57 protein-coding genes, 1 tRNA gene, 1 pseudogene and 1 riboswitch are annotated in these 56454 nt (G+C 45.2%); of the genes and pseudogenes, 29 read left to right on the top strand and 30 right to left on the bottom strand.

Annotation, left to right across the window (positions count from 1 at the left end):
* The first annotated feature begins 249 nt into the window (after positions 1-249).
* On the top strand, positions 250-924 hold the full coding sequence (locus AACV78_RS19375) for a Uma2 family endonuclease (protein WP_194012084.1): 675 nt from the start codon (positions 250-252) through the stop codon (positions 922-924).
* A 210-nt stretch (positions 925-1134) separates the two neighbouring features.
* Here the strand turns inward: AACV78_RS19375 and AACV78_RS19370 are convergent, their stop codons facing one another.
* Complete coding sequence (locus AACV78_RS19370; RefSeq protein WP_194012083.1) at positions 1135-1584, bottom strand: hypothetical protein; 450 nt, start codon at positions 1582-1584, stop codon at positions 1135-1137.
* Positions 1585-1737: 153 nt separating this feature from the next.
* On the opposite strand from AACV78_RS19370, the gene AACV78_RS19365 reads away from it, so the two are divergent.
* A complete protein-coding gene (locus AACV78_RS19365; protein WP_194012082.1) occupies positions 1738-2052 on the top strand; it encodes a Clp protease/crotonase-like domain-containing protein in 315 nt (104 codons plus the stop codon).
* Between the two features lie 25 nt (positions 2053-2077).
* The gene (locus AACV78_RS19360; protein ID WP_194012081.1) at positions 2078-4219 is read left to right on the top strand and encodes a pentapeptide repeat-containing protein; all 2142 of its coding nucleotides are present in this window, start codon (positions 2078-2080) and stop codon (positions 4217-4219) included.
* Positions 4220-4423: 204 nt separating this feature from the next.
* On the opposite strand, the gene AACV78_RS19355 is transcribed toward AACV78_RS19360, so the two are convergent.
* The 3 genes from AACV78_RS19355 to AACV78_RS19345 form a co-directional block, all read right to left on the bottom strand.
* Positions 4424-4642 (bottom strand): hypothetical protein, encoded by a 219-nt coding sequence (locus tag AACV78_RS19355; protein WP_194012088.1) that lies wholly within the window; start codon positions 4640-4642, stop codon positions 4424-4426.
* Positions 4629-6203 carry an FAD-dependent oxidoreductase gene (locus tag AACV78_RS19350; RefSeq protein ID WP_228042356.1) on the bottom strand — a complete coding sequence of 525 codons (1575 nt, stop codon included), beginning with the start codon at positions 6201-6203 and terminating at the stop codon, positions 4629-4631. Before AACV78_RS19350 ends, AACV78_RS19355 begins: the two co-directional genes overlap by 14 nt.
* A 248-nt stretch (positions 6204-6451) precedes the next feature.
* Positions 6452-7150, bottom strand: coding sequence for a Uma2 family endonuclease (locus AACV78_RS19345; protein ID WP_194012079.1), 699 nt, complete (start codon positions 7148-7150; stop codon positions 6452-6454).
* Positions 7151-7383: 233 nt separating this feature from the next.
* Positions 7384-7530: riboswitch (cobalamin riboswitch) on the top strand.
* A 22-nt stretch (positions 7531-7552) separates the two neighbouring features.
* On the opposite strand from AACV78_RS19345, the gene AACV78_RS19340 reads away from it, so the two are divergent.
* From AACV78_RS19340 to AACV78_RS19325, 4 genes are all read left to right on the top strand, one after another.
* Positions 7553-8311 (top strand): energy-coupling factor ABC transporter permease, encoded by a 759-nt coding sequence (locus AACV78_RS19340; RefSeq protein ID WP_228042355.1) that lies wholly within the window; start codon positions 7553-7555, stop codon positions 8309-8311.
* Positions 8312-8314: 3 nt separating this feature from the next.
* On the top strand, positions 8315-8647 hold the full coding sequence (locus AACV78_RS19335) for an energy-coupling factor ABC transporter substrate-binding protein (protein WP_194012078.1): 333 nt from the start codon (positions 8315-8317) through the stop codon (positions 8645-8647).
* A complete protein-coding gene (cbiQ, locus tag AACV78_RS19330) occupies positions 8644-9444 on the top strand; it encodes a cobalt ECF transporter T component CbiQ (RefSeq protein ID WP_194012077.1) in 801 nt (266 codons plus the stop codon). Before AACV78_RS19335 ends, cbiQ begins: the two co-directional genes overlap by 4 nt.
* A 230-nt stretch (positions 9445-9674) precedes the next feature.
* Complete coding sequence (locus AACV78_RS19325) at positions 9675-10757, top strand: DUF2207 domain-containing protein (protein ID WP_194074327.1); 1083 nt, start codon at positions 9675-9677, stop codon at positions 10755-10757.
* A gap of 419 nt (positions 10758-11176) precedes the next feature.
* On the opposite strand, the gene AACV78_RS19320 is transcribed toward AACV78_RS19325, so the two are convergent.
* From AACV78_RS19320 to AACV78_RS19310, 3 genes are all read right to left on the bottom strand, one after another.
* Entirely contained in the window at positions 11177-12031 is an 855-nt protein-coding gene (locus AACV78_RS19320) for a metal ABC transporter permease (protein ID WP_194012277.1), read from the bottom strand.
* Positions 12032-12166: 135 nt separating this feature from the next.
* Entirely contained in the window at positions 12167-12922 is a 756-nt protein-coding gene (locus AACV78_RS19315) for a metal ABC transporter ATP-binding protein (protein ID WP_194012276.1), read from the bottom strand.
* Positions 12923-13103: 181 nt separating this feature from the next.
* Entirely contained in the window at positions 13104-14120 is a 1017-nt protein-coding gene (locus AACV78_RS19310; protein WP_194012275.1) for a metal ABC transporter substrate-binding protein, read from the bottom strand.
* 164 nt (positions 14121-14284) lie between these two features.
* Between AACV78_RS19310 and AACV78_RS19305 the strand changes: the two genes are divergently transcribed.
* The 3 genes from AACV78_RS19305 (at position 14285) to AACV78_RS19295 (ending at position 16601) form a co-directional block, all read left to right on the top strand.
* Complete coding sequence (locus AACV78_RS19305) at positions 14285-14422, top strand: hypothetical protein (RefSeq protein ID WP_194012274.1); 138 nt, start codon at positions 14285-14287, stop codon at positions 14420-14422.
* A gap of 192 nt (positions 14423-14614) precedes the next feature.
* Positions 14615-15475 carry a class I SAM-dependent methyltransferase gene (locus tag AACV78_RS19300; protein ID WP_194012273.1) on the top strand — a complete coding sequence of 287 codons (861 nt, stop codon included), beginning with the start codon at positions 14615-14617 and terminating at the stop codon, positions 15473-15475.
* 268 nt (positions 15476-15743) lie between these two features.
* A complete protein-coding gene (locus tag AACV78_RS19295) occupies positions 15744-16601 on the top strand; it encodes an energy-coupling factor ABC transporter ATP-binding protein (RefSeq protein WP_194012272.1) in 858 nt (285 codons plus the stop codon).
* Between the two features lie 105 nt (positions 16602-16706).
* On the opposite strand, the gene larC is transcribed toward AACV78_RS19295, so the two are convergent.
* Positions 16707-18131, bottom strand: a complete 1425-nt coding sequence (larC, locus tag AACV78_RS19290; RefSeq protein WP_194012271.1) for a nickel pincer cofactor biosynthesis protein LarC — start codon at positions 18129-18131, stop codon at positions 16707-16709.
* A gap of 75 nt (positions 18132-18206) precedes the next feature.
* On the opposite strand from larC, the gene AACV78_RS19285 reads away from it, so the two are divergent.
* Complete coding sequence (locus tag AACV78_RS19285; RefSeq protein WP_194012270.1) at positions 18207-18872, top strand: L-threonylcarbamoyladenylate synthase; 666 nt, start codon at positions 18207-18209, stop codon at positions 18870-18872.
* A 259-nt stretch (positions 18873-19131) separates the two neighbouring features.
* On the opposite strand, the gene AACV78_RS19280 is transcribed toward AACV78_RS19285, so the two are convergent.
* Positions 19132-19416: a DUF427 domain-containing protein gene (locus AACV78_RS19280; protein WP_194012269.1), complete on the bottom strand. Its 285-nt coding sequence runs from the start codon at positions 19414-19416 to the stop codon at positions 19132-19134.
* Between the two features lie 97 nt (positions 19417-19513).
* Between AACV78_RS19280 and recQ the strand changes: the two genes are divergently transcribed.
* The 4 genes from recQ to AACV78_RS19260 all read left to right on the top strand — a co-directional run bounded on the left by recQ (position 19514) and on the right by AACV78_RS19260 (position 23535).
* Positions 19514-21709: a DNA helicase RecQ gene (recQ, locus tag AACV78_RS19275; protein WP_194012268.1), complete on the top strand. Its 2196-nt coding sequence runs from the start codon at positions 19514-19516 to the stop codon at positions 21707-21709.
* 570 nt (positions 21710-22279) lie between these two features.
* The gene (locus tag AACV78_RS19270) at positions 22280-22609 is read left to right on the top strand and encodes a hypothetical protein (RefSeq protein WP_194012267.1); all 330 of its coding nucleotides are present in this window, start codon (positions 22280-22282) and stop codon (positions 22607-22609) included.
* Positions 22594-22833: a DUF2283 domain-containing protein gene (locus AACV78_RS19265; RefSeq protein WP_194012266.1), complete on the top strand. Its 240-nt coding sequence runs from the start codon at positions 22594-22596 to the stop codon at positions 22831-22833. The genes AACV78_RS19270 and AACV78_RS19265 overlap by 16 nt, the downstream gene beginning before the upstream one ends.
* Before the next feature lie 69 nt (positions 22834-22902).
* Positions 22903-23535, top strand: coding sequence for a Panacea domain-containing protein (locus tag AACV78_RS19260; protein ID WP_194012265.1), 633 nt, complete (start codon positions 22903-22905; stop codon positions 23533-23535).
* A gap of 174 nt (positions 23536-23709) precedes the next feature.
* Here the strand turns inward: AACV78_RS19260 and AACV78_RS19255 are convergent, their stop codons facing one another.
* A complete protein-coding gene (locus AACV78_RS19255) occupies positions 23710-24318 on the bottom strand; it encodes a PDDEXK family nuclease (protein ID WP_194012264.1) in 609 nt (202 codons plus the stop codon).
* Positions 24319-24510: 192 nt separating this feature from the next.
* A complete protein-coding gene (locus tag AACV78_RS19250; protein WP_194012263.1) occupies positions 24511-25056 on the bottom strand; it encodes a hypothetical protein in 546 nt (181 codons plus the stop codon).
* A gap of 192 nt (positions 25057-25248) precedes the next feature.
* Between AACV78_RS19250 and AACV78_RS19245 the strand changes: the two genes are divergently transcribed.
* Together AACV78_RS19245 and xth are read left to right on the top strand one after the other, a co-directional pair.
* Positions 25249-26724 carry a helix-turn-helix domain-containing protein gene (locus tag AACV78_RS19245; RefSeq protein ID WP_194074326.1) on the top strand — a complete coding sequence of 492 codons (1476 nt, stop codon included), beginning with the start codon at positions 25249-25251 and terminating at the stop codon, positions 26722-26724.
* Positions 26721-27506 (top strand): exodeoxyribonuclease III, encoded by a 786-nt coding sequence (gene xth, locus AACV78_RS19240; RefSeq protein ID WP_194010909.1) that lies wholly within the window; start codon positions 26721-26723, stop codon positions 27504-27506. The genes AACV78_RS19245 and xth overlap by 4 nt, the downstream gene beginning before the upstream one ends.
* A 96-nt stretch (positions 27507-27602) precedes the next feature.
* Here the strand turns inward: xth and AACV78_RS19235 are convergent, their stop codons facing one another.
* Positions 27603-27770 carry a hypothetical protein gene (locus AACV78_RS19235; RefSeq protein WP_194010910.1) on the bottom strand — a complete coding sequence of 56 codons (168 nt, stop codon included), beginning with the start codon at positions 27768-27770 and terminating at the stop codon, positions 27603-27605.
* 21 nt (positions 27771-27791) lie between these two features.
* Between AACV78_RS19235 and AACV78_RS19230 the strand changes: the two genes are divergently transcribed.
* A complete protein-coding gene (locus AACV78_RS19230) occupies positions 27792-28667 on the top strand; it encodes an SDR family oxidoreductase (protein ID WP_194010911.1) in 876 nt (291 codons plus the stop codon).
* A gap of 142 nt (positions 28668-28809) precedes the next feature.
* Here the strand turns inward: AACV78_RS19230 and AACV78_RS19225 are convergent, their stop codons facing one another.
* Together AACV78_RS19225 and AACV78_RS19220 are read right to left on the bottom strand one after the other, a co-directional pair.
* Entirely contained in the window at positions 28810-29934 is a 1125-nt protein-coding gene (locus tag AACV78_RS19225; protein WP_194010912.1) for an EAL domain-containing protein, read from the bottom strand.
* A gap of 452 nt (positions 29935-30386) precedes the next feature.
* Positions 30387-30460: transfer RNA gene (locus AACV78_RS19220), tRNA-Pro, on the bottom strand.
* A 93-nt stretch (positions 30461-30553) separates the two neighbouring features.
* On the opposite strand from AACV78_RS19220, the pseudogene lipA reads away from it, so the two are divergent.
* Positions 30554-31426: pseudogene (gene lipA / locus AACV78_RS19215) on the top strand (lipoyl synthase); the annotation flags it as partial.
* A gap of 174 nt (positions 31427-31600) precedes the next feature.
* Here lipA and AACV78_RS19210 read toward each other — a convergent pair.
* On the bottom strand, positions 31601-31804 hold the full coding sequence (locus AACV78_RS19210) for a hypothetical protein (RefSeq protein ID WP_194010914.1): 204 nt from the start codon (positions 31802-31804) through the stop codon (positions 31601-31603).
* Between the two features lie 637 nt (positions 31805-32441).
* On the opposite strand from AACV78_RS19210, the gene sigC reads away from it, so the two are divergent.
* Positions 32442-33710: an RNA polymerase sigma factor SigC gene (sigC, locus tag AACV78_RS19205; protein ID WP_194010915.1), complete on the top strand. Its 1269-nt coding sequence runs from the start codon at positions 32442-32444 to the stop codon at positions 33708-33710.
* 245 nt (positions 33711-33955) lie between these two features.
* Entirely contained in the window at positions 33956-34483 is a 528-nt protein-coding gene (locus AACV78_RS19200) for a ferric uptake regulation protein (RefSeq protein ID WP_194010916.1), read from the top strand.
* A 170-nt stretch (positions 34484-34653) separates the two neighbouring features.
* Here the strand turns inward: AACV78_RS19200 and AACV78_RS28760 are convergent, their stop codons facing one another.
* From AACV78_RS28760 to AACV78_RS19140, 13 genes are all read right to left on the bottom strand, one after another.
* Positions 34654-34782 carry a hypothetical protein gene (locus AACV78_RS28760; RefSeq protein WP_228042357.1) on the bottom strand — a complete coding sequence of 43 codons (129 nt, stop codon included), beginning with the start codon at positions 34780-34782 and terminating at the stop codon, positions 34654-34656.
* Between the two features lie 15 nt (positions 34783-34797).
* Positions 34798-36237 carry a peptidoglycan-binding domain-containing protein gene (locus AACV78_RS19195; RefSeq protein WP_194010917.1) on the bottom strand — a complete coding sequence of 480 codons (1440 nt, stop codon included), beginning with the start codon at positions 36235-36237 and terminating at the stop codon, positions 34798-34800.
* A 620-nt stretch (positions 36238-36857) separates the two neighbouring features.
* A complete protein-coding gene (locus tag AACV78_RS19190) occupies positions 36858-37034 on the bottom strand; it encodes a hypothetical protein (protein WP_194010918.1) in 177 nt (58 codons plus the stop codon).
* Positions 37035-37523: 489 nt separating this feature from the next.
* Positions 37524-37985 carry an SH3 domain-containing protein gene (locus tag AACV78_RS19185; RefSeq protein WP_194010919.1) on the bottom strand — a complete coding sequence of 154 codons (462 nt, stop codon included), beginning with the start codon at positions 37983-37985 and terminating at the stop codon, positions 37524-37526.
* 229 nt (positions 37986-38214) lie between these two features.
* Complete coding sequence (locus AACV78_RS19180) at positions 38215-39723, bottom strand: AAA family ATPase (protein WP_194010920.1); 1509 nt, start codon at positions 39721-39723, stop codon at positions 38215-38217.
* Positions 39724-40145: 422 nt separating this feature from the next.
* Positions 40146-40664, bottom strand: coding sequence for a YceD family protein (locus AACV78_RS19175; protein WP_194010921.1), 519 nt, complete (start codon positions 40662-40664; stop codon positions 40146-40148).
* Between the two features lie 254 nt (positions 40665-40918).
* Complete coding sequence (locus AACV78_RS19170; RefSeq protein WP_194010922.1) at positions 40919-41392, bottom strand: Jag family protein; 474 nt, start codon at positions 41390-41392, stop codon at positions 40919-40921.
* 11 nt (positions 41393-41403) lie between these two features.
* Positions 41404-42552 (bottom strand): membrane protein insertase YidC, encoded by a 1149-nt coding sequence (gene yidC / locus AACV78_RS19165; RefSeq protein ID WP_194010923.1) that lies wholly within the window; start codon positions 42550-42552, stop codon positions 41404-41406.
* Between the two features lie 368 nt (positions 42553-42920).
* Entirely contained in the window at positions 42921-43313 is a 393-nt protein-coding gene (locus AACV78_RS19160) for a PH domain-containing protein (protein ID WP_194010924.1), read from the bottom strand.
* Positions 43285-43692, bottom strand: coding sequence for a ribonuclease P protein component (gene rnpA / locus AACV78_RS19155; protein ID WP_194010925.1), 408 nt, complete (start codon positions 43690-43692; stop codon positions 43285-43287). Before rnpA ends, AACV78_RS19160 begins: the two co-directional genes overlap by 29 nt.
* A gap of 42 nt (positions 43693-43734) precedes the next feature.
* On the bottom strand, positions 43735-43872 hold the full coding sequence (rpmH, locus tag AACV78_RS19150) for a 50S ribosomal protein L34 (protein ID WP_006632320.1): 138 nt from the start codon (positions 43870-43872) through the stop codon (positions 43735-43737).
* Between the two features lie 573 nt (positions 43873-44445).
* Entirely contained in the window at positions 44446-46134 is a 1689-nt protein-coding gene (locus AACV78_RS19145; RefSeq protein WP_194010926.1) for an HlyD family secretion protein, read from the bottom strand.
* Between the two features lie 175 nt (positions 46135-46309).
* Complete coding sequence (locus tag AACV78_RS19140) at positions 46310-46780, bottom strand: MarR family winged helix-turn-helix transcriptional regulator (RefSeq protein ID WP_194010927.1); 471 nt, start codon at positions 46778-46780, stop codon at positions 46310-46312.
* A 330-nt stretch (positions 46781-47110) separates the two neighbouring features.
* On the opposite strand from AACV78_RS19140, the gene AACV78_RS19135 reads away from it, so the two are divergent.
* Positions 47111-47773: a class I SAM-dependent methyltransferase gene (locus AACV78_RS19135; RefSeq protein WP_194010928.1), complete on the top strand. Its 663-nt coding sequence runs from the start codon at positions 47111-47113 to the stop codon at positions 47771-47773.
* Positions 47774-47875: 102 nt separating this feature from the next.
* Here the strand turns inward: AACV78_RS19135 and AACV78_RS19130 are convergent, their stop codons facing one another.
* Entirely contained in the window at positions 47876-48166 is a 291-nt protein-coding gene (locus AACV78_RS19130; protein WP_194010929.1) for a DUF3349 domain-containing protein, read from the bottom strand.
* A gap of 2 nt (positions 48167-48168) precedes the next feature.
* Positions 48169-48573, bottom strand: coding sequence for a DUF1308 domain-containing protein (locus AACV78_RS19125; protein WP_194010930.1), 405 nt, complete (start codon positions 48571-48573; stop codon positions 48169-48171).
* Positions 48574-48608: 35 nt separating this feature from the next.
* On the opposite strand from AACV78_RS19125, the gene AACV78_RS19120 reads away from it, so the two are divergent.
* The 7 genes from AACV78_RS19120 to AACV78_RS19090 form a co-directional block, all read left to right on the top strand.
* The gene (locus tag AACV78_RS19120; protein ID WP_194010931.1) at positions 48609-49319 is read left to right on the top strand and encodes a M15 family metallopeptidase; all 711 of its coding nucleotides are present in this window, start codon (positions 48609-48611) and stop codon (positions 49317-49319) included.
* Between the two features lie 303 nt (positions 49320-49622).
* Positions 49623-50696 (top strand): glucose-1-phosphate thymidylyltransferase, encoded by a 1074-nt coding sequence (locus AACV78_RS19115; protein ID WP_194010932.1) that lies wholly within the window; start codon positions 49623-49625, stop codon positions 50694-50696.
* A 187-nt stretch (positions 50697-50883) separates the two neighbouring features.
* The gene (locus AACV78_RS19110; RefSeq protein ID WP_194010933.1) at positions 50884-51441 is read left to right on the top strand and encodes a hypothetical protein; all 558 of its coding nucleotides are present in this window, start codon (positions 50884-50886) and stop codon (positions 51439-51441) included.
* An 84-nt stretch (positions 51442-51525) separates the two neighbouring features.
* Complete coding sequence (locus AACV78_RS19105; protein ID WP_194010934.1) at positions 51526-53655, top strand: glycosyltransferase; 2130 nt, start codon at positions 51526-51528, stop codon at positions 53653-53655.
* 168 nt (positions 53656-53823) lie between these two features.
* Entirely contained in the window at positions 53824-54894 is a 1071-nt protein-coding gene (locus AACV78_RS19100; protein WP_194010935.1) for a glycosyltransferase family 4 protein, read from the top strand.
* Between the two features lie 83 nt (positions 54895-54977).
* Positions 54978-56060 carry a glycosyltransferase family 4 protein gene (locus tag AACV78_RS19095; protein WP_194010936.1) on the top strand — a complete coding sequence of 361 codons (1083 nt, stop codon included), beginning with the start codon at positions 54978-54980 and terminating at the stop codon, positions 56058-56060.
* Between the two features lie 3 nt (positions 56061-56063).
* The coding region (locus tag AACV78_RS19090; RefSeq protein WP_194074325.1) for a hypothetical protein at positions 56064-56454 on the top strand (391 nt) is incomplete at its 3' end.

Genomic DNA, 56454 nt, shown 5'->3' with positions numbered 1-56454 from the left:
TCGCCGACGATGGCAAGTTGCCCGTGCCCGCGCCCAATTCCCTATAGAATCCATTTGACATCTTTGAATTTTTGGGTTGGGTGACGATAAATATATTTTGACGAAAGGGGCGAGAAACCGGGTTTCTACAAATTTTTGGTTGGGTGACGAAAAATATAGAGAGAAACCCGGTTTCTGAGATTTGCGAATAGATATCAAATGGGTTCTATACAGACAAGCATCGCAAACTTAAATAAATTGGAGGTTGGAATGGTAACGCTGCAATTGAGACAAATCAGTGTACCGCCTGGACATAGGGTGCTGTTCCATGATGTAAGTTGGCTGGAATTTGAAGCAATTTTAGAGGAGTTGGGAGAACACCGTGCTTCCAGAATCGCTTACAGTCAAGGAATTTTGGAGATTAGGATGCCACTGCCAGAACACGAGAAAGCTAAAACGATTATTGGCTATTTAGTGAATATTTTGTTTGAGGAACTTGAAATCGACTTTGAACCATTTGGTTCTACTACTTTTAAGCGAAAAAGTATGTTACAAGGAATTGAACCGGATGAATGTTTTTACATTCAAAATGCTGCTCTAATGATTGGCAAAAAGCGCATCGACTTAAGTATCGATCCGCCGCCGGATTTAGCAATCGAAGTGGATCTAACTTCCAAAACTCAACTGGAAGTTTACGAGGCGCTGGGAGTTCCTGAAATCTGGCGGTACGAAAATAAAAGGCTTCAGATTAATGTGCTTGAAGATGGGAAATATGTTGAATCGGCAATTAGTCCAACATTTCCCAATTTGCCAATTGTTGAAGCTATTTCTGAATATTGCGAACAAAGTCAAACAGCGGGGACGAGTCAAACTCTCCGATTGTTTCGCAAGTGGGTGAGAGAACAAATTATATCAATTCCGGTTGCACCGTCAGGTGATTGTTGACTGTTGACTGTTGACTGTTGACTGTTGACTGCTGACTGTTGACTGCTGACTGCTGACTGTTGACTGCTGACTGTTGATTCTGGGTCGAAAAACTGAATGGTTGAGTGTTAACTGTTGGCTCGATTTTATGATTCCGATGCAACCGGAAACGAGATCGCGCTTTGAGGACTAATGTCCTGACTACCAACTTGCTACAATCTAATTGCTTTTTTAGTTGCGCTGTTGAGTGATAGAGAGAGAGTAAGGGTGTTGACCTTGAGCCCGATCGCCCACAAAAATCACATAAGTTCCCTTGTCCCCATAACCCGAAAATTCTACGTTCCCCGCAGCAGCATTCGCCGGTAGGACGCAGAAACGACCCCTGGGCCCCTGAATCATCAAACTCGGCGCTCCCGCCGTTTGTACGGCAATTTTCCAGTATGGCAAATCCTGCGTTACTTCGATCACCTGGTTCGGCCCGGCGGCCACGAAACCGCAGTCGCCGCTATTGTTCGGGCCGCCGGAGACTCCTGAAACACTCAGCGGTTCGCGAAATCCCGGAGCAATTTGTAGCGGTTGGCTCCGAAGGGCCCCCGGTGCAGTTAAAATCATTCCTAGGGCTAGGATTGCGATCGAGCCAAAGCGCAGTCTGGGGCGATCGCACGGATAGTATATCTTCATTTTTATCCTTATTTATCCGAACACAATGGCGGAAGGTTCCACTTCTTTGACGGTAGAGGATAATGAGCGGTTCCGAACACGCTAATGTGACTCTTATTAATGTGACCGCCCTAAAACGATCGGCGTACAGCTAAACTAACTCCCAATTTTTTTATGAATCCTCAAAATAAGTTCAATTTGCAGCAAGCGATCGCACAACTAAAAGCTAAAGTAGAGCGATCGTCCCTCATCCAACAAAATCCAGATAGCTATCAAGCGCTCGGAACCTTCTACAATCAATTTCTGGACAAGTTTCAAAAACTCCCCAAACCAGGACAAGTGGCAGTCTTTGCCGTCGGAGCGATCGTGGTTCTGACAGTCTTCAATAGTATAGTACAGCTAATTTCGGCCCTGATGAGTCTTGCCGTTCTCGGAGTGCTAATCTACATAGCGTACAAATTGGCAATATCTGCTGATTCGTCCAACTAACGACTAAAAATAGGAAATTATAAATATGGCTAACCCAACCGCATCCGGTGATGATATTAATCAACCCGATCCGTCTCCATCTTGGCAGACAAAATCCCAGCAAATGCCACTGCTGGTTCGCAGGTGCGGCGCTTGGGCCGTTGAAATTTCCTTAATTGCCGCCAGCGCCCTCGTTCCCTTCAGTATCGGGGCGTTGGTCAACAAGGACGCTCAAACCGTGCCCCTAAATTCCTCTGTAGCGGCAACATCGGAAACTGTAGCCCGTATTTTGGGCGTACCCGTGCGCGATCGCAACCCGAGAGTCGCACCCCTAACTAATCTATTCTGGTCGGGGGCGCTGCTAGCACCGCTAGTTTTAGCGGCGTGGGAACTATTTTTGCTCGCCAGAACCGGTCAAACACTCCCGAAACGCTGGTTTGCGGTTAAAGTCGTCACAGCTTTTGGTACTCCTCCGGGTTGGAGGCGAGTGCTGATTCGCGAAAGTTTGGGGCGCTGGGGAGTGCCTCTGAGCGTAGCCTACGGCATTTGGCGCTTATCCGGCGCGTTTCCTGATTTAATCATTTTAGGGGGGCTGAGCGGCTTGGCAGTGCTGGCAGACGGCGCTTTTGCCTTCCGCTACAAACGGCAATCGGGACACGATCGCCTCGCGAATACTTTGGTGGTCAATGCGCGATCGATCGAACAATCTGCCAATCCTGTCAACAATCAAGATTGGACTGAGGAAGACGCGCAGATTGCGGCTGTGGTTTTGACTCGCGAAACCAATGTCAAAGAAGAACCCAGTTTGTGGAATTGGATGCGCCAACATCCAGGCACAACTTTAGTGATAGTTACCATTGGCAGCGCGGGATTAATTTTAACTTTGTTTGTTGGCACTTTGATCTACACTCAAAGTCAAGCAAATATGCGGGATTCTCGCCAGCGGAACGACGAATTATTTGTGGCTTTGGTTAGTAAATTGTCTCCAGCTTCGCCCAGCGGAACATCGGGGAGGCGATCGGCAATTTTGGCTTTGGGGGCGGTGGAAGATTCCCGCGCCATACCGCTGTTAGCGGATTTGCTAACCCAAGAAGATAGCAGCTCAATGCTGGACGCGATCCAACAAGCTTTAGTCAGTAGCGGGCCGAAAGCTTTACCTGACTTGCGGCGATTAAACCAAGGGCTCAGCAACGAGATCGAATCCCTGCGCTACCGGGGGAAAGCCTCGGAACGCGAGTTAGCCGCTACCCGTCAGCGAACAGTGCAAAGGGCGATCGGCAAAATTCTCACAGTGTATAGCAGCCAACTCAACGGTGTCGATCTCAGTCGCACCGACTTAAGTCAAACTCCTGCCGGCCCCGCTCAATTTACCTTAGTATTAGACAAAGTGGACTTATCAGGAATTAAGCTGAGAAACACTAATTTAACTAATGCCAGCTTGCAAGGAACTCGCTTTTACGGCACCGGCGAAGACAGGCGTCCGGGTACATTTGACGATTGGATTTCCGACTTGAGTAGCGCTAATTTTGAAGGAGCAAATTTAACCGGAGCATCTTTAAATAGTGCTGTAATGAACCGCACTACTTTTGTGCGCGCTGTCCTGAACAAAGCTAATTTGTCAAGCGGAAATTTGAATGGAGCTAATTTTAGCAGTGCTCTTTTAATTGGCGCAAATTTGCAGCAAGCAATATTAAAAGATGCAGCTTTTACGGGTGCAGATATCGGCAGCGCGAATTTGTCTGGAGCCGATTTGTCAGGCGCGCGTTTGGGCAAAGTCAAGGGCCAAGGCGCTCAGTTATCCTTGACAAATTTGTCTAAATCGGAATGGCAAGGTGCAGATTTATCCGGTGCAAATTTGAAAAGTGCAAACTTACAAAATGCCGATTTGAGTTCTGCTAAACTCGCCAACGCCAATTTTCAAGATGCTCGGTTGCAAGATGCTAATTTGCGGAATGCCGACCTGAGTTCGGTTGATTTTAGGAGCGCAAATGTAGCGGGAGTGAATTTTCAAGGGGCTGTATTTCAGGGTAAAGCGGCTTCCGATCAGTTTATTCAAAGTCCTGCAGGTAGTAAATCAGGTAGATTCCAAGGAGTTGATTTTGCCGACGCTAAAAATTTAGATAAAAATCAAATTGCTTACATTTGTTTGCAGGGAGGTATTCATCCGAAGTGCTCGCAGAAGAATTAAAAATTGATTTGTAGTGAGGACTCAAGGGGAGCATTTCATTTTTGTAAAAAGCATTTTTTGTTTGAGTCCTGTCCTCGCTCGCTTGGTGATAAAATCTCGTGCGAGGACAGGACTACAAAAGCTAGCGCGCTTGATGCTCCTTCTTCCTTCTTCCTTCTTCCATCTTCCATCTTCCATCTTTTCACCCTGAGCGAAGCCGAAGGGTCATCTTCCTTCTTCCATCTTTTCACCCTGAGCGAAGCCGAAGGGCCATCTCCCTTCTTCCTTCTTCCTTCTTCTTCCTTCTTCCGACGGACTTACATCCGTTACATCCGTTACATCCGTTACATCCGTTACATCCGTTACATCCCGTACATTGCTCGTTGCCGAACTTCCTTCTTCCTTCTTCCTTCTTCCTTCTTCCTTCTTCTTAAGCAATAGCATCCGCACCGACAAGTGTCTCGAATTGCGCTAATAGCCTTCCATCAGCATTGTTTGCAACTCCAAAAATTTTAGGTAACTGACCTGTTTCAACGAGAACTTGTCTCACTTCGGCGTTAGATATATCAGCTATATTTTTATTATTAAGAATAGCATTAATGGCAGCGATACCGACACCTTGACCAACTGCGGCGTTGAATTCAACAATTCTGCCGACGGAACAGGCGAACCCTTCAAATCCAGAACACGGACTGACAACTGCCAGGTTAGGAATGTTTTTCATCACTGCGTGGCGGATGCCAATATTGAAGGTAGGCTGTTTAAAACTCAGACTTTTAAACCACCCTAAACTGTTGGCTTTTTCCCCCATACCGGGGATGCCTCCGCGCACATCAAAATGATAGCTAAATGTTGCCAGTGCTTGATTAGCCGGTACGCCACCTAACAGCATTTGTGCGCCCGTTAAAGGTTCTACAACTCCCGTCACATTGCCTGCGTGTCTGATATACAGTTCTGAGGCAGAAGTAACAGAAGTAGCCCCCAAACTCCTCAGCCAAGTTGCTACGAATAAAATCTCTTTTTGCATATTAGCCGTCGGTTTACTCCCGCTTTTAGCTAAGGCTTCTGCTTCGCTGCTGGTGACTGCAAATAATAGCGCGTTCCACGAAAGTCTGCTATTTGGAAGTATGGCGATATTTCCCTCGTCTAAAATTACGCCGGTTTCAGGAAAAGATAGCTTTGTTCCTCTAAAGGAGTGGTAAGCTACAGACAGCGCAGGCGATCGCACGTCGATGTAATCGTTACCAGCCCACAGAGTTTTGAGATTTCCTCTGGTGTCGAGCATTTCCTGTCGGAGTTCTTCTGCTAGTTGGGCATCCTTGCCTGCAGCGTACAGCAAAAATTTTTGACTCTCAGAATCGGCGAGGTTTGTGAAGCGTTTTAGATAAATGTAATCGAGTTCTTTCAGTTTTCTTACACTGAGTCCTTGGGTTTCAAAAACGAGGGTGACTGGAAGTTCGGAGTTGGGCAGACCAAAGGTTTCAAATCCCTTTAGCTTTTTCGCGCCCGCAGCTTGAGCTAATTCGCCATTGACAGTGGCATCAATAAATTGCTTTCCTGCATAAACTATGCCTTTAGATGTGGTTATGCTGGCAATTCTTTGGCGTTCTTTATTGACTGATTGAATTTCTACTTTGCTGAGGATATCGACGCCTGCTTGTGACAGCATTTCTTGCAGCGCTGCGCTGGCTTTGCGGGGATCGAGCGCGATCGCACTGACATTGGATTTTTGCAGGAACTCTTGATAGATTGTCGCTGGTGAACCAAAGGTATCTAACTTTAAAGATTGTCGCAGTTCTCGATCTATCTGGCTTCTGTCTAAATAAGCCAGACCGCCTCTGACTAAATGCCCGCCAATTCCTTCTTGCAAGTTTGCTTTCGACATCAGCAAAACCCGCGGATAGCGCTTTGTCCGGCGGCGGTATTCTCGGGCTGCTGAGATAACGGCTATAACTCCTGGAACTTCATCACCAAAGCCGATGACATCGTAAAAACGCAGATCCATGACCATTATTTAATAACCTCTCCAGATTTTAATTTTTTCGAGCTGCTTGTCAATGTTTGCTGTCAAACTATCTGTTTTTCCCAAATCTAGCTCGATATTTCCTGATTTTTGAGATAAATATTCAGACATTCCTGGACGCAAAAATGGGGTTTTTACGGAAAATTATCCGTTGAGGGCGATCGACAATCGCTTGAAAAACCCCGTTTCAGAACGTCAACAGTGCCTCAGTCTTGCACTCTTGAATGCAATCAGCTCAGATTATCTGGATCTACCCCCAACTCCCGCAATCGCTGAGCTAATTGTTCGGCGCGCTGCGATGCTTGTTGGATACGTTCGGCTGATTGTTTTACCTGTTCTTCAGGTGTCAGATAGCGTTTTCCACTGGCATCGTACCAATACAACCACTCCCTTGTCACCCCAGAATAGTTTCCCCTTTCACAACCAATTCCCAAACCTATTTCTGGCATCCAAACTGGATTTTCTGACTGTAACTCGTACTTTCCATTGACTAGCTTGTGTACTTCCAAATGAGGTTTTCGACGGCGGCGGGAAGAATAAATGACGTAATAAAGTATGCCTAAATCTTGATAAATCTCTAATTTTGTGCTGTATTCCTTGCGATAAGTTGGGGAAACAACTTCTAGCACGAAAAGTGGCATGACATTTTCATCCCACAGCACGTAACTGGGACGCAATTCTTCGTCGTAAAACCGTTCTACTCCTAAACTCAAGAAAGCATCTGGGACAATGGCAGGTTCGTCTGGGTGATGGTAAATACCCATATCTATGCCAAAAAACCAGTCCATGCGTTCTGCCCAAAGTATCAGCAAGGTTGCTTTTAACAACCCCGGTATTAGTTCTTGCAGTTCGTTATCCACAGGCGTTTCATCCGAATCTGGTAGTTCGTCGGCTGAGGGCAAGTTCCTCGGCAAGTTGTACTTTAACATTGCGGATTTCCTCAAAACTTACTTAAGATTATAGCCTTTCTCTGTTTGGTGATATTTACCTGGTAATGGTAATTGGTAATTTGTAAATATTATTTATTGAACGAACCGCGAAGACGCTCTTGTCGCGAAGGAGAAGGAGAGAAGAAAAGAGAATAGAACGATGATAGGTAATTTTGATTTACTGAAGTTGAATAATTTTTGTGAAATTTGGGATCGGACTGGCGCGATCGACTATACTAAGCTAATCATTCGGTTCTAATGGGGAGCAGCCATTAGAGGAAACGGGGAAAGTTCGGTGCAAGTCCGGCGCTGTCCCGCAACTGTAATGAAAGCCATGTCGCTTTCTGAGTCAGGATGCCCGCCGATGTGTTTGTTTGCATTGTCTCATCTGCGAGGTACAGAATGAAGGCCGGAAATCGGAAGTTGGTCAGCCTGGGATTGATGGCTGGCTTGAGTTGTTATATTGTCCTCGGTTCGGCAACGCCCGCCGCAGCTATGCACATTTCGGAAGGTTTTTTGCCGGTGCAATGGGCGGCGTTTTGGTGGATAGTGGCGTTACCTTTTTTTCTAGTTGGTTTGCGATCGATCGCCCGCATTACAAAAGAACACCCGGAACTTAAACTGTTGTTAGCTTTGGCGGGCGCATTTACTTTTGTGCTTTCTGCTTTGAAAATTCCTTCGGTAACGGGGAGTTGTTCTCACCCGACGGGTACTGGTTTGGGTGCGATTTTGTTCGGCCCTTCGGTGATGGCGGTACTCGGTGCTTTGGTGCTGCTTTTTCAATCAATTTTGTTGGCCCACGGCGGCTTGACAACGCTGGGAGCAAATATGTTTTCGATGGCAATTGTTGGCCCTTTTGCTGCGTATTTTCTCTATCATTTGCTGTTGCGAACTGGTAGTCAGCGGGCGGCAATTTTTTGTGCTGCGGCTTTGGCAGATTTGCTGACTTATGTGGTGACTTCGATTCAATTAGCGTTAGCTTTTCCCGCAGCTAGCGGTGGTTTTGTAGCTTCGTTTCTCAAGTTTGCTAGCATTTTTGCAATTACTCAGGTTCCTCTGGCTATTAGTGAGGGATTGCTGACTGTATTGGTTTGGAATTGGCTGCATTCCTACGGGAAGCCGGAGTTGGAAACCTTGAAGTTATTGAGACAGGAGTCTTAAGTCATGAGTCAGAAAAATACAAGAAATCACCAATCTACTGCGCGAGAAAATTGGATTTTGGTTGGTGCTGTGGTTGCTCTTGCTGTTCTTCCTCTAGTATTTGTCCGAGGTGAATACGGCGGTGCTGATGGGGAAGCCCAAAAGGCAATTACCGAAATTCAACCGGGCTATGAACCTTGGTTCAATCACTTCTTTAAACCTGCTAGCGGCGAAATTGAAAGTTTGCTGTTTGCGTCTCAAGCGGCGATAGGGGCTGGCGTAATTGGCTACGCGATCGGGCTGTACAAGGGGCGATCGCAATCTCGGCAAAATTCCGATCGCAAAACCTTGGAATGAACCATCAGATTGATAGTCTGGCTTATACAAATCGCTTGCGCGGTTTGCCCCCATCTCACAAACTATCATTTGCGATCGCCCTCTTAATCCTGTCTCTGGTTTCCCATGCAGCGGTGCAGTTGTCGATCGCCCTCTGGTTGACAATCTGGATCGTCGTTTATGCAGGAATTCCAGCAAAACTTTACCTGCGGTTGCTATCATTGCCGCTGCTATTTTTGCTGACAAGTTTGCCTGCATTTGTTATTGGTGGAATTCAGTTAAATCAAATCCAAGCAATTCACTCGGATATTTGGCAAGGTTGGGAGATTAGTATCGCGAATTTTTATCTGTATGTGAGTCGCACTGGCTTATATCAAGTGAGTCTGTTATTCCCGCGCACCTTGGCATCCACAAGTTGTATGTATTTCATCCTGTTGACAGTACCATTTACTGAAACATTGCAAATCCTCCGAAAATTGCGCTTTCCGCCGTTGCTGACAGAACTTCTGTTGTTGATGTATCGGTTTATTTTTAGCTTATTGGCGATCGCCGACGAACTTTGGACAGCCCAAAACTCGCGCTGCGGCTACCGCACTTGGAAACTGGGAATGCGTAGTTTAGGGATTTTAATCGGGCAATTGCTGCAGCGAACTTTGGTAAACTACCGTCAAGTTTCATTGAGTTTAGCCTCGCGCGGCTTCAACGGAGAATTGCGCGTTTGGCATTCTTCCCCTTACAAACCTTCGCAAAAATATACATTTGAAGCCGTATTTGGCTGCACGGTTTTAACTGTGTTAAGTGTAGTATTTCAAAGTTGAGAAGAAATTAGGAAATGAGGAGACGGCAGTGCCGTGTCCCTACCGCGATCGATTGTAGGGACACGGCACTGCCGTCTCCTCTATATTATTCCGGTGCAACCGGAATTGATATGAATTCCCTGCCCGACTGAAGATATGACTTTTATGAACATAATTAATGATTTTTATGAATTGACTCCCCAAGAAACCTGTTGAATAATTGTACTCAACACTTATCTTGTGGAAATCCTATGATAAATAAACGCATCCTCAAAAGAATAGTTTTTTCATTACTAGCATCATTAACCCTACTGTTAGTCACAGTCACTCATGCAACAGCCCAACAGCTACCGTTTTACTGGGATAACATCAATGTTGCGATCGACGTTCAGACAAACGGAGATATGTTAGTTACTGAAACGCAAAAATATGTGTTTACAGCAGCATACAACAATGAACGATATCGTTATATTCCTTTAGATAAGGTCGATGCAATTCAAGATGTGACAGTTGCTGAAAATAATCAAATAATTCCCAGTAGCACTGGAAACGAAAACAATCAACTTTGGATTCGCTGGCAACATGAACTAAAACCGCCAGATTCACATACTTTTGTCATCAAATATCGAGTTGTAGGTGGATTGCAGTTAGATGGTGAGAATACTCTCGTTTATTGGAAAGCCATTGCAGCAGGTCGTAAAGCGCCGATTAATAGCGGAAAAGTTACGGTGCAATTACCCGAAGCTTTGTCAGGGAAAGTTCTCTCGTTTACGAATTTCGGTGCAGCAGCGGTTCCCCGTCAAGTAGATCCGAAAACTTTTGAATTTGTCGCAAGTCAGGCTATTCTACCGGAACAAGAATTAGAAGTGCAAATCGCATTTCCCCAGGCAATTCTGAATATACCTCAACCTGGTTGGCAACAAGGTGGTAATCACGGAGGAGAAGGCTTTTTCATCAATAACATAATAGCTGTAATAATTTTACCGCTAGTTGGTTTGACATTAATATTTTTTCCGTTGATGATTCTTCTCTTTGTGTTGACTTTCAGCGTCATTATTTACCAAGGAATCAACAAAGCAATCAATGATCGACAATGCCCTGAGTGCAAAACGTTCAATCTTAAACGGACTTATCAAGTTTTGATTCCTGCAACTACTAGCACTTCAGGAAACAGGTATGTTACCCATCACTGTGGAAATTGCTCTTACCATCGGGAGTACGAAGAAGTAATTCCAGTCATTATCATTAGTAGCGGTGATGGCGGTGGTGGCGGTGGCGGCGGTGGTGGTGGTGGTGGTGGTGGGGGTGGTGGCGGCGGTGGCGGTGGTGGTTGATATCAACGGGAATTACGCATCACAATCAAAGAAACCGGGTTTTTAGCTAATCTGTGGGCTATGACAAAGTATCGTCGCAAAAAAACCGGTTTCTGACTATTTTTATGGACTGCTTATGATTATTTTAGGGTAGGAAAACGGCATTACCATATCCGAATTTGCTTGGTTTTGATATCAACCGATCGCACTGCCTACAATATCTTATTCCAAATATGACCTTTATAAACTCAATTTATCGTTACCAGGCAGAGCCGGGGAATGCGTATAGCTGGGCGATAGAGTTTCCTTAACCTCTATTTTTATGGAAGTTTGGCTAGCAAATTTGTATGAAAATATTAACTTGGATGTTATACCTAATGCGGCTTAAATACCTAGACGGATTAGGCTTGTCTAAGAGCGGTTTTAACCGCCCACTCTTATTAATGGATCGCCCGTGAATTCCTCGATCTAACCAACAAACCATGTTTCGGAGCAAAAATCATCGCCAACACAAACAGCAGCGTTTGCAAAACAACAATACATCCGCCCGTCGCCCCATCTATGTGATAGCTGATATAAGTTCCCATGACGCTAGAAAATACCCCAGTCGCCATCGCAATTAGCATCATGTGGTCAAAATTATCGCTCAATAAATACGCCGTTGCTCCCGGAGTTACCAACATTGCTACTACTAAAATAATCCCGACAGTCTGAAGTCCCGCCACTGCGGTGAGCGATAGCAAAGATAGCAGCACGTAATAGAGAAACGTGATATTTAAACCGATCGATCGCGCGTGAGTCGAATCAAAACAAAACAAAATTAAATCTTTGCGTAAAACTGCCAGCGTCACTAACGTGATGACACTAATAATTACAGTTTGAACAATATCTGAATCGGAGATACCTAAGACATTGCCAAATAAGATATGCGTCAAGTCTATCGAACTTCTTACTTTAGAAATTAACACCAAACCAAGGGCAAAAAATCCAGTAAACACTAAACCGATGACCGTATCTTCTTTGATGCGAGTTTTCGCTTTGATAAAGCCGATCGCAATTACGGAGCCCACACCAAACACAAACGCCCCCACCGCCAAAGGAATATTCAGCACATAAGCAATCACAACCCCCGGCATCACCGCATGGGAAACCGCGTCACCCATCAATGCCCATCCTTTCAAAGTCATGTAGCACGAAAGCGCCGAACAAACAAGCCCGACTAAAGCGCTGATTAATATTGCTTTTACCATAAACTCATGCTGCAACGGCGCGGCAAACCACTGAATTAAATCCATTATTTCTTCTCCAAATCGACTTGAGTTAACTGAGATCGGACACCACAATCAATAATCCTATAGGGGCGGGTTCGCGATCGGGCATTCAACGTGCAAACCCACTAAAAAATCCTTTGTTGACATTGCTGCAATATCTCAGGTTGAGCGACTTTTGGCAGACGAAAAATCGCCAACGGAACCGCCAAAAGTTCGCGAAAGATTTTCTTCTGTAAACACATCAGAGGTATTTCCATAGGCGAGAATGCTGCGATTAATTAACACTACTTGGTCGCAAAAGGTAGTAATAGACTCTAAATCGTGAGTAGAAACGAGAATTGTATGTCCTGTTTGACGCAGTTCCATCAACAAATCAATCATCATTTTCTCAGTTTTGATATCGACTCCGGCAAAGGGTTCATCCAGTAGCAAAACCGTTGCCTGTTGCGCCAGAGCCCGCGCAAAAAAGGTGCGTTTCTTTTGTCCGCCGGATAACTCTCCGATTTGCCGATCGCGCATCGGCCACATTTCCACCCTTTCCAAGCTTTCTCGCACCACTTGTTTGTCGATAGCTCTAGGAATCCGCAACAGATTCATGTACCCATAGCGCCCCATCATCACCACATCGCGAACATTCACCGGAAAATTCCAATCTACCTCTTCTGACTGAGGCACATAGGCAACCAAATTGCGTTTTTGCACTTGACGAATCGGCAACCCATTAATTAAAATGCGTCCTGTGTTTGGCTTCACAAACCCCATAATCGCCTTGAACATCGTCGATTTTCCCGCGCCATTCATCCCCACCAAACCGCAAATCGTCCCCGCCTTGAGTTGCAGCGAGGCGCTGTGCAAGGCTACTTTGCCGTGATAGGCAACTGTCACATTCTCAAGATTGATGCCGATTTCATTCATCTTTTTTATTTCCCTTAAGTAACTTTACTTAATTAAACGTAAGATACAGATGGCTAAAAAGCTTGCTGTATAAAGATTCTTCCTTCTTCCGTCTTCCGTCTTCCCTCGGACTTCTTCCCTCGGACTTCTTCCCTCGGACTTCTTCCTTCTTCCTTCTTCCTTCTTCCTTCTTCCTTCTTCCTTACTTTCCCTGTAACCCTTTTATCAAAGTATTGACATTGTATTCAAGTAACTTAAGATAGGTTGATGCTGGGCCTTCCGCTGGAGAGAGGGAATCGACATAAAACACGCCAGCAAATTTTGCGCCTGTTTCCTTGGCTACCTGAAGCTGTCCTTGGTTGCTGACGGTACTCTCGCAGAATACAGCAGGTATTTGGTTTGCTTTGACTGTATTAATCACCCGTTCGACTTGTTTCGGTGTGGATTGCTGTTCGGCGTTGACAGGCCAAATATAAACTTCTTTCAAACCGTAATCGTTGGCAATGTAAGAAAAAGCGCCTTCACAACTTACTATGTAGCGTTTGTCCGGGGGAATGGCTGAAATCGCTTGTTTGAGTTTTTCGTCGATCGCCCGAATTTGTTCGCTGTATTTGGCCGCATTTGCGTCATAGGTTGCAGCATTAGCCGGATCGATATTTCCTAAAGCCTTACGAATATTATCAACATAAATCAAAGCATTTTTGGGCGACATCCAAGCATGGGGATTTGGTTTACCTTGATAGGCATCTTCCGAAATATTAACGGGTTGGACTCCCTCGCTCAAAGTAATGTGAGGAACCTTGGGAAAACTGTTATAAAATCGAGTAGCCCAGCGTTCTAAGCTCAAGCCATTATCTAAAATTACATCGGCTTTTTGCCCCCGTGTTAAGTCGCTGGGCGTGACTTCGTAGCCGTGAATTTCCGCCCCTGGCTTGGTAATGGATTCAACAGTTGCCTTGTCACCGGCGACGTTCTGAGCCATGTCTGCCAGGACTGTGAAGGTGGTGAGAATGACTTTTTTATCTTTGTTTCTCAAATCGGTGGCGGTTGGGCCTGAAGCTGGATTTTGGTTGGTTTGAGGCTGGGTCGTCTGAGTGTTGCACCCGCTGAGACCAACTGCCAGCAACAGCCCGAATCCTAGGAGATGATGTTTTTTCCTAGGGGGAGAGTCCGGGAGGGGGAGAGGGAAATTTAGGGTAATTTGACGGTTTTTCCGCATATCTTCAAAAATTCCAAGTGAACTTCGCTACAGTTTGCTGCTGGCGGTACGATCGACCGCCACTATTTTTCATAATCGTTTCATTTTTGACTTTACCACAAAATCACAAAGAATGAAAGGATTATGAAAAATGAAGGAATGCGGGTCCGTGCAGCATCAGTCTTGTGTCAAAGAGCTCTAATAGTGCTATTATCTCGCCAGATAGAGCGGCTGTGATGGCGAAGGGCGATCGAACGTTTGGGGGAAAGTTGGGTGAAAATCCGGCGCTGTCGGCCGACTGTAATGGGACGATCGTAGGCTAGTTAGATTGAGATTTTTTTGATCGCAGATATCAGCAGATAAACACAGATGAACGCTGATGGATTTTTGAGATTTTGATGTCAATTTGTTGCAAAAGTTTGCTTTTTTGGCAGTTCAGTGTTATGAACAGGTATGCAAGGGCTGGGAAGAATTTTAACCCTCCCGGAAATCCTTAAATTAATCTAACTTTCTCAATGTCGAAGCAAAAATCAATCTCTATTTCTAAAGTGACTCGCTACCAAAATGCGGCGCTGAATTACTATTTGGGGTTGACGGATTCGCCGTATCTTCATTACGGTTATTGGAAATCTCTACCTGTGCCCGCTGAGGATCTCACTATCGGGCGGCTGCGTTTTGCTCAGCAAGCTTACACAGATAAACTTTTGGATTTTATTCCTAAAGAAATTAAGACTGTGTTGGATGTTGGGTGCGGGATTGGCGGAAATGCGGCTTATTTGCTCGATCGCGCTTTTGCAGTGGAAGGGCTAGCACCAGATCCGTTCCAACAACAGCGCTTTCTTAAGTGTACGGGCGATCGGGCAGTTTTTCACCTCACTAAATTTGAAGATTTTCAAGCCACCCATTCCTACGATTTGGTTCTCTTGAGCGAAAGTAGCCAATATATGTCTGCTGTCGATATAGCCAAAGGTGCGGCGGCTGTACTCAACCCTGGAGGCTATTTGCTGCTTGCGGATATGATGCGCTCTAATCCTAATTATACAGAGGGAATGTTTTCTAACTGTCATGTTGTCAAAGAACTTAATACTGCCTTATTGCAAGCTGGGTTCACGTTAGTAAAAACTGAGGATATTTCGACTCATATTTTACCGACTATTGATTTGTATGTCGATAGTTTTCGCAGGTATGGACTCAACACAATGATCTATGTGGCGGATTTGATTTCGATCGCAGTTCCGCCCATCCACAAATTCCTGCGCTGGATATTTCGCCGCTGGTTTAAAAAATTAGTGGTTGAAGGATTGGAAGCGAGTAAACTTTTTGAAGAGCATCTTTGTTATGAAATTCAACTTTGGCAGTTGACAGTTAACAATTGACAGTTGTTATCAGTTATTTGTTATTTGTTATTTGTTAGTGGCAAGCAATAACTAATGACTGATGACTGATGACTGATGACTATAGCAATCCTAAATGATTCACAAAATTTGTAGGTAGTGCCAAGAATGCCTACCCTCGATCGGGGAAACCGAGCGGGGGATTGTCCCTACAATAAATTATACAAATGATGTGAGGATTGCTATTATAACAAATAACAAATAACCAATAACCAATAACCAATAACCAATAACCAATAACCAATAACTAATGACTAATTCCTCACTCCCAATTCTCGAATTCGATCGCACTTTCTACTCCTATCCCTGCGGTTCGCGAGTAGCAATTCAGGACTTAAGCCTCAAAGTCCCCGCCGGGAAGCGCTGCGGGCTGATCGGTCAAAACGGCTGCGGCAAAACCACATTTTTCCTGCTAGCAAATGGTTTGTACCAACCGCAACAGGGAATCATTCGCTGGGAAGGTGAACCCTTTCGCTACGATCGCAAATCTCTCACGCAACTGCGCCAACAAATCGGACTCGTCTTTCAAAATCCCGAACACCAATTAGTAGCTTCCACGGTAGAAGAAGATATCTCCTACGGATTGTACAATTTGGGTTTGGCAGAACCGGATATTGCGAGAATGGTGCAAGAGGCGATCGACCAATTCGATCTAAACGAACTCGCCCGCGAACCAATTCACAACCTCAGCTTAGGACAAAAAAAGCGCGTTTCCATCGCCGATATCATGGTTCTCAAACCCAAACTGCTGCTGCTAGATGAACCTACGGCCTATCTCGATCCGCGTCACACTAACCAACTTATCGGTTTGCTGCAACAAATTCATGCAGCCGGAACCACTATCCTTTTAGCAAGTCACGATCTAGATTTCATTTACTCCTGGGCTGATTGGGTGTTTGTGATGGATCGCGGAAAACTGGTTCTAGAAGGCACGCCGGAAACCGTTTTTGCTCAGCGAGATGTCTTGGAACAATTGCAGCTTGGCGTACCGCTGGCGATCGAGCTGATGGAGCAAATAAGGGCGATATTTGAGAAAGACGATCGCTCACAAATCCCCGCTTTCGAGGAATTGCAACAACAAATTTTAGACACGCGCCGACGGATTTAATCAACGGATGATTTACGCACTCCGACTCCAGAAACCGGGTTTTTACCGAATTTGCCGGCTGCGATCGATAATTTAGCCAAAAAACCCGGTTTCGACGCACTAGCATTAAGTGCGATAGTACCAACTTTGCAGCGCCAACCGATGAACTTCCCGCCAACTAACATTTTTTACTCGGGCAATTTCCGCGCAATCTTCGTATTCTGGTTGCACGTTAACAATCGTTTGTCCAGACTTCGCAACTTTTATTTGCACTTCACCGTACTCTGTTGTAACTTTCTGGATTTCTCGATCCAAAATCGTTCTCTGTTGAGTCGATCGCCTAATTCCCAAAGTAGTAGTCTCTCGAAAGATCGCAGCTTCGCAAGCCTCCTCAAATTCGGGATGACAAATCGCAGTTAACAAAACCCCCAGCCGCGACTTTTTCATCACAATTGGCGCAGTAAAAACATCCAGAGCCCCGGCCGCAAACAAAGCATCAAAAACATAGCCGATCGCCTGCGGACTCAAATCATCAATTTGCGTTTCCAAAACACAAATTGTTTCCTCCGAATTGCTAATTGTTAATTGGTAATTTTCTGACTTCTTCCCTCTAACTTTTGTCTTGTAATTTACATCCGTTACATCCGTTAAATCCGTTACAAAAGAAGCGGACGTACCTTCCTTCTCCCCAATCCAGAGGCGCAAAATATTAGGAATTGCCAGATTGCGAGAACCCGCACCCAATCCGATCGCCCGAAGCTGCATCGGAGGCGGCGGGCCAAAAGCAGCAGCGAAAGTACAGGCGATCGCAGTTCCCGTAGGAGTACACAATTCGCGATCGATCCCGTTGCTATAAACCGGCACTCGGTGCGTTTCCCACAACCGCATCACAGCAGGCGTGGGTACAGCCAACCTACCGTGGGCGGCCTTCACTGTGCCGCCACCAGTCGGCATCGGCGAAAAGTAAAACTCGTCAATATCCAACCAATCCAAACCCAAACAAGTACCGACAATATCAATAATTGCATCCGTAGCCCCCACCTCGTGAAAGTGAACCTCGCTTGGGGGGATACCGTGTACTGCAGCCTCTGCATCTGCCAATTTGCCAAATACGGCCAAACTCCAAGCTTCCACGCGCCCGGGCAATTTTGCAGAGACGATGATTTGCTCAATTTCTGGCAAATGGCGGTGATGACTGTGGCTAATTTCGGCATCTGCTTCGCCGTGACTGTGAGAATGTTCTTCCCCGTGATGGTGGTGGTGGCGGTTGTCGAAAGTTGGGGATTCATTTTCCAAGGGATCTAGGGCGGAGTCAGCAGCCGGATTGTCTGATTTTAAGGGCCAATCGGCAGCTATATCGACATAAAATTTAGTTGCTTGTTGAGTATTCCGGTGGACTAATTGGGCCCGCAATTGGTACTCAGTCGAAATGCCGAGTAAGTTGAGTTTTTCGATTAGGTAGTCTAAGGGAACGCCCGCGTGGAGTAGGGCTCCGATACACATATCGCCAGCAATGCCGGTGGGACAGTCAAAATAAGCTATTTTATTCATTATTAGCAATTAATTTTCAACATTGATTGTTTTAGCACATTTGTCGATCGCCCACTTAGCCTACAAAATCTTAACATGGCAATTATTTACGGACTGCATCCAGTTGCACCCCAAAGAGACAGGATCGAGAAGATTGCAAAAGCTCTTAAAGATGGGGCAGTGATGCTTTATCCCACAGATACAGTTTACGCGATCGGCTGCGATCTCAACTCCAAATCAGCCGTAGAACGAGTCAGGCGGATCAAGCAACTATCCAACGATAAGCCTTTAACGTTCCTGTGTTCCTCACTGTCAAATATCACTGAGTATGCGAGTGTCACCGATGAAGCATATCGAATTATCAAGCGGTTAATCCCCGGCCCCTACACATTTGTGCTACCAGCTACTAAGTTAGTGCCCAAATTGGTAATGAGTCCAAAACGCAAAACCACAGGTATTCGCGTTCCCGACCACCCGCTTTGTTTTGCACTTGTGGAAGCCTTGGGAAATCCAATTATTTCCACATCCGCTCACATTACCACTGATGAAGAAGGTACAGCAGCAGTGCCGTCTGGAAAAGAAGAAAGCTTTGGCAAAGCTGAACTTTTTGATTGTTTTTTAAAGTTAGTAGATATCATTGTCGATGATGATTCCGATCCCGGTTATCAAATTTCTACTATTCTCGATTTAACAGCAAGCGAACCAACTGTTGTTCGTCGCGGCTTGGGATGGGAAGCAGCCGCTGCTTGGGTAAAAGATTAAAATTTGAGGGGGCGGCTTAAGTGCAAAAGTCGCACAAAACCCGCCCCAATTTTTTCACTTATCCACTCGTGTGATATCGTTTCCTATTGCATCGGTATTGTTCAAATATTCAAATATTCAAATGTCCAAACAGTCAATAGTCAACAGTTATTTCTGATTGCATTGATCTTGGCCAAATGTCCAAATGTTTAAACAGTCAACAGTCAACAGTCAACAGTCAACAGTCAACAATTATTTCTGAATTCAACCGGAATTGATATCAAGCCTCTACCTTAACTCCTTTCCAAAAAGCAACATATCCTGCAATATTTTTAGCAGCATCTTTGGGAGTTGGATAGTACCAAGCAGCATCCTTATTAACTTCTCCGCCGACTTCCACACTGTAGTAACTAGCAACACCTTTCCAACCGCAAGTAGTGTGAGTGCTGCTATCTTTGAAATACTCGCGGTTGATTGCATCCGCCGGGAAATAATAGTTGTTGTCTACAACTTCGCACTTATCGCTTTCTGCCAAAACGGCACCATTCCAAATTGCTTTCGGCATCGGTTTCTCTGATTAAATTTAGATTCTCAAATATTGTAACTGTATTTGTGCTCAAAAGACCTAGAATAGGGTAGAAGTCAACAACCAATTACTACAAATGTCAGGGTCGAATCCGCCAACATCTCTCGCGCCCTCATCCATCGAACAATCCCTCAAACATTTTTTTGGCTATGACTCTTTCCGCACCGGGCAGCGGGAAATTGTCGAAGCTGCTTTACAAAAACGCGATATGATGATTGTCATGCCGACTGGCGGTGGCAAGTCTTTGTGTTTTCAATTACCGGCTTTGTTGAAACCGGGATTGACGGTGGTTGTTTCGCCGCTGATTGCTCTGATGCAAGACCAGGTGGAAGCTTTGCAGGATAATGGCATTGGGGCGACTTTTCTTAACAGCACTTTGAGCGCGATGGAAACTCGATCGCGCCAAACAGCAATTCTCGAAGGTAAAATTAAATTGCTGTACGTTGCGCCCGAAAGATTGTTGGGTGAAAGATTTTTGCCGTTTTTGGATATAGTAGCAGAAAAGTTAGGAATTTCGGCATTTGCGATCGACGAAGCCCACTGCGTTTCGGAATGGGGACACGACTTTCGACCAGAATACAGGCAAATGCAGCGAGTGCGCGATCGCTACCCAAACATCCCCATTATGGGACTCACCGCCACCGCCACCGAGCGCGTCCGCCAAGACATCATCCAGCAGCTAAATCTGCGAAATCCCTACATCCACGTCGCCAGCTTCAACCGCCCCAATTTATACTACGAAGTTCGCCCCAAAACCAAACACAGTTTTGCCCAAATTTTGCAAATCATCCAAAAAAAAGGCGGTTCGGGAATTATCTATTGCCTCAGCCGCAAAAAAGTTGACGAAATCGCTTACAAATTGCAGCAAAGCGGCATCCAAGCTTTACCGTACCACGCCGGAATGAGCGATGTCGATCGCACAACCAACCAAACCCGCTTCATTCGCGACGACGTGCAAGTAATGGTAGCAACAGTCGCCTTCGGTATGGGAATCAACAAACCAGACGTGCGGTTTGTAATTCACCACGACTTACCCAAAAATCTCGAAGGATACTATCAAGAATCAGGCCGCGCAGGCCGAGACAACGAACCATCCCACTGCACCTTATTTTTTGGATTCGGCGATGTCAAAACCATCGAATACATCATCGAACAAAAACCAGACGAACAAGAACAAAGAATAGCCCGCCAACAGTTGCGGCGAGTAATTAACTACGCAGAATCCAGCGAGTGCCGCCGCACAGTCCAATTAAATTATTTCGGCGATTCATTTCCCGGCAATTGCGGCAATTGCGACAACTGTTGCAACAAAAAGCCAGTAGAAGATTGGACAATAGAAGCAATGAAATTTCTTTCCTGCATCGCGAGATGCCAAGAGAAATTCGGAATGAATCATATTATCGACGTACTGCGCGGCTCAAAAAATCAAAAAATATTGCAATACCAGCACCAGCAACTTTCTACTTACGGCATTGGCAAAGACAGAAGTGCAGAAGATTGGAAAAGATTGAGCCGTTCGCTGATCAATCAAGGTTTATTAGACGAAAAAACCGACGGTTTTCCCATCTTAAAACTCAACGAGAAAAGTTGGGAAATCATGAAACGCCAGCGCACAGTTGAAATTGCCATTGAACCGCAGCGGGAAGTACAGGGAAGAGTGCGGTCTTTGGCTGTAGAAGTCGAAGGTTTATTTGCCATACTTCGCACGCTGCGAAAACAAATTGCCGACGAACAATTTGTGCCACCTTACGTAGTTTTTGCCGATAGAAGCTTGCGAGACATGGCAGAAAAACGCCCGCAAAATCTCACCGAATTTGAGGATGTTTACGGCGTTGGTAGCAATAAACGAAATAAGTACGGCAAGGTTTTTTTAGAGGCAATTCACACTTTTTGTAAAGAACAAGGATTGCCCACAGGTGCTGCACCTTCTGATGTGGTTAATCCTCCCAATCTTGCTAATGTTCCGTCTTATTCGCAGATGCAAACCTGGGAATTGCACAAGCAAGGTGTGACTGTAGAAGTGATCGCCGAAATGCGGGGGATGAGCCAGAATACTATTGCGGGACATTTGGTAGAATTGATGGATACGGGCCGGGAAGTTGATATAAATTTGTTGGTGGAATCGGAACGCCAGCAGGCTATTATACACGCTATTGAAGTTATTGGAGATGAACGGTTGAGAGCGATTTATGATTTTTTACAAGAATGTTATACGTTTGAGGAGATTAAGTTTGTGCGGGCTTGGTGGCGGCAAAATTATGTTAGTTTTTAACCGCAGATGTTGGCTGATGGACGCTGATGATTAATGGATTGGAGGGGGAAATGAGCATCAATAAAGTAGATTTTTTAGATTTTCTGAAAGTGGCTTTTTGAACTAATCTATTTTTCTGATTTTGCCTTACTGGTTGGGGTATCTGGTGTTGACAAAATTAAAATATTTAAGGGAATTTTGAGGTTGACAAAAATAGCGAATGGTGTTTCGTTAAATAGCTGAGGGCAGGATATTACATTTTCGACAATTGATGAGGATGTAGAGTACAAATGGCAAGGGAAGTTTGAAACAAAAAAGTGACGCGAGGGAAATTGTCGGCTCTAAAATCCGGCTGATGTTTATAAAGTTGTGTTTTCTAGTAAGGGTTATGATGAGGCACAGTATTGGCTTTTAGAGGATGAGTATGAAGCCGTGGAAGGGCGGCGCAGAGTGTCGGAGTTGGTTTGAATGATACGGTTCCCAGAGGTCGCGCTTTGTGACAATTTGGGATGTAAGGGCGATCGCTAAACTTATCAGGTAATTATGGTAATCTAAAATTTAGGTAACTAGGACTGGCAAGAATCGAGGAATGTGACAACACAATTTTTCTGTCCATATCTCGATAGTGAGGTTGAACTCACTGAAGAGCGAGAACTACATATTGTCGAGACACATCCCGATTTGCTACCATCTTATCAGGAAAGAATTGCTAAAACTCTAGCTGACCCAGATGAGGTTCGATGTGATTTACGTTTCGGCAATACTCTTCTATTTTCACAGCAGTCTGGTAAGGGTCGCAAGGGTAGGTATGTTGTAGTAGCTGTTGTGAATGATACAGATCCCACACAGCGCTATTGGATCGTGACAGCTTACTTAACAAAAAATGTTACCCAAGGAGAGATAATATGGCAGAAAAATTAACTTTTAAATACGATGCTATTGGGGATATTTTGTACGTCAATAAATGTTCACCTTATGCAGAGCAAGAATCGCAAGAACTAGACTATGGAATTGTAGCTCGTCTCAATCCTGACACGGAGGAAATTGAAAATCTGGAAGTTATGTTTTTCTCAAAGCGGTTGCGAGAAAATAATGTATTTGAATTACCAATTGTCGGTGATTTGCACTTGAGTTATCATGCTTAACAAAGACTGCATTACGTCATTCTTCCGCACTCTTTGCTACAATTATTTAAGTTAGCTCTCAGAACTGCCATGACTCAAGCTACCTCAATCACAACTGAATATCAAATAACTGTAAGTTCTCCAGTCTGGCAAAGAGTTGAGCAAATTGCCGGAGAATTTAACTTGTCGGTTTCTGAACTATTGGAACAGATAGGCGAAGGTCAACTGAAAGTTGTTGCGGTTCCAGCTAATTCGGACAAACTTAGCGATCGAGATATTGCAAATGCTTTCATCTGGTTAGCCGCGCAAACTGATGTAGCAATCAACGTCTACAAGCTACAAAAACTCATGTACTACGCTCAAGCTTGGTATTTAGGAGTTTACGGTAAGTCGCTATTTGATGCAGATTTTCAAGCATGGATTCACGGGCCGGTGATTCCTGATTTATTAGACAAGTATCAACGCCAATTTAGTTGGGAACCAATTAGAGAAAAAATCGAACAACCGAAACTTCCCCAAAAAATTGGGCAATTTATCGAAGAAGTTGCTGAGGCATATTTTGAGTATGATGATGAAACTTTGGAACGAATGATTTGCAGTGAAATACCTTGGCTGGAAGCGAGAGGGGATTTGCCGAGAGATGAATCTTGTCATGCGATTATTTCTCAACAATCGATGAAAAAATATTATTCGGCCCGTGTCAAAGAAGAAACCTCAGTCTAAAATTGTCCCTTGTCAACGGAAACCGCCGGAAAGTCTGGGATTTTCGTTCAAGTACCTGCAAACTCAGAATGAAAAATTCTCAATTCGCGATCGGGATTTGATTAGATAATCATCAGGTTAGCTTTAACAGTGAGAAATTTCTCTATATAGCTATGATAGGAAATTTTGATTTTTTTAGCTCCAATATCTTAATGCTTTATCGTATGCTTCCATTAGTATTTCAGAAGAGGACTCTAGCCAGTGATGCCGGGTATAGCACTTACATGAAAAAATATGATTGCTAAATAAATCTAATGATATCAGAGCTGCAATCCCTATTTTCCCGCATTCAGGGCAGGTGCCCCAAAAATGGTCATATGATCGATATATCCAATCTCCTTGAACATGATCTGTGATATAGAAAAAAAGAACTGAGTATATCTCGGCAGCCTCCCGTGGAACCACTGATTTTGAGTAGTGCCAGTCTTCAGAAATAGGCCAAGCGAATCCACCCTGGTCTAAGTATACTAGGTCGCCAGTTTTACCAGCTAATTGTAAACATTTCAACTCTGCTTCCTCTTCGTGTGCAATTTTTGCATTAGGCTTAATCTCGACCCATAAAGCTAAATCAACTATCCAAAAATCAGGTATATATTGCTTTCCATCTGGAAGCTCAAACATCTGTGGTTCGTACTCCCATTTCACTCCTAGCTCATCCCAGAAGACAGCCCATTGAGCCTCTAACTTAGATCTGAATGTCACCCCATTGTATCTAGTTCGTATTGCTTCTATATCTCTAGCCATCTTGTATTCCCCTTAGTATTCTACAGGACTGCCATTTTCTATTCTGTCTCCATTCAACTAATTTCCCTAAAGAGAGGGTAGCTTTCCATACTACAATTAGTTTATAATTCCCCAAATTAGTTCAGTTAGCTTTACGCTATTGAGATGATAACATCTAAAATGAAAATAATCGCAATCAGGTTTACCAGTACCTTATCGATCGCAAATTAGACTATCACCACCTTTTGCATAGCACTCTTGTCTCATTTTTTGCCTTTGGTTCACAAATTCTTCACCCCTTCGCATTTCATCTTCAAATGTCCAACCTTGTGAATTTTCCAAGGAAATAATTCCCGAATCAATAGCCCCCCATCCAATAATTCCCATCAATATTATTCCAAATATAAAAACAAAACCAGCTCCTGAATCTTTGGGGTCATTTGAAATCATCCATAACATTAAGACTAAATGACCTAAAATACCTGATAATAAACCTCCATAAGGGACAAAAAGTAGGAAGAAGTTTAGAGCTATATAAGCTATGCAAACCTTTACTAGAAACTTATATTTTTTAGGCTGTTGAGATAATGGATCTGAATATTTTAAGGGATCTTTATTACTCACTAGGCAGTTAAGCAAGTAAAAAAATAAAAAAAATCCCAGTATTCCTACTATCATTCCGACTAAAATATACCCAGCCATTACATATTCTAAACCAGGGAAACCTGAAACTATCCACTTACCAAGCGCTCTTTCCATAAGTATTTTAATTTATGGTTAGCATAAATTATTTTCTAAACGCTAAAGTTTGTCAAGCCATATAAAGTCATATTTAGTAGGAACTTTCTCTTAATGACCTGGCCATAAAAAGTCACATTTAGGTGGTCAAGTTTCAAAAAGTTATGCCTACTTAGGTTATAATTAGCTCAAACCCTTGCATCTACGTGACTAATGGATATTGAAGATGCCTTAAAATTTACTGACAATCTAGCTTTAACTACTACGGGAAAACACTTAGATAGCCTGCAAAAAGCTATACTGCGCGGCGCTTGGAACAATCAAAAATATAAAGAAATTGCACAGGAACACCACCGTTCAGAAAAATATGTTAAAGAGGTAGGCTTCAAATTGTGGAAACTTCTATCAGTTGCATTAGGCGAGGAACAAGTATGTAAAGCAAATTTTAGAGCAAAGCTGGAAAATTTACGAGTTTCCAATGTCTCACTCGTCGGGAATGGCTGTATTAATATTCGTAACATCTCCGCAGATACTTTTTACTCTCCAAAAGTCTCACAACCTGAAGCGCAAGACAAGGATAAATTTAACGAAAAAATCAGCAATTCCGAACCTAAAATACATTTTGACTTATCCGATGCACCAGAACCCAACCTATTCTATAATCGTACATCCGAACTTTCCACCCTCGAAAACTGGGTTTTAAGCCGCACCCGCCTCATCACCATATACGGCTTATCCGGTATTGGCAAAACCGCCCTAACACTCCAACTAATCCCACAAATTCAACACGAATTCGATCGCATTATCTGGCGAAGTCTCCGCGACGCGCCACCGCTGGCTTCACTCCAAACCGACTTAATTAAATTCCTCTCCCAGCAGCAAGAAACTAACCCCCCCAACCCCCCCTTATCAAGGGGGGGCGAAGAGATTCAACCTCTTTCTCCCCGGCGCGGCGAAGAGATTCAACCTCTTTCTCCCCCCCTTAGCAAGGGGGGGTTGGGGGGGGTAATCAACTATCTACGATCGCACCGCTGTCTCCTCATCCTCGATGATATCCAAACCATCTTCAGCAGCCAACAACTCGCAGGAACTTACCAACCAGGCTATGAAAATTACGGCGCATTCTTCAAAGAAATAGCAGAATCATCCCACAACAGTTGTTTAATCCTCCTGAGTTGGGAAAAACCTAGAGAAATCGCCGCATTAGAAGGCGAAAACCGCCCCTGCAAATCTCTGCAACTCAACGGTTTAGGCCCGGAAGCACAGGAAATATTCAGAGAAAAAGGATTAGCAGAACCGGAAAAATGGTCACAACTAATCGACCTTTACCGAGGCAATCCTTTATGGTTAAATATAATTGCCACATTAATTCAAGACTTGTTCGGCGGCAGCGTTTCCGAATTCCTCTCCTATGATACCCTATTTTTAGGAGACTTAGAATCACTATTGCAGCAGCAGTGCGATCGCCTAACCGCATCCGAACAACAAGTTATCTCTTGGCTAGCAAGTGCGATCGAACCAGCAGACATCTCAAAAAAGCCAGACAACCTGCAACTATCACCGCCAGAACTCTTGAAAGTCATGCAATCTTTAGGACGAAGGTCATTAGTTGAAACAGTCAAGCAAAACGGGCGATCGCACTTCGCGATCGAACCAGCAATCAGAGAGTACATAACAAACAAGAAATGAAAATCGCCACCTGGAACGTCAACTCAATCCGCACCCGCATCGAACACGTTACTAACTGGTTGCAAACCAACCAAATAGACATTCTCTGCTTGCAAGAAACCAAAGTCACAGACAAAGACTTCCCCCTAGAACCCTTCACAAACCTCGGCTACAACTGTTACATTTCCGGCCAAAAATCCTACAACGGCGTAGCTATTTTTAGCCGATCGCCCATGTCACAAATCAGCACCGGATTTTCCCCCCTTCTCGGCACCGAAACCGCCGGCAGCTTCGACGAACAAAAACGCCTCATAGCCGGGGTTATCGACGATATTTGCATCATCTCCGTCTACGTTCCCAACGGTTCCGAAGTCGGTAGCGAGAAATATGAGTACAAACTGCATTGGCTCAAACTGCTGCAAGAATATCTCAAAATAGCACTAGACAACTCGCCCAACCTGTGCATTTGTGGCGACTTCAACATCGTCCCGGACGATCGAGATATTCACAATCCCAAAGCTGCTGCAAACTCAGTTGGCCTATCAGTAGCCGAACGCCAAGCACTAACAGAAATCATCGAATTAGGACTGAGCGACCCCTTCCGCAAATTCACCTCAGAAGGCGGCCATTATAGCTGGTGGGACTATCGCGCCGCCGCATTTCCCCGCAACAACGGTTGGAGAATCGACCACCATTATCTCAGCCATTCCCTGTACCAAAAAGCAAAAAACTGTACAATAGATATTGCTCCCCGAAAATTAATCAAACCCAGCGACCACACCCCCGTAATTGTCGAAATTTGAATTGTGAGTTATAAATAAGATTAAGGCAAAAGAAACCCGGTTTCTACGATAAATCCTAGGTTTAACAACCAGAAATTTAAGAAACCGGGTTTCTTTCTATAATCCTAAGCGATGCTTGGCAAAATAAACCCGGTTTCTACGATAAATCTTAGGTTTAGCAACTAGAAAATCAAGCAACCGAGTTTCTAAAACCCCTTGCAGAAAATTGCTCATTCCATCCGTTACATCCGTTACAAAATCCGCTGCCGAACTTCCTTCTCCCATAACAATAAACCCCAAAAAATCATGTTCTTAGTAACCGGAGCAACAGGTGCCCTAGGCCGCCGAATAGTACGAGAAATCAGACAGCAAGACAAGCCTGTCCGCGCCTTTGTTCGCCTCGCATCTCGCTACTCGGAACTAGAAAACCGAGGCGCAGAAATTTTTATCGGCGACTTAAAACAAGACAAAGATATTAAAAAAGCCTGCCAAGGAGTCCAGTACATCATCAGCACCCACGGCACAGGCGGCGACGTTCAAGCAGTACACTACCGCGCCAACATAGAACTGATCGACTGCGCCAAAGAAGCCGGAGTTGAGCATTTTGTCTTTATTTCTGTACTGGGAGTCGATCGCGGATACGAAGATTCAGCAGTATTCAAAGCCAAACGAGAAGTCGAAAAATACCTGCAAAACAGCGGATTAAACTATACCATTTTGCGGCCGGCCGGTTTTGCTTCCAGCCTGCTGCCGCTAGCAGAAAGATTTCGAGAAACCGGACTTTACCTGCTGATTGGCGACGCCAAAAACCGCACCTCCGTTGTCAGTACCGACGACTTAGCAAAAATTGCCGTAGACTCGGCAACAGTCGAAGGCGCGCGCAACCAAATTTTAGCAGTCGGCGGCCCCGATGTTCTGAGCAGAGACGACATTGCCCGAATTTTCGGACGCTTGTTCAATCGCGAACCTGTGGTAATTAACCCGCCCTTGGTTGTGTTTGACGGCTTGCGAAATGTCTTGGGTTTGTTGAATCCTCAAGCTCAAAAAAGCTTAGGAACTTTGCGGGTATTGTTGGGTAACGAGTTTTTCTGCACTCCCGAAGAAGTGCAAAATTTGGAGTCTATCTACAACATGAGAATGGAATCCCTAGAAAGCTTTTTGCGGCGCAATTTAAGCGTTTAATATTTTCTAATTTTCTGGCTTTCTCGTTACCAGGCTCTGCCTGGTAATGAATATCTAGAGGCTCTGTTTGGAAATTTGATCGTTTTGCTGGAGACCGATCCAGATGCTCTGCCGGGGTACCAATAAGCCATAGAATACCATTTTAAACGGACAGAGAAACAGGTTCAGCACCGCCAATAGATTTGGTAACTGCGATGGGTGGAGAACAAGGCTTAGCAATCAAAAAACCTTGAACAAAATCCGCTCCCCGCTGTCGCACCCACTCTAACTCCTCCACAGTTTCCACACCTTCAGCAACAGTTTTAATCTGTAATTGAGCGGCAACTTCTAACATTTTTTCAGTAATTAGTGCCTTATAAAAATCTTGATGAACGTTGCGAATTAATTGCATATCCAACTTTAGAAAATCCGGCCGCAACTGGTGCATCAAATTTAAATTAGAAGAACCGCTGCCAAAATCGTCCAAGGCAATTAAAAATCCCGCTTCTCGGTAAAACCTCAGAATCTTAATCAAGTGATCCATATCGGGAGGGTGCTGAGATTCCGCTACTTCAAAAACAATATTGCTGTGAGGAATTCCCGATTCATCAATAGCCTGCACCGTCATTCGCAGGCACGTAGCGGGATCGTAAACAGCAGTAGGAGAGAAATTAATAAAAAGCAGTTCTTCGATTTCGTGTACCTTGGCTTCGCGAATAGCGCGAGTCCGGGCTAAAGCATCTAGTTGAAAAATTATACCTGCTGATTCAGCTTGACCAAAAATCCGACCCGGAGGAATTAAGTTTCCTTGCTCGTCAATACCTCGGAGTAGCGCTTCATGGGCAAAAATATTAGAAGTATCTGACGTATAAACAATGGGCTGAAAATGTGTAGTAATTCTTTCTTCGTACAATAAATCTAACAGCCAATCAGAATTGCTGAAGTTAATAAAAGAGTCTAAGGAAGTGCTGCGATAAAAATCGCTAAATTGCGGCTGTTCAACTTCCCGCATCCACAAAGCTTTTGTATCTTTCAACTCTTGATTTGTCAACACCGAGGCCGCTAGGGCGCTAAAGTTTTCTTTTGCTATTCCCTCCAGGGTAATGTACAAACACTTGCTCTCCTCTAAAAGCTGGAATTCAAGTTTTGTCCCCCTCAGTGCAGAAATAACCTTGTTCAGCGTGTGCGACACTGGAAACCACAGGTATAAGCCTCCGCGACCCTCTATTTTTTGGGGTACTGTTTCGCAGCGAGAGCAGGAGCCGAAGGCTTTGCCACTTCTTTGCACTAGAATATCCTCCGATTTTTGGATTAATTTTACAATTATTAATATAATATTGGTTACAATTGTAAGCCTATTCAGCTATTAATATATCTACCTCAAGGTGTAAATATTGATTAAGAAATCGTTAAGAATTACTATGGCAGTGTTTTTACTTGCCTCTGGTTTCAAACCTTGGTAAAATTTCTCAGGATCGATCGGGTACATACAATCAAACACAGTCTCGAATCTCAACAAAGAGAGAATATTCAGACTTGCTCTCTACTCTCTACTGCTGCTCTGATTCTTGACAAATTATTCTCTACATTGCTTTGCAAAAATAACCGTTACAGTTGATTTTTAGAGTCAAGGGGGATGAACAGCCCGATCTACAATTTCAGCTCACTACAAGTATAGACAGCCGGACGATCGCCCGAAACAAACTTACTGGCTGCAGAATATCAAATTTAATTTTAAAATCGGGATGACAGGATTTGAACCTGCGACCCCCTCGTCCCGAACGAGGTGCGCTACCAAGCTGCGCTACATCCCGAATTTAGTCATCACATTTTACGATATCACATTCAATTCCAAATTCACCAAGCTCGTATATAATAATTTGTAAAACACTACTCAGGCGGAGACAGGCGTGACAGTTAAGCCCCAGTGGTTGCGAGTTAAAGCCCCCCAGTGGGAGCGCGTCGGCAACGTCAAAGAAATTTTGCGGGATTTATCCCTGAATACGGTTTGCGAAGAGGCGTCGTGCCCCAACATTGGGGAATGCTTCAACGCGGGTACTGCGACATTTTTGATTATGGGCCCGGCTTGCACCCGCGCCTGTCCTTACTGCGATATCGATTTTGAGAAAAAGCCCCAAGCTTTAGATCCGACGGAACCCGAAAGATTGGCGCAAGCTGTGCAGCGGCTAAAACTGAATCACGTTGTGATTACTTCTGTAAACCGGGACGATTTGCCGGATGGGGGCGCGTCTGTGTTTGTCGAGTGCATTCAAGCGGTACGATCGACAATGCCCGATACAACCATAGAAGTTTTGATTCCCGACTTGTGCGGCAATTGGCAAGCTTTAGAAATTATTCTCGCAGCCCGCCCCGATGTACTCAACCACAATACCGAAACCGTAAAGCGACTTTACCGGAAAGTGCGGCCGCAAGGAAAGTACGATCGCACGCTGGAACTTTTACAGCGCAGCCGCCAAATCGCACCGGGAGTTTACACCAAATCCGGGATCATGGTGGGACTGGGAGAAACAGACAGCGAAATTCGGGAGGCGATGCAGGACTTGCGGGCTGTCGGCTGCGATATTTTGACAGTTGGACAGTATCTGCAACCGACTCAAAAGCACTTGAATGTAGAAAGTTTTGTGCCGCCCGAACAGTTTGATGCTTGGAGAGAGTTTGGCGAATCTTTGGGATTCTTGCAAGTTGTTGCTTCTCCCTTAACTCGCAGTTCGTATCACGCCGAACAGGTGAAGGATTTGATGAAACTTTACCCGCGCTAGCAATTTGAACTCGCGGTGCACTCGCGATCGATCGGGCGCTAGCTCATATCATGTGCGATCGATTACCATCAAAAAAGGGTTTGTAGTGCGGACTCGCATTCCGCAGTCTGAGAACAAACTGAAGTCCGCACGCGCGATCCAAGAGTGCGTGCGGTTAATCTAGCGCACGCCGTATCAAACCCGATCGACCTCCGGTAACAGCAGGAACAACCAGCCCCCGTCCAAGGGCGAGTGCAAAAAACTCGGTTTCCGATGCCGTTTCTCTTGGGTGAGGTTGAACCAGAAGCCACAGCCCACAGCAAAATAATTATCGGCTGCTGTTTCCTCAAAAAAAGCGACTCCGGCAAAAAACCTCGAACGATCGAGTTTTTTCCTCAAATTATCAGTTTAATACCATTTTTCTAAAATCGTGCAACACTCTTCGACCCCCCCTAGCCCCCCCTTGTAAAGGGGGGGGGACAAGAACACTGTTGCATTCTTTTTTAAAATTGGTATAAATCCTAAATTTTTGTCGGGAAACCCGGTTTTTTCGTCAGCCGCCACTCGGTATTGAAAATAAGATCAACTCTGAACCTCATATTCTGCAAGGGATTAAACTTCCATCCACAGCAGGTATTTAGTGGATCCCGCCGAGTTATATAAAGTTTTATTAAAAAAATCCTTAATTTTCCGAAGTGATCGGGAACCAGGTTATTGGTGATGAAGATTAACTTAACTTCTGACGAACGTCACTTGTTTTTAGCCTGTCACTATCTATACTAGCTATACAAACAAAGAAGTACAACGCACTTTTCTGGCCTTCAACCTGTTACATCAGAAAGTTCTTAGGGTTTTCCTGAATCTTTGTAAAAGAAGTGGGGCTGCCAAAGTTCGATCGAACAACAGCAAAAAAAGTCACAAAAGTTAGTAAAGAAACAAACAGCGGTGATGGTTCGTCCTAATAAAGCGGGCATCATAATTATAAATAACCGCTAAGCGTAGCATCTTTTCACCCGGAGCAACTGAGAAAATCACTATGCCAGCCACCTCTTTTTACGCTGAAGCTGAATTCGACGAACAACTGCAAGTCAATCCATTGCAAGATGTAGATGTGTTGGATGAAGATGCTGAAGAAGCTGGGGACGAACTCATCGACCAACGCGCAGCAGAGATTGAGGATGCAGAGACAGCATCCAAATTGCAAAAAAATGCCAGCCGCCGCACTACGGATTTAGTGCGCCTTTACTTACAAGAAATCGGTCGCGTTCGTCTCTTAGGTAGAGACGAAGAAGTTTCTGAAGCTCAAAAAGTTCAGCGCTATATCAAACTACTGGAATTACGCAGTACCGTCGCCTCTCAGGAAGAAGGGCTAATTGGGCGCTTTGTTCATGTAATAGAAGTGCGCGATCGTCTGTCCGCACAGTTGGGACACAAGCCTTCCCTGGAACGCTGGGCATTAACAGCAGGTGTAGGCGACGTGCCAGAACTAAAACGAATTATGTCCGAAGGCAAGCGCCATTGGGCAGAATTGGCAGAGATGACTGTCGAGGAGATAGAAAGAATTCAAGCTGAAGGCATCGAAGCAAAAGACCACATGATTAAGGCCAACCTGCGCCTGGTTGTTTCGGTAGCGAAAAAATATCAAAATCGCGGTTTAGAGTTGCTAGATTTAATACAAGAAGGTACTCTCGGATTGGAGCGAGCCGTCGAAAAATTCGACCCGACGCGGGGCTATCGGTTTAGCACCTATGCCTACTGGTGGATTCGGCAGGGAATTACGCGGGCGATAGCTACTCAAAGCCGCACCATCCGCCTCCCCGTTCACATCACCGAAAAACTTAACAAAATCAAAAAAGCCCAGCGCAAAATTTCTCAAGAAAAAGGTCGGACAGCTACCATCGATGATATCGCGATCGAGCTGGAAATGACACCATCCCAAGTCCGAGAAGTTTTGTTGCGAGTCCCGCGCTCTGTTTCTCTGGAAACTAAAGTGGGCAACGAAAAAGATACAGAATTGGGCGACTTGCTCGAAACCGACAGCATCTCCCCAGAAGAAATGCTGATGCGAGAAGCTCTGCACCGCGACTTGCAGCAACTTTTGGCAGATTTGACCAGCCGCGAACGAGATGTAATTCTGATGCGCTTTGGTTTGGGCGACGGACACCCCTACTCTCTGGCAGAAATCGGTCGTGCTCTCGACTTGTCCCGCGAGCGAGTCCGCCAAATAGAAGCTAAAGCTTTGCAAAAACTCCGTCAACCAAAGCGTCGCAACCGCGTCCGCGACTATTTGGAGTCTCTCAATTAAATTAATGGGCGTGCATCTACTGTCGGTTTCTGAATCTAGATAGAAGACGGAAAGCAGAAGTATTGATTTCTACTTCTCAAGGATTTCTATGTCTTCTGTCTGGAGCTTTTGGGCCTATTTGCCATCAAAAAATATCAAAAAATAAATTTTTTCCTCAACCTTTTTTCAATAAGCTCGGATATTTGCACAATATCTCGATCGTTGTGTATGATTGTCAATAGGCAGACTTTCTTGAGAGGGTCATAATGGCACTTTACACCGCGTCTTCATTCAAATCCGAACTCAATGACAAAGGCTGGCGGATGACTCCCCAACGGGAAACCATCTTGCACGTTTTTCAAAACCTCCCCAAAGGCAATCACCTGAGTGCTGAGGATTTGTACACTTTGTTGAAAAATCGCGGAGAAAACATTAGCTTGTCCACCATTTACCGAACTTTAAAGTTAATGGCAAGGATGAGCCTACTCCGGGAACTCGAACTAGCAGAAGGTCACAAACATTATGAAATAAATCAGCCTTATCCGCACCACCACCACCACTTAGTCTGCGTTCAGTGCAACAGAACGATCGAATTTAACAACGATTCGATTTTGAAAACAGGTATGAAGCAAGCTGAAAAGTCTGGATTGCACCTGCTAGACTGCCAGCTAACTATTCATACGGTGTGTCACGAAGCTTTGCGGATGGGATGGCCGTCTTTGGTTTCGAGCAATTGGTCTTGTCCGAAGTCGATCGCCGAAAACGGCCACAACGTTCTGGAGTCAATCGAGTGAAGGTACACTATTTTCGCGTTTCAAGTACAGATTGTTACAATAATTAATCAAAAACCGGCGCAAGTGCGACCGCAGTTACGCCGAAACCGGTTGTTTAAGGCAAATACATCATTTGACGAATGACTCGGAAGTTAGAAACCCGATTTGTTTGATGTAGCGTCCGCAAGTCCCTAAAAAGTTTGACTCAACAAATCGTCACTGCTAACGCCGTAACTGCGCTGAGATCGATCGAGGGTATCTCTCGTCTGAGCATCCAAAACTCCGGTGACTGAACCCCTGTAAAAGCCGAGGTCTTGCAGCCACCTTTGTCAGTATTAAATGCTCGATCGACGAGAATTGACAGTGCTGCTAATCGGAACAGCAGGAACAGGCAACCTCCGAGCCAATCCGTTTTGAATTTCGGCCAAAGTTGCCGGAGTGGCAATACCCGTCGCCGGAGACAAATTGCGTTCCTGCTGAAACGACAGCACCGCCCATTCAGTCTCGGCTCCAAATACTCCGTTCACCGGGCCGGGATTTTTGCCCAGACTTCTGAGTGCTGATTGAAGCTGTAGCACTGCAGGCCCTTTATCACCCCGCCGGATACCCCTTGCGACTGGCTGCTGCGCCTTTGCTGCCTGCCTGTGGCCTAGTCGCAAAGCCGATCGAGTGCTGCGATCCACCCGACCAGTCCCGAACATCCCGCTATCTTTCTGAAACCGGATCAAAGCTATCTGAGTTGGTCGATCGAACCAACCGTGAATCTGGCTCCTGTAATAACCCAATTGTTGCAGCCGCCGCTGCACAAATTCAACTTCTCGGCCTGTGTCGCCCAACTCCAGAAAATCTCCAGCATTACTCTGCTCGTCATTTTCTCCAGGATATAAGGTAATTTGATTAGACCTCATCTCCGCATCGATAGCAGTCAAAGTGGCAGTGTCAGCGCAGCCGTCAGAAACTAAATTATAATCTTGCTGAAAACGAGTCACAGCATAAAGAGTGCGCTCGCGAAACTTGCCGTCAACGTCGCCTTCAAAATAACCCAAAGCTTTTAACTGCCGCTGGATCAAGTCTACCGTCGCCCCTCTGTCCCCGAAGCGCAGCCCCTTGCAACCGCCATTTCCCGAAATATTCCCCCCAGGCGTAGCGGGCGGAATCTGCCCGATGGAGCCAAACAGCAAAGCTAAAGTTTGCTGGTCAGCAACTCCAGTCACCCGCAGCCCATTAATTCGCTGGAAATATCTCACCGCACGGACAGTAACTTCGCGAAAATTTCCTGTGGGATGAGTGTTGAAGTAGCCTAGCTGCTGCAACCTGCGCTGGAGGGCCGAAACCTCTGAACCCGTGTCTCCAAAACTGAGTTCGGTATAGCTATAGTTTGTATAAGTAGTTTTAAAAGGTCGATCGTCCTGGGCTAAACTGTTGAGAGCGATCGCCGTAGCTCGATCGGGCCGGCCAGTCAGCGACAATTGATAGTCTCGTTGAAAGTTAGTCAGAGCTTGTCTAGTTACCGGGCCTAGCTGACCGGTGGAAGATCGGGGAAAATAGCCGAGTTCCCGCAACCGGTCTTGAACAGAGCGCACATCTGGACTAACAGGATCTATTTGAGCAAAAGCCGAACCTGCCGCGCTCAAAACCGACAGCATCAAGGCCAGAGACAACAAACGGACATAAGTCTGAGTCGATCGGTTTGGCCACTTTGGTCCATCAACAATTTTTGACTCTGCGGGTGCTTCGCAAACAAGAGCAAGTTCGAGGTAGGCGAGAGATTCCATAAATTTTTACTGTTAAATTGTGGCTGTGGTGTACGAGCAAACTCAAACTGAGCTTTGGATTGCTGCGATTCTATCAAGACTGAGTTTTACCTGTTCGCACGAAGCAACCCTGTTTCTCAAAAAAAATTGCCTTCAAAAATAATTACAGGTAACAACCAAGATAGCATCGCAGTTTGTACTGACGCGAGTGTCAGGCAAAAAGTTTGCAGCCACATCTTAACCTCGATCGCCAAAAATGATAAATTTTTGAGTCAGTCCTGACATACTGCCCAAAATGCGGTTTATGGCTCTATCACCGATGGGATTGACCGCACAGGCGCGGTTAAGGTTCCTAGTGAAGACTTGCATACGCTCCATGACAACAGACTAAAGTCCGCCCTACGAAACGTTTTTGTTGCGGTCATCGACCGGAGATGATGTTATGGGTATTTTTGACTAAATTTTTATTTTTGATTGATAAAAATATTCTTTATTGAATAATCAATCCAAATTCCCACCCTTGCTGGTTGCAAATAGGGGTGGGAATTTGTATTGAGTTTGATCTATTACAATCACAAAAACCAAATCAAACGGACACGATATTATTGGTTAAATGTTCGTCTTAAAAATGGGACATTAACTTAAATTAAGCCGAACCGATCGCAAATCAAAGCTACTCCCGCCGCAAAAACAGTAATGGCCAAAGCTACCAGCGGGTTTTGGCCTCTGCTGACTGCAAAAGAAGTGACCACCCCAGCTCCTAATGCCGCAGTTACAGCAGCAGTCGCCAAATCTCGATCGGGACGTTTGTCGTACATATCTTTTATTTTTGGTAGCTATTAAGCTGAAAAGTTACCTCTTGGGATCAAAGCTATCACTGTTGCTTCTGCCTAGGTCACAAATCCCTCAGTTTCGCAACTAAGCTTAAAATTTTGCTAAGTTTCTTAACATACTCTCATTAATTAGATAGCTTTTACTTATACAAAGCCTGGTCTGGGGGTGGGATTTTTGGTTAAAAAACCTTTGCGCTGCTTGGCTTTAATGTCAAATTGCTGATTTTGCTCGGACTCGCACCCACAGTCTCAGAGTCTCTGATTGCCATCCCAAATATTGCAAATAAAGTTTACTTTACTTTTATAAATAAATGTGATATTGAGTTTTTGAATCGGAGATTAAGATTAGACTTGTTGCGTAGATTTTCGCTCTCGGAAACCCCAGGTATCAGGCCGATCGACGCTTTCTTAAGGCTGGTAATTTCCCGATCGCGGATCAGGGTTGTCGTGCAGGACTTGAGATCGGCTATTGTCCTATTCACCTTCGACTTTTGCAGTATTGCCGCCCTTTACCCAACCTTCCCGATTCCCATCCTCAACCCGAATTCGCTGCCACTCTTTGTCCGGGGAATCTTCTAAAACTACGACTTTTTCGTTGTAACCGACACCGCCAATCCGGTTTGAGTCTCTGCTTCCACTGTCTCGGAGAATTAAGCCGATGGGCTGAGTCACTACAGCTCGGTAAGCTCCAGGTTCTAAGGGTTTCGGAGACTGCTCATCGCTAGATGTAGAAACAGGGCTAGCTTGCGCTGTTGACTTGGGTTTTGCGCCGGCAACCTGAACTGCTGTTTTATCGTTGGAAAACATCGGTTTTTCGGGCACAGTAGTTAGCTTAGCGGCAAAGTAAAGTGCAGCCGCCACGCTAGCGCCTGCCATGAGGACGATCGCTAGCAGAAAACCCACTAAAAACTTGAAAACGCTATATATACTGTTCATATGAAAAAGGAAGAAGGAAGAAGGAAGAAGTCATTAGTCAGTAGTCAGTAGTCAGTAGTCAGTAGTCAGTAGTCATCAGGAAGACGGAATCGGGAATCGGGAATCGGGAATCGGGAATGGAGGAGTCTGGAATGGAGGAATCGGGAATGGGCGGGATAGACTTTGGGAGCTAAGTTTTAGCTGCGGGTAAATGCCGAATACTGACTATCTGCACAATGTCTTCGAGCGACTATCCCTGAATCCGGCGGCTCAGACTGCCGTATCTAGAAGCAAGGCGAGCTTTCCCAGCAGCGGCCCAATCTTGTAAAAATTGGATTTGCTCGCTCGCCGTTCTGGCTAAGGGTACCATCTGACTGGCTGATTCTAAAATATCATCTGTGGTAAAGTCTCGATTTTGGCTAAACCCAATGTGCATGGCTTCAATCAAAGTTTGCTCGATTTCGGCACCCGAAAAATCGGGAGTTTCGTAAGCCAAGCGCTCTAAGTCGTAATTTTTGATACTGTGCGATCGCAACCGCAATAAATGTACCTCAAAAATTGCCCGCCGTTCCTCCTGACTGGGCAAACCTACAAAAAATATTTCGTCAAACCTGCCTTTTCTGAGCATTTCCGGCGGCAAAGACTGGATGTTGTTCGCCGTAGCGACTACAAAAACCGGTGAAGTTTTTTCTGCCAGCCAAGTAATAAAAGTCCCGAACACGCGGCTGGTTGTCCCGGAATCGCCTTTACCGTCCAATCCCGAAAAAGCTTTATCAATCTCGTCAATCCACAGCACGCAAGGGGCCAAGGCTTCGGCTAGCTGAATCATTTGTCTGGTGCGCGATTCCGATTCGCCGACTAATCCGGCAAATAAGCGCCCGACATCCAATCGCAGCAAGGGTAAATGCCAGTGGTGGGCGATCGCCTTTGCAGTTAAGGATTTGCCCGTTCCTTGAATTCCGACTAACAACAGGCCTCTCGGATGCGGCAAACCGTATTGACGGGCTCGTTCGGAAAAAGCACCGCCGCGCCGCAGCAGCCATTCTTTGAGATTGTCCAAACCGCCGATATCGGAGATGTTTTCGCGGGCTGGGTAAAAATCGAGAATTTGAGTTTGGCGGATTGTTTGGCGCTTTTCTTCTAAAATCAGTTCCGCGTCGTCTGGGTGCAGTTCGCCTCTGGTGGCGATCGCCTTTGCCAAAACTCGCCGGATTCGTTCGATCGACAGACCTTGACAGGATCGCACTGTTTCGTCCAGCAAACGCCCTTCTATGGCTTGTCCGGTAGACCCTAACAGTCTTTCCACCTCAATTTTTATTTCCGCCGCCGCAGGCAGGGGAAACTCCAAAACTGTGATTACTTCGCTGAGGTCTTCGGGGATCGAAGTTATGGGAGAGACGATGACAATATTTTTGGGCATCGATTTGAGGAGTCTCGCCAAATTCCGCAGCTTGCGGGAAATTGAAACATCTTCTAAAAACCGCTGAAAGTCTCGCAAAATAAAGATCGCCGGCGCGGATGCGGGCAATTTTTCGAGAAATTCTAAAGCTTGCAGGGGGTTGCGCTTGCCAAAACCGGCATCGTTGGGATTTCCTTGGTAGCCGTCAACAAAATCCCAGATGTAGACTGCACGAGAACCCTGTTTTTTGGCGCATTGGGCGATCGCTGCTTCGACGCGCTCTTCTTCCCGTGTGGGAATGTAAATTAGGGGGTAGCGCGATCGTAGCAGCAGTTCAAATTCGTCGCTAAAAATAGTCATTAGTTATTAGTCATTAGTTATTAGTTATTAGTCATTAGTTATTAGTCATATCCTGTCCGGTAGATTGACAGAGCTAAAATTGGACTTGTGTGGACTTTAGAATACAAAACAATGCGGAATAAAGTCCACACTACGAACCGTTTTTGTTATTGTAATCGACCGGGTACGAGCTCATTAGTCATTGGTGGCTAGCTGGTGTTATTTTTTTGAACTCGTTATTCCACCGTTCTTAGTGGTTAGCTACGGAAGCATTTGTTTCGGAGAGTAAAAATATTTTTTGTTTGAGTGCGATCTAGGAAGATCGCACTCGCGTGTAAAAGCCAAACTCAAATACTTCATTAATTATTGACTATTGACTATTGCCAACTGCTTTCCTGTCAACTGCTTTCCTGTCAACTGCTTTCCTGTCAACTGCCAACTGACTAAGGCAATTTCCGTTTAAGTGCTGCCAAAGAAGCCCAGCGACTGTCCGATAATGTTTCTGAGCTTTCTGTCTCAGCAGCATCATCATCATTTATATCTATTCCCGGACATTCAATATCGCATAGATGTTTGTGCGGTAGTTCCAAACACATTTGCTGGTACACCCAATCACTCGGAGAAAAAGAGCCTGTAGGTGGCAAATTTTCCACCAAATCTTCTAAATCAACTTCATATTCTCCTGAACTTGCATCGGGCTGAAGGTTTTTTTCTTCCAACCAAATTATTTCAGAAGATCGCAGTTTTAAACGATGATTGTATTGTTTCAAGCATCTGTGGCAAGTTAGAGTAACAATTGTTTCTGCTTTTGCTTTCACTTCAAGATAATTACCTTGGTGAGCAACTTGCAATCGTCCCCGCACCGGAGTGAGAGTTTCTAAATCGGGAATAAATTCTTCAAAATCAATAACCTCTTTCCGCTCTAATTTTGTGAGTAGATGAGGAATATAAATTGTCTCCATAATCATCTTTCGCCGTTTTATGCTTTTCGTCTCAAGGCACAAGTCAGTCGATTTTAGATTTTAGATTTTAGATTTTAGATTTACTTCACAGATGAATCTGGGATCTGAAACTTTGGTCTAAAATTTTGGAATATCCACTTCTGACATCGGGGGCTTGTACCTGTTTTTGGGCTGATTCAAAAGTCAAAAGTCAAAAGGAATAGCTAATTTTGGGCTGTTTCCTTTTTCCTTTTTCCTTTTTTCCTTTTTTACCGTCAGCGCCGACGCACTACCAAACGCCGATCGGGTTCATGTCCTTGACTGTAAGTTTCTAGATCTTCATATTCGCTCAAAAAACCGTGGACTTGACGGCGTTCTGCTGAAGACAACGATTTTAGTTCAATTTCAGTTCCTGTCGATCGCGCTTGATCTGCTGCATACTCAGCCATCGAGCGCAATTCCTCTTGGCGGCGGATGCGATAGCCATTGAGTTCCACCGTATAAGGAATGGACTCTTCTGATTCGTTACCTATGTTCGCAATCGCGTTGCAGAGGTACTGAATCGCATCTAGTGCATCACCGTCAGGCCCGACTAAGATTGCAACTTGTTCGGGAGTCAGATTGCTGTGATCTATGGTCATCCAATAGCAATCTTTTTGTTGTTCGCATACCACTGTTGAAGGAATTGCGGACAGTTTTAGCAATTCTTCTAACCATTCCTGTCCGCGCTGCATTTGAGAGTCTTTCATTTTTGTTAAAATCAAGCCTTTTTCTTAGAACGCTTTGGTTCAAAGGGAAGTGCATCTAATCCCTGTTCTTTTTGAGTTTTCGCCTCTGCTTCGTCCACGATTTTTTGGAGATTTTCAGGCAGCGGTTCTCTGGACAAAATAAACGCTTGAACTGTTTGGAAGATGTTAGCAATCAGCATATACATCAACACGCCAGCGGGCAGCGGGAAGAACAAAAACATCCCCGAAAATATGACTGGCGTTAGTTTGTTGACTGTCGCCTGTTGGGGGTTGTCGTTTGGCCCTTGTGCTTGTCCCGAAAGGGTTTGGTTGATGTACAAACTAATGCCGAAGCCGAGGATCATCACCAAAATATCCCAGTGGATCTTACCATCTGGGTCGATCGCGCCAACGCGGCCTAGAGCTTCAATAAACAGGAATCCTTTGTTGGCGGCCAATCCGGGGATTATGCCTTCAACAGTGATTTCACCGGGCGCTAAGGCTGTGATGTTGCCCTGTTCGTCTACGTTGACGAGTTCTTCGCCTTTGATAATTTTCCAGCGGGGTTCAAGGTCTATTTCGGTGTTATTTTCTGTCGCTATGCTTTGAAGAGCTTTGCCCTCAGAGGTTTGAAAATTTATTTTGGTTGTGTCGCCGACTGCGAGTTTGTTGCCGCCTGGAATCACGCCCACAATTGGAGCGTGAAAAGTACCTGTGAAGTAAATATTTTGGGGCGGTGTAGCAAAAGCTTGCGGTTGAACAGTTTCGATTTGTTCTTTCGGGACAATTTCAAGGTTGACGTTGTAATTTATGTCAGAAAATGGCGAACCCCTGAGCGTTGCGAAAAGTGCAAACAGCACTGGCATTTGCAGCACCAACGGGAAACATCCTGCTAGAGGGTTGCCAAATTCTTTGTAGACTTGGCTCATTTCCTCCTGCTGTTTAGTAGGATTGTCTTTATAGAGTTTTTGAATTTGATCTACTCGCTCTTTCATCAACGGCTGGGCTACTTTCATACGTCGCATATTGCGAAGAGAGCCTGCGTTGAGAGGATAAAGAGCAAAGCGAATCACGAGCGTCAGAGCTACGATAGCTAAACCGTAGCTTGGCACGATCCCGTAGAAAAAATCTAGGATCGGCAGCATTAGGTTGTTGGAGAGAAACGAGATACCAAAATCCATTCGCTTGTTCGTTAATTTAGCTGCTCTTTGTTTGCTGTTGAGAACTATTTTTACCCGCTGAAGGCGGGCCGTCTCACTTTTTAGGCTTTTGTCTATATCTTAGGACATTGCCTGTCGATCGACCGCCCGGCCGGCAGGTTTTTGTAATCAATTGGCTAATACTCGCCCTTACTATCACCCAACAAACGGACACAAGCGCCCGAATTCTGTCGTTAGCAGCCTCTAATTTTAGACCTTTGTTCAACATTCCAGATTCATCGGCAGCAAATAAATCTCAAATTTCAAACTTGTTCACTTGCGTTGTCGAAGAATCTGCAAATGCAAAAATAGACTAATTTGGGCTTCAAACTAGGGTGAAAACGCTGCGGTTATTTAGTTTTAGCCGCGTTGGCTTTTTGAGCGGCTGCGGGCAGTTTTTCGTTAATGTAATCATACATGGCTCGGAATTTCGGAATCGATCGCAATTCTAAGCGGCCGCCATTTTTCATTGTCAGCACCATGTCTCCGTAACTCCCGAAACCGCGAGGTACTGTGACCATTTTGACTATATCGGAGTAGATAACATCTGTGCGATCGCGCCCCATCCAACCGCTAGTTATGGAGACACGGCGGCTGGTGATCCGGTAGCGCAGCCACAGAGCCCGTACAATTGCTCCTACTGCGAGGGGGATTCCCACGACAGTAAGCCCCAGGAGCAAGTTCACGATCAAGTCTCCAAGCGCGGGGCCGCCTTCATAATATACTTCCTCTCGAATTCCCATCTAGTACCTCGGCTTCTACCAACAACTGCTCTAATTCTTGCAGAATTTCTGCATAATTGCACTCTTGTGCGATCGGACGCACGACAATTACTAAATCCCACCCAAATTTTAATCTGGGCAATAGCTCTCGCAAAGCTGCCCGAATCTGGCGCTTAATCCGGTTGCGGACTACAGCGCGCTTGCTCACCTTGAGACTGATAGAAATGCCCGTGCGAGTTGGTGGCACCGATTTCTCGGCTGTCGTCGGTTTGTTTAATTCGACACTTTTGGGTTTGCGAAGAGCTCTTAAGCTGAAATGAGCCGAGTTGCGGCGCATTCCCTTGCGGTAAACGGCGCTGAAGTCTTTTCGGTGCTTGAGTCGGTTTGTAGGAGGCAACATGGTAGCTGCGATCGTTGAGGCTTCTCCACCAAGGCTGCAGTGCTAGACTGCGAGGCGGTGGCGACCTTTGCTGCGGCGGGCTTTGATTACCAATCGACCGGTGGCGGTACGCATTCTGGCGCGAAAACCGGATGTTCTTTTTCTTTTGCGGCTGGTTCCGTGCAGGGTTTGCTGTGTCATTTAGATTTCTCCCGGCTTGTTACTTTACTTTTGATTAATATTCACAATCTGGTAGTGTACCATAAAGTTGTTTTATTCGCAAAAAAAACTTAGATTCGCGATATAATGAGGTTTTAATATTGTTTTTAAGGCAATAAAAATAATCTTCCAGAAACTTAGCCCGTGCATAAATTTCCAGAAACCGGGTTGATTCCGATCTCTTTAGCTGCGTTACAAAGATAATCGCAGAAACCCGGTTTCTTAGCCTGTGCGTAAATCTCCAGAAACCGGGTTGATTCCGATCTCTTTAGCTGCGTTACAAAGATAATCGCAAAAACCCGGTTTCTTAGCCTGTGCGTAAATCTCCAGAAACCGGGTTGATTCCGATATCTTTCGCTGCGCTACAAAGATAATCGCAAAAACCCGGTTTCTTAGCCTGTGCGTAAATCTCCAGAAACCGGGTTGATTCCGATATCTTTCGCTGCGCTACAAAGATAATCGCAGAAACCCGGTTTCTTAGCCTGTGCATAATTGCCAGAAACCGGGATTCTGCGACCAAACCAGTCTTATTAGCCTGTGTAATGACTGCTTAATTTATTTCAGTTCAACATTTACCGTAGCAGACATCCCCGGTGCGATCCGAGATTCGTAGCCTTTAATGCTTTCGGCATCAAACACAACTTTTACCGGAATCCGCTGCACTACTTTGGTGAAGTTTCCCGTCGCATTGTCGGGAGGCAATAGGGAGAATTGAGCGCCAGAAGCTGGGGAGAAACTATCGAGATGACCTTCAAATTTGCGGCCACCAAAAGCATCTAATTTAATCTCAACTTTTTGGCCTGGTTTCATCTTTGCCAGTTGCGTTTCCTTGAAGTTAGCAATTATCCACAAATCGTTGCTGACGATCGCCATTAATGGACTTCCCGGCTGCACCCGCTGCCCGACTTCAACCGATTTGCGGCCGATTTGTCCGGCGGCTGGTGCGGTGATATTAGTGTAGGAAAGTTGCAGTTGAGCGTCTTTAACCGCAGCTTCCGATTGGGCGATCGCAGCCTTAGCAGCATCATACTGCGATCGGCTGACTTTAGTTTGCTCGCCCGTAGCTTGAGCTTGTTGCAACCCGCCCTGGGATGCAGCGAGTTTCGCTTCGGCGGTACTGATACCTTCTTGGGCTACGGCGACTTTAGCTCGAGCGCTGGCGACACCGACTTGAGCTTGGGCGACTTGAGCTTCAGCTTGTTTTACCCCTTCTCTAGCTTGGGCTACTCCTGCTTGGGCTTCGACTACGCCTTCTTTGGCTTGGGCTAAGCGCGCTCTAGCTTGGGCAATTCCTTGTTGGGCTGCGGTGGTTTGGCCTCGGGCTACTTCATAGGCGGCTCTAGCTGCGTCTAGTTGCTGGCGGGCGATCGCACCTTCTTCTTGCAAGCTTTCGTACCGTTTGTAATCAGCTTGCGCTTTCACTAGCTGAGCTCGCGCTTGCACTAGCTGAGCTTGCGCGGCTGCAATACCGGCTTCGGCTTCCGTCACTTTGGCTTGTGCTTGGGGAATTCCAGCTTCGGCTTGGGTGACTTTGGCGATTGCTGCGGGCACGCCAGCTTCGGCTTGGGCGACTGCGGCTTCGGCGGCGGGTACCCCTTGTTGGGCTTCTTTAATGGCTGCTTGGGCGGTGGAAATGCCAGCGTTGGCGGTGCTGATATCTCCTCGGGCTTGGGCTGTTTTGCCTTGGCTGGTTTGAGAGGCGAGGGCAATATTGGCGATTGCTGCTTCGGCTTGGCGGCGGGCGTTTTCTAAGGCTGCTTGGGATTGTTGCAGTTTAATTTGGTAGTCGCGGGGGTCGAGTTTAATCAGCGGTTGTCCGCGTTTGACTTGTTGGTTGTCTTTTACTAAGACTTCGCTGACTGTACCGTTGATGCGGCTGCTGACTTGGTGGATGTGTCCGGCAACTGTGGCGTTGTCGGTTTCTTCGTGGATGGAGGCGTATTGCCAGTAGTGGTAGCCGAAGCTGCCCGCTGCGATCGCCCCGATGCCCAATACAGCGAAAATTAGTGGTTTCTTGGACTTTTTCTTGGGTGTTTCCGACGGCGGCAGGGGTGGTTGGATTTCTGTTTCTGGGCCGGTTTTGACCTCGGCGCTGACTTCTGTTTCTGGGGCGGGGATTACTGGTAGGCTTTTGGCTATGGTGTCATCGATCGGCTTTTCTAATACAGCTACTGCTTTGCTTTTGCCGTTGCCGTTGCCGTTGCCGTTGAATTCTGCTTGGTTGATTTCGTTTGTGTCTTTCATGATATTTGGCTCCTGATTCTTTAATAAGATGTCGTTTGTTTAGGGTACGTAGTTTTTATTTATTAAGACGGCTTTTTTTGGTGCTATCAAAGAGAATACGTAGTATTTTGCAGTTATTTGTAATTTAGTGGAGGTAGATGCTGCAGCGCTTCACTCGAAAGAGCGATTTGTCGGTTTAGGAAAGATTAACGATCGCCCGATCGACCAATTGGGAAAACAGTTGTCGTTCGGCTTCTGGAATGCCTTCCATAGCTCGCGAGCGGGTTTCAGCTACCAGCGGGGGTAATACCTCTTGCAGTTGGGAACCAGAGTCTGTCAGCCAAATGCGCCATATACGCCGATCGCGCGTGTCTCTCTCCCGGCGGACTAGGCCTCTTTCTTCCATGCGATCGATCACGCCCGTCAGCGTCCCGCCTACCTGTTGCAGTTTGTCGCCAATGCTGGAAGTCGGCAAACCGTCTTCTTGCCACAAGCAGCACAGTACCAGCCAGTGGAAAGGTGTCAGCCCGAAGGGTTCGAGTATTTCTTGCAGCCTGCGAGTTCCTAGCTGCCCCAGCAGTTTGAGCCGATAGCCCAAGCTTTGGGGAGCAAGAACGTCGTGCCACTGAGCTAGATATTTGCGATCGACAGTGGATGTAGTAACCATCGGTTTATTACTTAGCGTTCGTACTATCAGTGTAAAGTGTATTTGGGAAGTTGTCAAGGGGGAAAGTAGAATTTTTGGTTAGGGCAAATGCTGCGCTAAAACTGCGAACCCAACCGGGTTGAAACCCCTTGGGTGGCGGACTGGCGAACTCGCCCGCTGGCCGACTCGCCCACTCGCCCAGACTGTGGCGTTGCAGAGGGTGTCTAACTTTCAACTATCCATCGCGCCCTCAACCACCATGCAAGCCGGATTTCCTTCTGGGGAAAGGTGTTTACAAATCTTAATTGTTCTTAAACTAGAAAGAGTAAATCTTATTTGCGATCGGACTTTATGTTGCTTCCAGACTCTTTGCGTACCAAGTTAGACGACACCGACGATACACTGTTCTATTCCTCTCCTCGGTTTGTGACTCATGTAGATGACGGGTTTATTCAGCAACTAACCGATTTGTATCGGGAACGGCTCAAACCCAATACTCGGATTTTTGATATGATGAGCAGTTGGGTGTCTCACTTGCCGGAAGAAATGGAATTTGCCCATGTCGAAGGCCACGGCATGAATGAAGAGGAGTTAGCAAAAAATCCCAGGCTGAATCATTATTTCTTGCAAAATTTGAACGCAAATCCCAAATTGCCGCTGGCAGATGCAGAATTTGACGCAGTTGTCAACTGTGTATCGGTGCAGTATTTGCAACAGCCGGATGCGATTTTTGCCGAAATTCGCCGCATTTTGAAGCCCGGAGGCGTAGCAATTATCAGCTTTTCTAACCGGATGTTTTATCAAAAGGCAATTGCGGCTTGGCGGGAAGCTGCGGAGGGCGATCGGGTACAATTGGTCAAGAGTTACTTTGATTCGGTCAAAGGAGCGAACATACCCGGATTTAGCAAACCGGAAGTAGTTAGTAAACAATCTAACTTACCGAGTTTTATGCAAATGCTGGGGATGGGAGGCGGCGATCCATTTTATGCGGTAGTTGCTTACCGCCAAAGTTAGAATTTTTTTGAGGTTTGTAGTGAAGACTTTAATCCTAGGATTTTTATGAATACTTTACTCTTCACTACAAACTTGCCCGGAGTTGAGTAATTATAAAAACAGTTACTCTTCTAGCCATTCTGCGTAACCGCAAGCCAGCAAACGATCCTTCAGCTTAGCAATAGCTTCAGCATCCGGTTCACCGGTTGAACCGACCCCATATACATCATTCAGAACAAGATAATAATCTTTACCTGTACAGTGTGCCATGACTTCTGCTAAATTGCGATCGGACATTTCACCGTAAAGCAGTGCCAAAAGCGGAAAATAATCCTCATGTTTAACTCCGTCAGGAAAAGCACGGTGAATCAACTTATAGGTACTCAACAAATAATGTTCAATAGCAACTTTCATTGTTAGTTTCCCGTTAAACGACACGGAGGGTGGACGTACACGCTGAAATCAACACCTTGACCGCTTATTGCCCTAACAGCTTTAGCATCTGCTGTCATGGTTGTGATGCCCAACTGGTCTCCTGTTCCCAAAATTATTATATCATTTGCGCCTAAGTTTCTAGTTATCTGCAAATTTAACGATCTAACAGAAGGATTGTCGCGAATGACATCCACTCTCTGAAGGAATCGACTTGCTCGCGCTTGCTCCAAGGAACCTGCTATGCTTTGAACAATATTAGTCAACTCATTAAAAGCCGTCTGAGTCATCACCATTTGCTGTCCTTGCACGTATTGTCGCAACTGAGCGCGGACTGGCGAATTTTCGGAAATAAATGCAATTCCCGTGCTAGTATCTAAATTGAGCATTTAAATAAAAAATACAAATTCATCACAATTATACTGTGAAACCATATCAGCAAATAGCGATCGATGAATGCGGCGAACCCTTAGTGCCAATTCCCACCGAACATTTTGCCTTAGAAACGCCGCACCCCTATCAAAAACTCGGTGCTCCTTATCACAACAGCAAAGCAGATTCGCCTTACTATTTGCGGCAAGGAGTTGTCAAGAGTTTAACAAAAGCTAAAACGCAACTACAGCAACATTATCCTCATTGGCAAATTCTAATATTTGACGCTTATCGGCCGGTAGAAGTTCAGCAATTTATGGTAGATTATACTTTCAATCAAATTGCTGTAGCTCAAGGCTGCGAATTTCCGGTTTCCGAAGACAAACGCGAAGTAATTATCAATCACGTATATCAATTTTGGGCCGTACCGAGTATGGATCTAGCTACGCCTCCGCCTCACAGTACAGGCGCTGCTTTAGATATAACTTTAGTGGACGAAAATAATCAAAAAATTGATATGGGTTCTCCGATTGATGAAACATCAGAACGCTCTTATCCCGATTATTTTGCCAATAGCAAGCAGCCTCACAAACAGGAATATCACCTGCACAGGCAAATATTAAAAGATGCCATGATAGCTGCTGGTTTTCAGCAGCATCCTAACGAGTGGTGGCATTTTTGTCTGGGCGATCAAATGTGGGCTTGGTTGACAAATAACAATAATAGTGGTAATAACGTTATCGCTAGATACGGTCGCTATTAAACTATTTGAGATTTGCCATTTTTCGATTTGAGATGACTGAATGCTCGATCGACTATAAATCAATTGGACAGCAACCGCCAAGAGACTGAGAAAGTTTTCGCATTGCTCAAACCCTTGCTTTGATTGCTGCTTCCTTCTTCCTTCGTGCTTATTTTTACCTCGATTGAAGCCTTTGAAGCCTTCTTTCTGCTATCGAGCCTATTGCCAGCGGGGTAGCGGTGCTTTAAAATTAACCAGAGCGAACAAGTGCAGGCAAATCGAGCCAGCACCGCAAACCCTAAAGGATAACTTAGATTTCACCCCATGAAAGCACTCATCCTCTCTGGCGGCAAAGGAACACGCTTGCGTCCCCTAACCTATACGGGTGCTAAGCAGTTGGTTCCTGTGGCAAATAAGCCGATACTGTGGTACGGAATAGAAGGAATTGTGGCGGCTGGGATTACGGATATTGGGATTGTTATTAGTCCCGAAACTGGGGAAGAGGTGAAGGCGAAAACTGGAGATGGATCTCGCTTCGGTGCAAAAATTACTTATATCTTGCAATCAGAACCGGCGGGACTCGCTCACGCGGTGAAAGTTGCCCGACCGTTTTTAGGCGATTCTCCGTTTATTATGTATTTGGGAGATAACTTAATTGAAAATTCGCTAGATCCGTTTTTAGAGATTTTTCAAAAGCAAAAACTAGACGGTCTAATTTTGTTGCGTCCTGTTGTCAATCCCTCGGCTTTCGGTGTGGCAAAAGTTGATGAAAACGGGCGAGTTTTGCAGTTGGTAGAAAAACCAAAAGTTCCACCGTCGAATTTAGCACTGGTAGGAATTTACTTTTTTGCTCCTACTATTCATGAGGCGATCGATCAAATTCAACCTTCGCCCCGCGGCGAACTGGAGATTACTGATGCTATCCAACAGCTCATCAATCAGAAAAAACAGGTAGAAGCCTGTAATTTAGAGGGTTGGTGGCTGGACACGGGGAAAAAAGATGATTTGCTGAGTGCAAATCAAATCATTTTAGATAGCCGTATCGTAGCTTCATCTGAATTGAAAGTAGACAGCACAAGTCAAATTATCGGGCGCGTACAAATAGGCGAAGGAACGGAAATTATTAATTCTACAGTTCGCGGGCCTGTGGTAATTGGAGAAAATAGCCGCATTGAAAATTGCTTTGTCGGGCCTTACAGCAGTATTGGCGATCGCGTGACGATGATTGATGCTGATATCGAACACAGTGTAATATTGCAAGGGGCGAAAATAATTGGCATTCATCAGCGAATTGTTGATAGCGTGATCGGGCAGCGAGCTCAACTTATTAATGCGCCGGCGCGTCCAAAGGCTTTGCGGTTTATGATCGGTGATGACAGTCAAATTGAGTTAACTTAAGTTGAGACGCGCACCATTTTCCTAGGCAAAATCTAGGGAATGGCGGGCGGTTTGTAGGGTGCGCGCTGCGCGCGGGTTGACCGATAATTCACGGGATACTGTGCGGCGCACGCCTAAATTCACGGGATGGTGTTACATTGGCGGGATGGTTCGCAGTGGGAACCCTAGGTTTTAAGGAGGTGAAAGATTGGAGTCCGAAGAAATACCAACTCAACAAATTATAGATAAATTGCGACAAACTTTGGAGCCGCGAATTGGTATTGCTGATTCGGTGATGTTTGCAAGAGAAAATAGTGCGATCGCCAGAGATGAAGATGACGAAGATATCGCGCTTTTGAAGACTGGTTTCGACATTTACAACGTCCCCATTACTTCTTACCAGAGACAACTGGGTTCCGCAGTCATAGCCGTTAGGAAAATCGTCCGAAAATTGCTCAGACCGGTACTGGAACGACAAGTAATTTACAACTTTGCTAATACCCGCGTGGTGCAAACGTTGAGCAGACAGTTGCAAAAATTGCAAGAAAATCAACAAAATCTAGAGATAAAAATTGTATCAGAGTTCAGTGGCTGTCTTCCCGAAGTTAAAGCACAGCTTGAGACTCAACAACAGGCGATCGCCAATTTTCAGTCAGAAATAGAGGAAATTAAAGCAGTGCAGCAGCAACAGACTGCTATTTTAGAGATGATTGCCGCTCAATTGGGCGATCGATCGCCATCAAATATCAAAAATGACCCCAAATAATTTGCTAACAAGGCTCAGGGTTATTCGCGCCAGCAATTCTTCAATCTAAAATCTAAAATCTAAAATCTAAGAATCTAAAATCGAATGACTGTACTGCCCATATGCTCGTTGATTATAGTCAATTATAACAATCTGCGCCACACTAAAGATTGCTTGAAATCTCTACAAAAACTTACCTATCCAGAAGAACAACTTGATTTAATTGTAATTGATAATTGTTCTCAAGACGATTCGGTTAATGCTTTGCGCGAACTGTTTCCTAAAGTTCGGATATTTGTTAATTCCGCGAACAACTTCGCCAAAGCTCTCAACCTCGGAATCGGCGAAGCAAAAGGGGAATATATCGCTTTTTTAAATAATGATGCAACCCTTGACAGTCGCTGGTTGGAAATATTAGTAAAACGGCTAGAAACTGACAATAAAGTCGGCGCTGCTAGCGGTAAATTGTTGTTTAAAGACGGGCGAATTAACAGCGCGGGAATTCAGCAATTACCTGAGTTTTATTGGCAAGATATTGGTTTTGGCGAGAAAGATTCGGGACAGTACGATACAGAAGGGGAAGTCGAGGGGCTTTGTTGGGCGGCGGTGCTTTTTCGCAGGGAATGTCTGGAAGATGTGGGGTCGATTGATGAAGATTTTGTGATGTATTTTGAGGATGTAGAGTTTGCGAAACGCTGCTCTAAACGGGGTTGGAAAATGCTTTATGTTCCCGCAGCTATCGCCCATCACGAGTATCGGGGTTCTAGTAAAGGTAGCAAGCTGACTGAGTATTTCTGCAACCGCAATCGGTTTTTGTATTTGGCGAAACACGAACCTTTACAATTAGTTAAGGCGATTCATACTTCAGATTTTTTTTCTAACAAACAGTACAATTTGCTGTTCGAGAGTTTGTTTGTGGCGATTAAAAAATTGCTAGATTATCAGAAACCGGAAATCATCGCAAATGTACTCCCGCAGTTGTTGGAAAAGTTGGCGGTGATTTACAGCCGCAGCAAGGTCGATCGCATTTTACCTCGATTGCAGGTGGTTCGGGGCGATCGCAAAATGTCGATCGCCATTTACGATCACGGACTCCATTTTATCGGCGGCGGCCAAAAATACGTCGCTACCATCGCCTCGCTGCTGCAAAATGAATTTGATATTACCTTCATCGCCAACAAACCCGTTGCTGTTTCCGACTTAGAATCGTGGTACGGGCTGAATCTTTCTCGATGCAAAATTAAAATTATTCCGTTGCAGTTTTACGACAAACGCGGAATGCAGTGTATCGATTCCAGCATCATCGTGGAGGACATGGAAAATCCCTTTGATGAAATTTCCAGAGAAAGCAAAAATTACGATATTTTCATCAATGCTAACCAACTAGAAAAAGTGAAACCGCTATCGCCGATATCAATATTTTTTTGCCACTTTCCCAATGTTTTTCACAACCGTCACTTTGCTGTGGATGACTACACTTTTATTATTGCCAACAGTCAATTTACTGTCAAGTGGCTGGAAAAACGCTGGAACTTGCAGCCAACTTTTTTACTTTATCCGCCCGTGGAAATGGCAACGGTGAAAGTGGCGAAAGAAAAGGTCATTTTAGCTGTGGGACAGTTTGAAGCTGGGGGAACAAAAAAGCAAATTGAACTAATTAAAGCTTTCCGCAGTTTGCTAGCAGACTATCCCGATCGACTTCAAGGATGGCGGCTGATTTTAGCTGGTAGCAGCATTCCCAAAAATCCTTATTTAAAGACGGTTCAAAATTTATTGAGGCAAGATTCAAGGGCGATCGAACTCAAAGTTAATGCTTCTTTTGAAGAAGTAAAATTGCTTTATGCTAAAGCGAGCATTTTTTGGCACGGCTGCGGTTTGGGTGAAGTGAATCCTCAAAGATTTGAACATTTCGGGATGGCGACTGTGGAAGCAATGCAAAACTGTTGTGCTCCGATCGTCTTTGCTGGTGGTGGCCAAGTGGAAATTGTCGAACACGGGCGATCGGGTTTTTTGTTCAATACCGTTGAGGAACTTTGCCAGCATTCGCATCAACTAATTGTTAATCCCGATTTGTTAGCTGAACTTCAAGCTGGTGCACAGCAGCGCAGTCAGAAGTTTAGACTTGCAGGTTTTGAGAAAAAAGTCAATAGTTTTTTTGAGATTATTCACCAAGAATATGCTACAATTCGGCTGCCAAATCCTGCTGATATTGCTCAAATGCTCGATCGACCTTAAAGGCTAATTAAAAAATCCGCCAGGGGTTTTTAATTCCTGACTCAAAGCTCAACTCCTCTTGAATAAAACTAATATCAAAGTCGATTTTATTAGCATTTCATTCAATCCCCCTCTGCTGCGGACTTTGTATGTGTAGTCGCGACTTCCAGTCGCCGGATATCTAAAATCATGTCTAATTCACTGTTAATCAATTTATCCTTCTTAACTCCCGAACCTACGGGAATCGGAACCTATGCCGCCAATCTTTTCCCGCAACTGCAACAGCTAGAACCAACATTACTCGCTTCCCAGCAAATTGATAATTATAGTTGCTATCAAATACCCGAAACTTTGAGTCCGAATCGAGGGCCGAAGGGACAAATTAACAGGCTGCTGTGGACTCAATTTAAATTGCCAAAAATTTACAATAAATTACAGTCAAGCCTAATTTTTTCGCCAATTCCCGAAGCACCTTTGTATTCAAAATGCCGCTACATTGTTACGGTACATGATTTAATTCCTTTGCGGTTTCCCCAAAAATTTTCCCGCTTGACGGCTTATTTTCGCTACTACATACCGCAGGTTTTGCAGCAAGCGGAACACATTATTTGCGATTCTGAAGCAACGGCGGCGGATGTTGCTAACTTTTACCAAATCCCGCGTCAGAAAATGACGGCAATTCCCCTAGCTTGCGATAATATTAATTTTAGATATCTCGACTTGCCAGCTAAAAATTATTTTCTTTATACAGGGAGACACGATCCTTACAAAAACTTAGAAAGATTAATTGCTGCATTTGCGAGTTTGCCCGATCGCACAAACTACGAATTGTGGCTGGCGGGGCCTCCCAACGCCTACACAGCGCAGTCGATCGCCCAAGTTGAAGAATTGGGTTTACAATCTTCAGTAAAGTTTCTCGGTTACGTTGCCTATTCTCAATTGCCCGTACTAATGAATCAGGCGATCGCCCTCGTATTTCCCACACTTTGGGAAGGATTCGGCTTGCCAATTTTGGAAGCAATGGCCTGCGGTACACCAGTCATCACTTCCAACCTGTCATCAATGCCAGAAGTCGCCGGAGATGCAGCATTATTAGTCAATCCTTACAGCGTTGGAGAAATTGCCGACGCCATGCAAACAATAGCCAGAGATTCCAAAGTGCGATCGAACTTAAAAAAAGCCAGTTTAGCGCGATCGGCTCAATTTAGCTGGAAAAAAACCGGAGAAGCAACCGCCAAAATCTTACAACAACACCTTTAAAACCTCCCTCTCTGCGCCTCTGCGCCCTCTGCGGTTAAATAAAAAAAAATCCCACCAAAAAACCGCAATCTACAAATTATCCCATGTCCAATCCCCAATCCAACCTGCTAATTAACCTTTCCTTTCTAATTTCTCAACCAACAGGCTTAGCCATCTATGCCAAAAATCTATTTCCCCACCTAAATTCTCTCAATCCCACCTTACTTACAGCCCAGAATTTTTCCAACAATAACTGCTACGAAATTCCCGCCAACCTCACACCAGAACAAGGAAGCAGAGGACACATCAATCGATTGCTGTGGACACAAACCCAACTACCAAAAATTTACAAACAGCTAAAATCTAACTTATTATTTTCTCCAATTCCCGAAGCTCCTTTATTTGCAGGTTGTCGCTATATAATTACAGTACACGACCTAATAGCGCTGCGATTTCCCCGCCGCTTCGATCCGCTGACACCTTATCACCGCTACTACATTCCGCAAGTGTTGCGACAGGCTGAACATATCATCTGCGATTCCGAATCGACGGCCAACGATCTCATGAATTTTTGCAAGATTCCCAGTTCTTTGATTTCGCGAATTTTTCCCGGCTATGATGCGAGTTTTTTTAAGTTTCTAGACTTACCAACAAGCAATTATTTTCTTTATATGGGCCGCCACAATCCCCATAAAAACGTGCAGCGAGTTGTATCAGCGTTTGCAGCTTTACCCAAGAATTCCGAGTACGAATTGTGGATAACAGGTTCCGAAGATCGGCGCTATACGCCGCTGCTGAAGGCGCAGGTTCAAGAATTGGGATTGTTCGATCGAGTAAAATTTCTAGATTATCTCCCGGCTGCTGACTTGCCCAAAGTCATCAACCGGGCGATCGCCCTGCTATTCCCCAGTCTTTGGGAAGGATTCGGCCTCCCCGTACTCGAAGCAATGGCCTGTGGCACTCCTGTTATCACCTCTAACCTGTCTTCGATGCCAGAAGTCGCGGGGGACGGCGCACTGTTAGTCAATCCCTACAGCGTCCAGGAAATAGCCTCTGCTATGCAAGAGCTTGTAACGGATGCCAAAGCTCGATCGCACTTGCGGCAACTCGGTTTGGCCAGAGCAAAACAATTTAGCTGGGAAAAGACAGGCCGGGAAACTGCTGCTATTCTCGATCGATATCTTTAATCTTTGACGAAGGAAGAAGGAAGAAGGAAGAAGGAAGAGGGAAGAGGGAAGAGGGAAGAAGGAAGAGGGAAGAGGGAAGAGGGAAGAGGGAAGAAGGAAGAGGGAAGAAGGAAGAGGGAAGAGGGAAGAAGGAAGAGGGAAGAGGGAAGAAGGAAGACGGGAGAGGGAGAGGGAAGAGGGAAAAGGAAGATGGAAGAGGGGAGAGGGAGAGGGAAGAAGGAAGACGGGAGAGGGAAGAGGGAAGAGGGAAAAAGGAAGATGGAAGATGGAAGAGGGAAGAGGGAAGAAGGAAGACGGGAGAGGGAGAGGGAAGAGGGAAAAGGAAGATGGAAGAGGGGAGAGGGAGAGGGAAGAAGGAAGACGGGAGAGGGAAGAGGGAAGAGGGAAAAAGGAA

The organism is Tychonema sp. LEGE 07196 (assembly GCF_963890365.1).
GTDB lineage: Bacteria > Cyanobacteriota > Cyanobacteriia > Cyanobacteriales > Microcoleaceae > Microcoleus.
This window is presented reverse-complemented; position numbering and strand designations above follow the sequence as displayed.

What these genes read in the sequence shown, in the direction of transcription:
- AACV78_RS19375 (WP_194012084.1), top strand. Translation starts at nt 250, where the DNA reads ATGGTAACGCTGCAATTGAGACAAATCAGTGTACCGCCTGGACATAGG.
- AACV78_RS19370 (WP_194012083.1), bottom strand. Translation starts at nt 1,584, where the DNA reads ATGAAGATATACTATCCGTGCGATCGCCCCAGACTGCGCTTTGGCTCG.
- AACV78_RS19365 (WP_194012082.1), top strand. Translation starts at nt 1,738, where the DNA reads ATGAATCCTCAAAATAAGTTCAATTTGCAGCAAGCGATCGCACAACTA.
- AACV78_RS19360 (WP_194012081.1), top strand. Translation starts at nt 2,078, where the DNA reads ATGGCTAACCCAACCGCATCCGGTGATGATATTAATCAACCCGATCCG.
- AACV78_RS19355 (WP_194012088.1), bottom strand. Translation starts at nt 4,642, where the DNA reads ATGCTATTGCTTAAGAAGAAGGAAGAAGGAAGAAGGAAGAAGGAAGAA.
- AACV78_RS19350 (WP_228042356.1), bottom strand. Translation starts at nt 6,203, where the DNA reads ATGGATCTGCGTTTTTACGATGTCATCGGCTTTGGTGATGAAGTTCCA.
- AACV78_RS19345 (WP_194012079.1), bottom strand. Translation starts at nt 7,150, where the DNA reads ATGTTAAAGTACAACTTGCCGAGGAACTTGCCCTCAGCCGACGAACTA.
- AACV78_RS19340 (WP_228042355.1), top strand. Translation starts at nt 7,553, where the DNA reads ATGAAGGCCGGAAATCGGAAGTTGGTCAGCCTGGGATTGATGGCTGGC.
- AACV78_RS19335 (WP_194012078.1), top strand. Translation starts at nt 8,315, where the DNA reads ATGAGTCAGAAAAATACAAGAAATCACCAATCTACTGCGCGAGAAAAT.
- cbiQ (WP_194012077.1), top strand. Translation starts at nt 8,644, where the DNA reads ATGAACCATCAGATTGATAGTCTGGCTTATACAAATCGCTTGCGCGGT.
- AACV78_RS19325 (WP_194074327.1), top strand. Translation starts at nt 9,675, where the DNA reads ATGATAAATAAACGCATCCTCAAAAGAATAGTTTTTTCATTACTAGCA.
- AACV78_RS19320 (WP_194012277.1), bottom strand. Translation starts at nt 12,031, where the DNA reads ATGGATTTAATTCAGTGGTTTGCCGCGCCGTTGCAGCATGAGTTTATG.
- AACV78_RS19315 (WP_194012276.1), bottom strand. Translation starts at nt 12,922, where the DNA reads ATGAATGAAATCGGCATCAATCTTGAGAATGTGACAGTTGCCTATCAC.
- AACV78_RS19310 (WP_194012275.1), bottom strand. Translation starts at nt 14,120, where the DNA reads ATGCGGAAAAACCGTCAAATTACCCTAAATTTCCCTCTCCCCCTCCCG.
- AACV78_RS19300 (WP_194012273.1), top strand. Translation starts at nt 14,615, where the DNA reads ATGTCGAAGCAAAAATCAATCTCTATTTCTAAAGTGACTCGCTACCAA.
- AACV78_RS19295 (WP_194012272.1), top strand. Translation starts at nt 15,744, where the DNA reads ATGACTAATTCCTCACTCCCAATTCTCGAATTCGATCGCACTTTCTAC.
- larC (WP_194012271.1), bottom strand. Translation starts at nt 18,131, where the DNA reads ATGAATAAAATAGCTTATTTTGACTGTCCCACCGGCATTGCTGGCGAT.
- AACV78_RS19285 (WP_194012270.1), top strand. Translation starts at nt 18,207, where the DNA reads ATGGCAATTATTTACGGACTGCATCCAGTTGCACCCCAAAGAGACAGG.
- AACV78_RS19280 (WP_194012269.1), bottom strand. Translation starts at nt 19,416, where the DNA reads ATGCCGAAAGCAATTTGGAATGGTGCCGTTTTGGCAGAAAGCGATAAG.
- recQ (WP_194012268.1), top strand. Translation starts at nt 19,514, where the DNA reads ATGTCAGGGTCGAATCCGCCAACATCTCTCGCGCCCTCATCCATCGAA.
- AACV78_RS19265 (WP_194012266.1), top strand. Translation starts at nt 22,594, where the DNA reads ATGGCAGAAAAATTAACTTTTAAATACGATGCTATTGGGGATATTTTG.
- AACV78_RS19260 (WP_194012265.1), top strand. Translation starts at nt 22,903, where the DNA reads ATGACTCAAGCTACCTCAATCACAACTGAATATCAAATAACTGTAAGT.
- AACV78_RS19255 (WP_194012264.1), bottom strand. Translation starts at nt 24,318, where the DNA reads ATGGCTAGAGATATAGAAGCAATACGAACTAGATACAATGGGGTGACA.
- AACV78_RS19250 (WP_194012263.1), bottom strand. Translation starts at nt 25,056, where the DNA reads ATGGAAAGAGCGCTTGGTAAGTGGATAGTTTCAGGTTTCCCTGGTTTA.
- AACV78_RS19245 (WP_194074326.1), top strand. Translation starts at nt 25,249, where the DNA reads ATGGATATTGAAGATGCCTTAAAATTTACTGACAATCTAGCTTTAACT.
- xth (WP_194010909.1), top strand. Translation starts at nt 26,721, where the DNA reads ATGAAAATCGCCACCTGGAACGTCAACTCAATCCGCACCCGCATCGAA.
- AACV78_RS19235 (WP_194010910.1), bottom strand. Translation starts at nt 27,770, where the DNA reads ATGGGAGAAGGAAGTTCGGCAGCGGATTTTGTAACGGATGTAACGGAT.
- AACV78_RS19230 (WP_194010911.1), top strand. Translation starts at nt 27,792, where the DNA reads ATGTTCTTAGTAACCGGAGCAACAGGTGCCCTAGGCCGCCGAATAGTA.
- sigC (WP_194010915.1), top strand. Translation starts at nt 32,442, where the DNA reads ATGCCAGCCACCTCTTTTTACGCTGAAGCTGAATTCGACGAACAACTG.
- AACV78_RS19200 (WP_194010916.1), top strand. Translation starts at nt 33,956, where the DNA reads ATGGCACTTTACACCGCGTCTTCATTCAAATCCGAACTCAATGACAAA.
- AACV78_RS19195 (WP_194010917.1), bottom strand. Translation starts at nt 36,237, where the DNA reads ATGGAATCTCTCGCCTACCTCGAACTTGCTCTTGTTTGCGAAGCACCC.
- AACV78_RS19190 (WP_194010918.1), bottom strand. Translation starts at nt 37,034, where the DNA reads ATGTACGACAAACGTCCCGATCGAGATTTGGCGACTGCTGCTGTAACT.
- AACV78_RS19185 (WP_194010919.1), bottom strand. Translation starts at nt 37,985, where the DNA reads ATGAACAGTATATATAGCGTTTTCAAGTTTTTAGTGGGTTTTCTGCTA.
- AACV78_RS19180 (WP_194010920.1), bottom strand. Translation starts at nt 39,723, where the DNA reads ATGACTATTTTTAGCGACGAATTTGAACTGCTGCTACGATCGCGCTAC.
- AACV78_RS19175 (WP_194010921.1), bottom strand. Translation starts at nt 40,664, where the DNA reads ATGGAGACAATTTATATTCCTCATCTACTCACAAAATTAGAGCGGAAA.
- AACV78_RS19170 (WP_194010922.1), bottom strand. Translation starts at nt 41,392, where the DNA reads ATGAAAGACTCTCAAATGCAGCGCGGACAGGAATGGTTAGAAGAATTG.
- yidC (WP_194010923.1), bottom strand. Translation starts at nt 42,552, where the DNA reads ATGGATTTTGGTATCTCGTTTCTCTCCAACAACCTAATGCTGCCGATC.
- AACV78_RS19160 (WP_194010924.1), bottom strand. Translation starts at nt 43,313, where the DNA reads ATGGGAATTCGAGAGGAAGTATATTATGAAGGCGGCCCCGCGCTTGGA.
- rnpA (WP_194010925.1), bottom strand. Translation starts at nt 43,692, where the DNA reads ATGTTGCCTCCTACAAACCGACTCAAGCACCGAAAAGACTTCAGCGCC.
- rpmH (WP_006632320.1), bottom strand. Translation starts at nt 43,872, where the DNA reads ATGACACAGCAAACCCTGCACGGAACCAGCCGCAAAAGAAAAAGAACA.
- AACV78_RS19145 (WP_194010926.1), bottom strand. Translation starts at nt 46,134, where the DNA reads ATGAAAGACACAAACGAAATCAACCAAGCAGAATTCAACGGCAACGGC.
- AACV78_RS19140 (WP_194010927.1), bottom strand. Translation starts at nt 46,780, where the DNA reads ATGGTTACTACATCCACTGTCGATCGCAAATATCTAGCTCAGTGGCAC.
- AACV78_RS19135 (WP_194010928.1), top strand. Translation starts at nt 47,111, where the DNA reads ATGTTGCTTCCAGACTCTTTGCGTACCAAGTTAGACGACACCGACGAT.
- AACV78_RS19130 (WP_194010929.1), bottom strand. Translation starts at nt 48,166, where the DNA reads ATGAAAGTTGCTATTGAACATTATTTGTTGAGTACCTATAAGTTGATT.
- AACV78_RS19125 (WP_194010930.1), bottom strand. Translation starts at nt 48,573, where the DNA reads ATGCTCAATTTAGATACTAGCACGGGAATTGCATTTATTTCCGAAAAT.
- AACV78_RS19115 (WP_194010932.1), top strand. Translation starts at nt 49,623, where the DNA reads ATGAAAGCACTCATCCTCTCTGGCGGCAAAGGAACACGCTTGCGTCCC.
- AACV78_RS19105 (WP_194010934.1), top strand. Translation starts at nt 51,526, where the DNA reads ATGACTGTACTGCCCATATGCTCGTTGATTATAGTCAATTATAACAAT.
- AACV78_RS19100 (WP_194010935.1), top strand. Translation starts at nt 53,824, where the DNA reads ATGTCTAATTCACTGTTAATCAATTTATCCTTCTTAACTCCCGAACCT.
- AACV78_RS19095 (WP_194010936.1), top strand. Translation starts at nt 54,978, where the DNA reads ATGTCCAATCCCCAATCCAACCTGCTAATTAACCTTTCCTTTCTAATT.